The sequence below is a fragment of the Streptomyces sp. NPDC015220 genome (assembly GCF_043079345.1).
Classification (GTDB): domain Bacteria; phylum Actinomycetota; class Actinomycetes; order Streptomycetales; family Streptomycetaceae; genus Streptomyces.
Map to the genome: position 1 here is coordinate 1 of NZ_JBIBUK010000039.1, position 47,999 is coordinate 47,999.

The following is a 47,999-nucleotide window of genomic DNA, read 5'->3' on the forward strand; positions in this document are numbered from 1 at the left end:
AGCTCGTCGACCGTCCGGGAACCGGCGAACCGGCCGCTCAGACCGACGATCGCGATGGGCTCCAGGGCGTCGCCGCCGGTCTCTGCCGCGACCTCGGCCGGGGTGACGGTGGCCGTGGCCACCGGTGCCGGCACCGGCTCCGGCACCGGCACCGGAGCGACGGGCTCGGCGAGCGCGGTGATGCCCAACGAGTCGACGAACGCCGCGAGCTGGTCGAGCGTGCCGTGCTCGAACAGCACTGTGGTCGCCAGTTCGGTGCCCAGCACCTCGTTCACCCGCTGCACGAACTGGATCCCCAGGATCGAGTCCAGCCCGTAGTCGCGGAACGCCCGGTCGCCGACGATGGACGTCTCCGGCGTCTGGAGCGTCGCGGCCAGCTCCGCCAGCAGCGCGGCACGGTGGCCCGCGGCGGGCCCGGCCGCCCGGGCCGGGGCGGACGGCTCGGCGGCGGGGGCGGGGGCGGGAGCGGTCGCGGCCGGGCGGGGGGCGGTGGCGTCGGGCAGGATCCCGTCGCTCTCCGCGATCACGATCTGGCCCTCCACCCCGGGGACCTCGGCCGCCGGGAAGAACACCGACCGGAAACCGGCCTCGGACAGCACTTTCTCCCAGGAGGTTGAGGGCAGCGCCGGGCCGGCGGGCATGCGCAGCTCCGGGTCCTCGTGCAGCCACCAGCCCTCCAGCAGGCCGAAGGCGACGTGCGAGAGCATCGAGCTGTCGTTCATCTCGTTGAGGACGAGCAAGCCGCCGGGCCGCAGCAGCGCCTTGGCGTGCGCCACGGCGTCGCGCACCCTTCGGGTGGCGTGCAGCACGTTGGTCGCGAGCACCACGTCGTACGAGGCGGTCTCGACGCCCTGGTCGGCCGGGGGACGCTCGATGTCGAGGATGCCGGTCCGCAGGTACGGCGCGTCGGCGCGGAAGGCCGTCTCGGCCTGCTGCAGGAACGCCCGGGAGAGGTCGGTGAAGCGGTACTCCTCCACCGCGTCCCGGACGTCCGTGAGGGCCCGGAAGACGTCCTCGCTGGTGGAGCCGGTGCCCGCGCCGATCTCCAGCAGCCGGACCCGGGCGGACGGATCCTCGGCGCGGCGGTGCCGGACATAGCTGACGACGGCCTCGGCGACGATCTCGTTGAGGAAGTCGGCCATCGGGTTGCCCCGGTAGACAGGGCGCACCAGCTCGGCGGAGCCGCCGGGGAAGAGCACGTCGGTGGTCAGCTTCTCACCGGCCAGCAGCTGCGGCAGGGCCCGCAGCATCGCCTCGGCGATGACCAGCCGCGGCCGGGTGCTCGCGTCGGCGAGCAGCTCGTCCTTGCGGTGCTCCCACGCGGCCCACGCCTCGGCCGGGGGCTCGGCGTCCAGGGCGAGGCACAGGTCTCTCGAGCGGCGCACCAGGCCCTGCTCCTGCAAGCGGTCGAGGCTCGCCGCGAACCACCGCTCCACGTGCTGGGGCGCGCGGTGACGGGCCGTCACCTCGGATACGACGGTCACCTCGTCGTCGCACCAGCCTGCGGCGCGCAACTGTGCCCAGAGCAGCCTGCCGAGAAGCTCGTCCATCGTGCTCAACGCTCCGTTTCGTTCGTTCCGGCGAGCGGTGCGAAGGACCGCTGCCGCACCACTCCCAGCAGATGCCGCTGCACGGCGGCCAGGGCCGACCTCCCGGCCGGGTCCGCCGCCTCGACGCGCTTCCGTGTTGCCTGTTCGGGCCGTGCCGGGGTCAGGTCCCGCGATGCCGGTGCCGGTGCCGGCGCCGGCGCCGGTGTCCGGTCCGGTCCGGGCAGGGAGGCGCCGGGCCGCCAGTGGCGTTCCTGGGCGAAGGGGTAGGTCGGCAGGCTGAGCCGCCGCGGGGTGCCCTGCGGGTGGAGCAGCCGCCAGTCGACGTCCAGTCCCTTGGCCCACCACTGGAGCAGCGTCGCGAACCGGCCGCGCTCCACCCAGCTCCGGGCGGTGTCCCGCAGGTCGTCGTCCTCGGCGAAGAGCGCCACCACGTCCCGGTGCTCGGCGGTGCGCGCCTGGTGCCAGTCGCCGGGCCGGCCGTCGAGGAACCGTTCGAGCCGGTCGGCGAGTTCGGCCACGGTTCGGACCGCCACGGCCAGCCGGCTCTCCATCGCGTCGCGCCCCTCCTGCAAGGTGTACGCCAGTGCGGCGAGGTCCTGCTCCGGGACGTGCCCGGCCCGGAGGAACTCGAGCAGGTTGCGGGCCTGTTCGTGCAGGCGCTCGTCGGTCCGGGCGGAGAGGACGACCAGGGCCGGCTGCCCGGCCGGCGGGGTGTCCGGGCGGACCGGCCGGTACTCCTCCAGGACCACGTGCGCGTTCGAGCCGCCGATGCTGAACGAGCTCACTCCGGCGCGCCGGGGCAGCGGCTCGCCCGCCGGGCCGGTGAGGACGGGCCAGGGTTCCGCCTTCTCGACCACGCGGAACGGGCCGTCGATCAGGTCGATGTACGGGTTGGCGGGGGTGGCGTGCAGGCTGGGGGCCAGGGTTCCGTGCCGCAACTGGAGCAGCACCTTGATGACGCCCGCGATCCCGGCGGCCAGTTCGAGGTGGCCGATGTTGGTCTTCACCGACCCCAGGGCGATGCTTCCGGTGGGCGCCTCGTGGCCGTCCGCGTCGGCGTACAGCTCCTCGAAGGCGGCTTTGAGCCCGTTGACCTCGATCGGGTCGCCCAGCCTGGTGCCGGTGCCGTGGGTCTCGATGTAGCCGACGGTCCGCGGGTCGAAGCCCGCCTGCCGGTAGACCTTCACCAGCAGGTCTGCCTGGGCGCGGGGGTTCGGGGCGGTGAGCGACTGGGCGCGGCCGCCGTGGTTCTCCCCGGTCGCGCGGATGAGTCCGTAGACGTGGTCGCCGTCCTGCTCGGCCCGGGAGAGCGGCTTGAGGAAGACCATGCCGGCGCCCTCGCCGCGGACGAAGCCGTCGGCGTCCGCGGAGAAGGCGCGGCAGCGCCCGCTGGGAGAGAGCGCGCCCGACTTGCCGAGGCTGGTGTGCAGGCTGGGTTCGATCAGCAGGTTGACGCCGCCGGCTACGGCCGCCGAGCACTCGCCGGAGCGGACCGCGGTGACCGCACGGTGCAGGGCGACCAAGGAACTGGAGCAGGCGGTCTCGATCGGCTGGCTCGGGCCGCGCAGGTCCAGCAGGTAGCTCAGCCGGTTCGGGCCGAGCGAGGGGATGCGTCCGACCGCGGTGTGCCCCTCGACGTCGGCGTCCGGGTCTCCGAGCAGGCCGTAGCCGCTGTCGAGGGTGCCGATGAACACGCCGGTGTCGCTGCCGGCCAGGGAGGACGGCGCGTGGCCGGAGTCCTCGATGGCCGCCCACACACTCTGCAGGAGCAGCCGCTGCTGCGGGTCCATCCGGACGGCCTCGTGCGGCGATATGCCGAAGAAGGCCGGGTCGAACTCGGCCACACCGTCGATCAGTCCCGCCCAGGGGAACGCGGCGTCGGCCCGCTCGCCCCAGCGGTCGGGCAGCCCGGCCTCGACGCAGTCCCGGCCGGCCAGCAGGTTGTCCCAGAGCGCGCGGACGTCGCGGGCCTTGGGGAAGACTCCGCTGATCCCGACGATCGCCACCGGGTCGTCCGCGGTGTCCGGCATCGGCGACGCGGCGATCCGGACGGGAGTCGGCGTGCCCGTCGGCGCGGCCGGCCGCACGGGAGTCGGCACGGCCGTCGGCCCGGCCGGCGCCTTGAGCCCGTTCGCGAGCTCGGGGTACGCCGTGCCGAGGTACTCCGCCAGCCGGCCGAGCGTGCTGTGCTCGAAGAGGACCGGTGGGGTGAGGTCGATGCCGTACCGGGCGTTGATCCGGTTGGTGAAGTCGGTCAGGGTGATCGAGTCGAACCCGTAGTCGTGCAGCTCCGTGTCGGCGTCGAGCTCCGCCGGCCGGACCCGGATCAGGGCGGCCGCGAGGTCCGTGAGCTCCGCCCGGACCTCCGGCCGGACGGCGCCCGCCCGGTGTCCTCGCGGGGGCTGCGGCGCGGACCCGGCGGGGGCCGTCAGCAGGGCGCGCAGCCGGCCGGGCTCGCCGGCGACCACGAGCACCTGGCTGTGGCCGGCGGCCAGCGCCCCGTGCAGGGCGCGCAGTCCGGCCCGGGTGGTCATCGGTTCGAGGCCGTGGGAGCGGTTCAGGGCGGCCAGGGTGGCCGCGTCGACGCCCATGCCGCCGTCGGCCCACAGCGGCCAGTCGATCGCCACGGTCCGTCCGCGCCGCTCGCCCCGGGCCACCTGCTCGGCCCGCCGGTCGGCGAACCGGGCCAGGAAGCCGTTCGCGGCGGCGTAGTCCGCCTGGCCGACGTTGCCGAGGGAGCCGGTGACCGAGGAGAACAGCACGAAGAAGTCGAGCGGAAGGTCCCGGGTGGCCTCGTCGAGATGGCGCGCCCCGGCGACCTTGGGCGCCAGGACCGCGGCCACGTCGGCTGCGGTCTTGGTGGCCAGGTAGCCATCCCGCAGCACACCCGCCGCGTGCACCACGCCGTCGATCCGCCCGTGCTCGGCGAGGACCTCGGCCACCAGCCGCGCCGTGGCGGCCCGGTCGGTGACGTCGGCCCGGCGGTACTCCACGCGCACGCCCTCGGCCGCCGGGACGGGCGCCGAGGGCGAGCGCCCGGTGAGCACGACCGCGGCCCCGTCCGTGTGCCGCGCGATGTCGGCGACGAGCAGGCGGCCGAGGCCGCCGGCCCCGCCGGTGATCAGGTACACCCCGTCGGTGCGCCACGGGGCGGCGGGCTCCGGCGCGGCGAGTTCGGCCCAGCGGGCGCCGCGCAGCCCGGCCCGGTCCGCCCGGACCCGGGTGGCGCCGCTCAACCGCCGTGCCTTATCGAGGAGTTCGCGGGTCTCCCGAGGGCCGGCGTCAGCCGGGAGCGCGACCTCCTGGCCGCGGATGCCCGGGTACTCCCGGCCCGCTGTGAGCAGCAGGCCGAGCAGCCCGGCGGTCAGGGCGCCGTCGGCGACGGCGAGTTGGACGAACAGCGGTCCGGGGGTGCGCGAGCGGAGCTCGTCGAGAAGCCGGACGGCGTCCTCCTCGTACGCGCCGGTCAGCCTCAGGCACGGGAGGCCCGGTACGGCCGGGACGCGCTCGTCCAGGATCACCAGCCGCTCCGTGTCGTCCGGCGCGGCGTCCTGCGGCCAGTCCTGCCATGCGTGGGCCAGCAGCAGGACGGAGTCCGAGCCGCCGGCGCCGGTGTGGCCGCGCTCCCCGGTCTCCTCGGCGCCGGTGTCCGCCACGGGGGTGAACCAGTAGCGCTCGCCGTGGAACGGGTAGGCGGGCAGCGGCACCGTGCGGTGCGGCTTGCCCTGCCACCAGGACGCCCAGTCGACGTCGTCACCGCGGCGGTAGGCGCGCGCGAGCGCGGCGGCGTCGCCCGCGGGCTCGGCTTCTGCCGGCTCGGCCCCGGCCTCCAACGCCCTCAGCGCTTGCACGAGTTCGTGCACACTGCGCGTCACCACGGCATGCCGGTGCGGCAGGTGGGCCCGGCCGAGGGCCAGCGTGGCGGCGACGTCCTGGAGCCGCAGCTCCCCGGCGTCGCGGCTCAGCCGGACGGCGAGCCGGCTCACCTGGCGGCGCAGCGCCTCGGGCGTCCTGGCCGACAGCGGCACCGGGTAGGCGGCTTCCGGCTCGCCGGTCGTCTGGGCCCGGGCGGGCGGTTCCTCCACCACGATGTGGCAGTTGGTGCCGCTGAAGCCGAAGGAGCTGACCCCGGCGCGGCGCGGATGGTCCGCGGGCGGCTCCCAGTCCCGCAGCTCGGTGTTGACGTAGAACGGGCTTCCGGCGAGGTCGAGGTGCCGGTTGAGTCGGCGCACGTGCAGCGTGGGCGGGATCTTCCGGTGCCGCAGAGCCAGCAGCACCTTGAGGAGTCCGGCCACGCCCGCGCTCATGATCGAGTGGCCGAGGTTGCCCTTGTGCGAGCCGAGCCCGCAGTAACCGCTCCGGTCGGTGTGCTCGCGGAACGCCTCGGTGAGCGCCCGGACCTCGATCGGATCGCCGAGCTTGGTCCCGGTGCCGTGCGCCTCGACGTAGCCGACAGTGTCCGGGGCGACGCCGGCCGCGGCGTACGCCTGGTGCAGCAGCGCCCGCTGCGAGCGGCTGCTCGGCGCGGTGATGCCCTTGGTGCGTCCGTCCTGGTTCATGGCCGAGCCCTTGATCACGCCGTGGATGTGGTCTCCGTCGGCCAGCGCGGCGGCGAGGCTCTTGAGTACGACGACGCCGACGCCCTCGCCGATCACGATGCCGTCGGCGTCGTCGTCGAAGGTCTTGCAGCGGCCGTCCGGCGACAGCATGTTCGTCTTCGAGGCCAGCACCTGGAACTCGGGCGAGCTGAGCACGAACACGCCGCCGGCCAGGGCGAGTTCACTCTCACCGCGGCGGATGCTCTCGCAGGCGAGGTGGATCGCGACCAGGGAGGCGGAGCAGGCGGTGTCGATGGTCAGGCTGGGGCCGGTCAGGTTGAGGGCGTACGAGATCCGGGCTGCCAGGATGGCCATGTCCGTGCCGAGGAAAACCTGCGCGCCCGCCCCGCCGGCCCGCACCGCCCGGTCCAGGTAGTCCGAGCCGCGGGCGCCCACGTACACCCCGACCCGCCGTCCGGCCAGCGTGTCGACGGCGATGCCGCCGTCCTCGAACGCGCGGTAGGACTCCTCCAGGAACAGCCGCTGCTGCGGGTCCATGTGCTCGGCCTCGGCAGGCGAGATGCCGAAGAACCGCGGGTCGAACCGGTCGTGGTCGTCGAGCAGTCCGGCCCACTTGCTGATCGACCGGTCCGGGCGCTGCGGGTCGGGGTCGTAGAAGGCCTCCAGCGGCCAGCCCGGCCGGTCGATCTCGCGGACCGCGGTGCGGCCTTCGCGCAGCAGCTCCCACAGCTCGTCGAGGTCGCGGGCGCCGGGGAAACGCCCGGACATCCCGATGACCGCGATGTCGCCGACGTCCCCGGCCACCGGGCCTGCGTCCTTCGCGTCGGCGTACGCCGGGTCGGCGTGCGAGAGGACGACGTCCCCGGCCTCCTCGGTGTCCCCGGCCTCCTCGGTGTCCCCGGCCTCCTCGGTGTCCCCGGCCTCCTCGGTGTCCTTGGCCTCCTCGGTGTCCCCGGCCTCCTCGGTGTCCTCGGCCTCCTCGGCGTCGGCGCCGTCCCGGCCGGACAGGTCGCCGAGCCGGTCACCGTGCTCCTCCAGGACGAACCGGGCCAGCTCTCGCACGTCCTGGTGGTCGAACACCACCTCGACGCCGAGGTCCAGGCCGAGGTCGGCGTTGGCCCGGTCCACGACCTCCACCGACATCAGTGAGTTGACGCCCAGGTCGACGAAGCTGCCGTCGAGGGCGTCGGCGGTCGCTTCAGTTCCCTCCTCGCGGAGTACGGCGGCGAGGACGGCCTTGAGTCGCCGCTCGATGGCGTCAAGGGCTCGGTTCATCCCTGTGGGTCCCTTTCGCACTTACTTCTCGCCGGCCGACAGATACATCTGGCGCAGGATCGCGTGCTTGTCGTCTCGCATCAGTTCCCGCCAGGATCGGGCGATCTCGCCCAGGGCCTTGCTGCTCAGGTAGCCGTCCCGGACCAGCTTGGTGGGGATGCCGACACCCTCGGACCCGAGGAAGCTCTTGCTGCCCACGATGTCGCTGTGCGCGCTGACCACCGTGAAGGTGACCGCCGACAGACCGCCGCTGCGCAGGATGCCCGGCAGCTCGCGGCCGATCGTCGGGTTGCCGCCTTGGTCGGCCCGAGAGCGGCAGTAGGCGCCGTACAGCTCCGACAGCGCCGGAATGTGCGGGGAGGTCATCAGGTGCATCTCGAAGTCGTTGTCGACGAACACCGCCCGGCCGCCCGGCTTGAGGATCCGGGCGACCTCGCGGACCGCCGCCACCGGGTCGGGCAGGTGCTCCAGAACCAGCCGGGTGAGGGCGAAGTCATAGGTGTCCGAAGGCAGTCCGGTGTCCGTGATCGATCCCTCGACGATGTCGAGGCGGTCGCCGAAGGGGGGCGACAGCCGGTCGTCGGCCACCTTGACCAGCAGCGGGTCGATCTCGACGGCGGTGATCCGGATCTCGGGCAGCAGGTTGAGGATCCTCTCGGTGGTGAAGCCCGGGCCGCTGCCCAGCTCGACCATCGAGATGCCGTCGCGCAGCCCGTTCGCGAGGTAGTGCCGGGACTCGTCCGGCCAGAACAGGTCCACCTGGGCGCTCAGCCGCTCGATCTCGCGCTCGGCGCTGCCGGCGATGGTGGTCACCTGATAGGAGCCGCGGGGCTTCGTCACATCGGTCATTTCCGGGCCTCCTCCGCGTCGCCCAGGGTCTTGAGGAAGTCGAGGGTGCGGTCCGCGACGCGGCGCCACCGCGGGTCGAGCATCGAGACGTGGCCGACGCCGTCCAGCAGCACCGGCTGGGTGCCGTACGTCTTGGCGGTGGCCTGCACCGACCTGGCCGAGACCACCCGGTCGGCGGTGGAGCCCAGCACCAGCAGCGGCACCCGCACGGCCGGGGCGCCGCTCAGCACGCGTTTGTTCACCGCGTAGTTGACCTTGTCCGACTCGGGCTGCAGCCGGGCGGCGACGGCGGTCCGCTCCGCCTCGGGGAGCGCGTCGGAGTAGAACAGCCGGGTCGGGAACTCGCCGGTGCCGCGGTTGAACGCCCGCAGCCCGCGCAGCTCGCGGAAATGACGGAACATCAGGCGCAGCGACTCGGGGCCGAGCCCGGCCGGTGGGACGGAGTTCAGCAGCACCAGGCCGGCGAGCAGCTCCGGGTGCTCGCGGGCCACCAGCTGCGCCACGGCGCCGCCCATGGAGTGCCCGACCAGCACCGGGGTGCCCTTGATCTGTCCGGCTGCCTCGACCACGTCGGCCACGTAGTCGGCCAGGGTCAGTTCGTGCAGCCGCTCACGGCCGGGGCTGTTGCCGTGACCGCGCAGGCTCACCGCGTGGCAGTCGTGGCCGCGCTCGGCGAAGTACGGCATGAAGTGCTCGTCCCAGCACCACGCCCCGTGGTAGGAGCCGTGCACGAAGAGCAGCGGCACCTCGGTGGCGTCGGTGGTGGACGGACGGTGGATGACTTCCAGCGACACGGATCTCGCTCACAATCTCTTCGGCGGGCGGGGAGGTCCCGGGTGGCTCGGCGTCCGGGGTGCTCAGCGGACGGCGGGCTCCCGGTCCTGCGGGGCGAGGCGATCGGAGCCGGATTCGTCGCGGCGGCCGAACAGGTCGGCGAAGCGGCCGTTGACGAGCTCGGCCGTGGCGGCCATCAGCCGCAGGCCGATCTCGTCCGCGTGCCGGTTGCGCCAGCTCTCCAGGTCGGTGCCCTTGACCCACTGGTTGAAGGTGCCGAGGGCGGGCCCGCAGTGGATCTGGTAGTCGACCCGGTGCTCGGGGTCGCCCTCCAGCGCGGCACGGGTCGAGTGCGCGAAGTACCACTTGAACACCAGCGCCATCCGGTACTTGGGGTTGCGTTCGGCCTTCTGGATCTCCGTGGCCGGCTGGTGGGCGCGGACCTCCTTCCAGACCTGGTCGAAGTCACGGTGGAAGTACTTGTCCTGGATCATGCGCAGTGTCTTGTCGTCGATGGCGTCGAGCGACTCGAAGTGCTTGTAGAGCTGGTACAGACGGTTGGACCGGCCGGGGAAGAACGTGCCCCGCTGGAGCACCTGGACCTGCGCCCCGATCTCGAACATGTCGCCCGCCGGGGCGTAGGCGGTGTCCTGCACACCGGCGTTCTGGAGCATGTCCTTGACCGCGTCGCTGGTCCCGGCCTCCACCGTGCACTGGTTGACGGAGCCGGTGAGCACGAAGGCCGCGCCGAGGACGAAGGCGGCGGCCGCGGCGGCCGGGTTGCCGATGCCGCCCGCGGCACCGACCCGGATCCGCTGCGAGTAGCCGTACGTTCCGGCCAGCTCGTCGCGCAGGGCGATGATGGCCGGGAGCAGCGCGACGAGGACGCCTCGGTCGGTGTGGCCGCCCGAGTCGGCCTCGACGCAGAGGTCGTCGGCCATCGGCACCTCGCGCAGCAGCTCCGCCTCCTGGCGGGTGAGGACGCCGGCGGCGACCATCCGGGCGACCAGGTCCTCGGGCGCCGGGGCGAGGAACACCCGCGCCACCTCGGGCCGGGACAGCTTGGCGATGATCCGGTTGGCGCCCGTCACCCGGCCGTCCGGGCCGCGGCGCAGCCCCTTGGCGCGGTAGCGGACGAGGGCCGGGGTGATGCCCATGTAGGCCGACGCCTCGACGACGCGCACGCCGTACCGCAGATAGAGGTCGACGGCGGCCTCCTCCGCCTCCGGGTGGGCGGGGCTGTGGATGAGGTTCATCCCGTACGGCTCGCCGCCCGGGAGCTCGCGCTGGATCCGGCGTATCGCGTCCTCGATGCCCTCCGGGCGGACCATGGCGGTGCCGAAGAAGCCCAGCATGCCCGCCCGGCCCATGCGGACGACGAGGTCCACCGAGGCGATGCCGCGGTACATGGCGCCGGCGAGGTAGGCGTGGGTGAGGCCGTAGTCGCGGCGGAAGTCCGGGTCGCCGAGCGAGCGGGCGGTGACGGCCATCGGCCACAGCGGCAGCTCGGGCTCGGCCTGCCCCGACGGCTTTGCCGACCGGACCGCCTCGGGCGCCGGGGCGGCGGTCACAGCGGCGGCCGGGGCGGTCACGGCGGACGCGGCAGCACCCGGGGCAACCACAGCGGGCACAGCGGTAGCCGGGGCAGACGCAGCGGGCGCAGCGGCCGCAGCCACGGCAGGAGCCGGGGCGACCGGCTCCGCTGTCGCCTGCGGGCCCGCCTCGTCGCGGATCTTGCGGACCAGCTTGGTGAGCACCGTGCCGGGCCCGACCTCGACGAAGTCGACCTCGCCCCGGCCCAGCAGGTAGCGGATCGTGTCGTTCCACTCGACCACGTGGGTGATCTGCTCGGCGAGGCCGTCGGCGATCCCGCCCTCGCGATGCGGGCGGCCCGACACGTTCGACAGCACCGGAATCTCCGGCGTGCGGAAGACGGCCTCGCGCAGCAGTGGCGCGAACCGCTCCCGGGTGCCGGCCATCAGCCGGGAGTGGAAGGCGCCGCTCACGCTGAGCGGGACGTAGTGCTGGGCGCCGCCCTTGACGAAGGCCTCGCGGGCCGCCGGGATGTCGGCCTTGGGCCCGGCGACCACGACCTGGTGGGGCGAGTTGTGGTTGGCGACGTCGATGGCCGTCAGCCCCTCACGGCGCAGCAGGTCGCGCACCTCCTCGACGGTCAGGCCGATCACCGCGGCCATTCCGCCGTCCTCGGCCTCGCTCATCAGTTCGCCGCGCCGTTTGACCAGGCGCAGGCCCGTCTCGAAGTCGACCGCGCCGGCGGCGAACAGCGCGCTGTACTCACCGAGGCTGTGGCCGGCGACGAAGTCGGGGCGCACCCCGGTGTCGGCGACCCGCTTGAGGTGGCTGAGGGCGTTCACCACGTACAGCGCGGGCTGGGTGAAGCGGGTGTCGCCCAGCTCCCGGCGCGGGTCCTCGACGCAGAGCTCCCGGATCGAGTAGCCGAGGACCCGGTCGGCCGTGGCCGTGAGGTCGGGGAACTCCTCGAAGAGCCCGGCACCCATGCCCTTGAACTGGGAGCCCTGTCCTGGGAACAGAAAAACGGTCATGGTGCCTTCTCCGTGGGTGGTCGGGCGGGCCCGGCGGCGCTGCGCCACGGCGGCGGCGGTCGCGTCGGCGAGCCGCTCCCGGTCCTGCATGAAGGGCGTCAGGAGCGGGTGGCACTCCGCGTCGGCGCGGTTGCGGCGCAGGAAGGTGGCGAGTGTGCCGCCGGGGCTCAGGTCGAGGTGGACCGGGTCGCCCGCGGCCGCGAGGGTGCGGACCGCGGCGGGGAAGTCGATCGGCCGACGGACGACGTTCCAGAAGTAGTCCGCGTCGAGCCGCTCCGGCCTGCTGCCGTCGACGCCGGAGACCAGCGGGATCCGGGGCGCGGCGGGCCGAAGGCCGCGGAAGAGGTCGCGGTGGCCTTCGGCGAGCAGGTCGATGTGGGAGGAGTGGAAGGCGTGCGGCACCGGAAGGACCTCGGTGGGGGTGCCCCGTCCGGTGAGCTCGGCCCTGAGTTCGGTGATCCGGGCCACGGTGCCGGACACCACGAAGTGTTCCGGGTAGTTGACCGAGGCGAGTTCGGTGCCGGCGAAGACCGGGTCGTGCTCGAACGAGGCGACGTCGCTCAGGACGGCGAGCATCCGGCCGGGCGGCCCCGACCGCTCGCAGAGCTGCGCCTGCCGGACGACGGTGCTCAGCACGTCCTCGATCGGCAGCACTCCCGCCACGGCCGCCGCCGCGAACTCGCCGAGGCTGCTTCCCCCCACGTAGTCCGGCTCGACGCCGCGCGAGCGCAGTAGCCGGGCCAGCGAGTACTCGACCATGACGATCGCCGGGTGGGTGAACAGCAGCCGGTCGAACGGGTCCCCGACGCCCCGGTCGGCGCCGTAGACCTGCCCGACGACCGTGACGCCGGCCAGTTTCTGCACCACCTCGTCCAGTTCGCGCATGGAGTCGCGGAACACCGGCTCGTGGTCGAACAGCGGGCGCCCCATGCCGTGGTACTGGGAGCCCTGGCCGCCGAACAGGAAGGCGATGGGGCGTGTCATATCGCCCCTTCGATGTAGTCGGCCAGCTGCGCCACGGTGGGCATGCCGTACAGGTAGTAGAGGTCCAGCTCGACCCCGTGCGCCTTGCGCACCTCGGCGGCCAGCTCGACGCCGAGCAGCGAGTGGCCGCCCAGCTCGAAGAAGCTGTCCTCGGCACCGACCTTCTCGACCCCGAGGACGCGTGCGAACAGCTCGGCCAGGGCCTGCTGGGTCGGGCCGCTGGGGGCCACGTAGGCGGTCTCCAGCTCCGGGCGCGGGTGCGCGCCGGAGAGCTGGTCGGCGCCCTGGTCGGTGCGGCCGGTCGATCCGATCCACTTGCGGTAGCGAGCGGCGAAGTCGGTCGCGGAGATGTCGACCTCGACGGCGCCGGTCACCGCGAAGGCCAGCTCGAAGCAGCGCAGGCCCTCCTCCGTGGTGAGCACGGAGGGTTTGACCCGGTCGAACAGGGCGACCGGCAGGTACTGGCTGATGCCGACCCACTCGATGGTCCAGGAGTCCCAGGCCTGCACCGTCCACGCCTGTTCGGTCTCCCGGGCGCGCATGGTGGCGTACGCCTTGGCGTAGTTGCCGACGGTCGCGATGTGGAAGAAGCCGTCTCCGCCGAGGACCGATCCGAGCGAGTTGGTCATGATCCGGAAGTCCAGCTCGCGGTCGGCGAACATCCGGTCGAGCAGGACGAGGCTCGCGCCGACCGAGGAGAAGTGCCGGCGCCAGTCCTCGACCGTGGCCGCGCGGATGGTGTTGACCCGCTTGGCGTTGGACGCGCCCGGGGCGTGGACCAGGCCGTGCACCCGGCCGTGGCGCTTCTCGACGTCGGCGCGCAGCGCGTCGTTCCGCGCCGCGTCCCTGGCCAGGTTGCCGAGCCAGTGCCCACCGAGCCCGATCAGCTCGCGGGCCTTGCGCACCCGGGCGGCGATCGGGTCGTCCTCGGGGTGCTCGGCCAGCCAGGAGTCCCACTGGTCCTCGGCGGGGAAGTCCGACTCCTCCAGGAGCAGCAGGCGGCCGCCCCGGTCTCGCACGATGTGTTCGGCGATCAGCGAGCCGATGCCCTCCAGTCCGCCGAAGACCAGGTAGGTGCGGCCCTCGCGCAGCCCGGTCGGCCGGGGTGCGTCCGCCTCCACCCTGACCGGCTCGTAGCCGCGCACGTACCGCTTGCCCGACCGGTAGGCGCTGAACAGATCGCCGGTGTCGTGGCGGACCTCGGCGAGCAGCTGGGCGACCCGGCGGTCGGTGTCGGCGTCGCCTGACAGGTCGACCACCCGGGAGACGATGTGACCGTACGTCTGCTGGAGCACCAGACAGGCGCCGCCGACGGTGGCGGCGTGCACGTCGAGGTCCTCGGCGCCGGTGACGTCGAAGACGTCCTCGGTCACCGCGGTGAAGGTGAGCGGCCGCTCGACGGACAGCGCGTCGAGGGCCTGGGCGAACCGCAGGATCGGGAAGAGGACGGACTCCTGCTCGGCGAGCAGCGCGTCCCGGTCGAGCCGGTGCGGCTGCTCGGCGCGGCGGCGCAGCGGCCAGCAGTACAGGACGCCGTCGGGCAGTCGGTCCCGGCTGCGCAGCTCGGTCAGCAGGGCGGTGTAGCCCTCCTCGTCGGCGGGGTCCAGCAGGAACGAGCCGTCCTCGCGCCGCTCGTAGCGGCTGCCGGCCGTCACCGTCACGACCTCGTCGTCCGCCGCCAGGGCCGCGGCCGCGCCTGCCCCGACGCCCCGCTCGTCAGCGAACACCAGCCAGGTGCGGCCCCCGGTCGCGGGGACGGTGAAGGGCAGCGGACGCTGTTTGAACACCGGGAGAGAGAACCAGTCGCCCATGTCCGGCAGCTTGGTGAAGTAGGCCGCGTCGTCGAGCCCGGAGGCCTCGGGCACGATCTCCGGTTCGTACCAGTGGCGACGGTGCTCGAAGGGGTAGGTGGGCAGCGGCACGCGGTGTGCGGAGCCGGTGGGCCACCGCGACTGCCAGTCGACGTCCTCGCCGGCCAGCCATGCGGCCAGTCCGTCCGGCCCGGCGGTGTCGCCGGGGCCGAGCAGGGCCTCCGGATCGGCCTCGGCGAGGGCGCGCGCGGCGCTGCCGACGGATCTGGCGAGCAGCGCCCGCCGGACCCGGAAGTGCCGGCGCCCGCACTGCAGGGTGTGGGCCACGTCGGCCAGGGACAGTTCCGGGTGGGCGGCCAGGTGGCGGGCCAGCGCGCCGGTGGCCTGCTCCAGGGCGGATTCCGAGCGCGCCGACAGCAGCAGGACCTGCTCGCCGTCAGGGACGGCGGCGACCGGGGCGGCGGCCGGCGCCTCCTCCAGCACGATGTGGCAGTTGGTGCCGCCGATGCCCATCGAGCTGACCCCGGCGCGGCGCGGCGTCGGCCCCTCGGGCCAGGGGGTGAGCCCGGTCTGCACGTAGAACGGGCTGGTGGCGAAGTCGATCTCCGGGTTGGGCTCGGTGAAGTTCAGGCTCGGCGGCACCTCCTGGTGGTGCAGGGCCAGCACGGACTTGATGAACCCGGCGATGCCCGCCGCGGCGTTGAGGTGGCCGATGTTGGTCTTCACCGAGCCGATCGGGCAGTAGCCGACCCGGTCGGTCCCGGTACGGAAGGCGTTGGTGAGGGCGGCGATCTCGATCGGGTCGCCGAGCGCGGTGCCGGTGCCGTGCGCCTCGACGTAGCCGATCTCGTCCGGGGAGACGCCGGCCTCGGCCAGCGCCTCCACGATGACCCGGCTCTGCCCCTCGACGCTCGGCGCGGTGTAACCGACCTTCGACGAGCCGTCGTTGTTGACGGCCGTGCCCTTGACGACGGCGTACACGTGGTCGCCCTCGGCGATGGCGGCCGACAGCCGCTTGAGTACGACGACGCCGCAGCCGTCGCCCCACACCGTGCCCCGGGCCTGGGCGTCGAAGGCCCGGCAGTGGCCGTCCGGCGACTGGATGCCGTCCTTGACGTACCGGTAGCCGTGGTCGTTGGGCACCACGATCGACACGCCGCCGACCAGGGCCATGTCGCTCTCCCCGAGCAGCAGGCTCTGTCTGGCCAGGTGGATGGCGACCAGCGAGGTGGAGCAGGCGGTGTTGACGTTGATGCTCGGCCCGGTCAGGTTCAGCTTGTAGGAGACCCGCGAGGGCAGGAAGTCCTTGTCGTTGCCGATCAGCATCTGCTCGACGCTGGTGGACCGCCAGAACGAGGCGTTGCGGCCCAGCACCTCCAGCACGTAGGAGTTCATGCCGAGCCCGGCGAAGACCCCGATGTCGCCGTCGTAGCGGCCGGGGTCGTACCCCGCGTCCTCCAGCGCCGCCCAGGCGCACTCCAGGAACAGGCGGTGCTGCGGGTCGGTGGCCCGGGCCTCCTTGGGGTTGATGCCGAAGAAGTCGGCGTCGAAGCCCGTGATGTCGTCCAGGGTGGACGCCGCCTTGACGTAGTCCGGGTCCCGCAGGTCGGCCGCGGGCACGCCGCGGGCGAGCAGCTCCGCGTCGGTGAAGAACCGCACCGAGGAGACGCCGTCGCGCAGGTTGCGCCAGAACTCGGCGACGTTCGCGGCGCCCGGGAAGGCGCCGGACATCCCGATGACGGCGATGTCCAGGTCGATCGGGGCGTGCTCGGACGCCGTCGGCTGCACGGTCACGGATGGAGCTCCTGTCGGTCCAGGCGGTCTTGACGGGTCTGGGCGGGACAGCTCACGCCGGTGCCGCCAGCCGGGCGACGGCCGCTCGCCGTGCCCGGCCCTTGCGCCGGCTGCGCTCGTACGACGGGCCGGTGGCGGCCGCGGCGAGATGCCGGGTCAGGGAGTCCACGGTCGGGTGCTGGAACAGTGCGACGCTCGGTACCTCGCGGCCCAGGGCCTCACGCAGGCGCAGCGAGACCTGCACCAGCAGCACGGAGTGACCCCCGAGGTCGAAGAAGTTGTCGTGCGGGTCGAGGTCGTCGACGCCGAGCAGCTCCCGGTAGGCGGTCTCGACCGCGGCCCGGACCGCGGCCTCGGCGAGCGGAGCCCCGCCCGGGGCGGGGACCGGCTCCGCGGATCCGGGCTCCGCGGTGACCGGCTCGACGACCGGCGGCTCGGCGACCGCGCCGGCCCGGCCCACCGGCAGGCCGGGGTCCTCGCAGACCGCGGTGAGCAGGGCCTCGTAGCGGTCCGCGACGGACGCCATCGTCTCCCGATCGAACAGCGCCGGGTTGTGGAGCAGCAGCAGCGTGTAGACGCCGTCCGTCCGGACGACCTCCAGCGTCAGGTCGAACATGCCGGCCTGGTGCACGCCGAGCATCGGCTCCAGCGGGAGGGCGGGCGCGTCCCGCGGCGCGGTGGCGGGGAGCTTGAGCCAGTTCTGGAACACGAAGGAGGACTGCACCGTGCCGCCCTCGCGGCCGAGTTCGGAGACCGGGTAGTCGCCGTGCTCGAAGGCCCCGTACACCTCGGTCCGGACCTGGGCCGCCAGTTCCGAGAAGGACTCCGTCCCCGCGACCCGGGTGCGGATCGGCACCTGGTTCACGAAGTACCCGATGGTGTCCTGGAACCGGGGCTCGGGCCGGCCGTGCAACGGGGTGCCGACCATCAGGTCGGAGCGGCCGGTCCACTGGTGCAGCAGCGCGGTGTAGGCGCTGAACATCACCACGAACGGGGAGGCGCCCAGGTCGGCGCCGAGGTCGCGGACCCGGTCGGTGAGCTCGGCTGGAAGCCGTCGCTCGAAGACCGCACCCCGGAAGCGGGCCGCCTCGGTGCGCGGCCGGTCGAGCGGCAGCCCGAGCTCGGCGGGTGCGCCGGCCAGTCGGTCGCGCCAGTAGGCACGGGCGGCGGCGCCCCGGTCATCCTCCAGGAAGCGACGCTGCCAGTCGACGAACTGCGCGTAGGAACCGGCGGGTTGCGGCAGCGGCACCGGCTCGCCGCGGACCTCGCCGGTGTACAGCGCGGCGAGTTCGCGCAGCAGGACCAGCAGCGACGTGCCGTCGAAGACGATGTGGTGCAGGGTGACCACGAGGACGTGCTCGTCCGGCGCGAGCGAGAGCAGGTGGCACCGGAGCAGCGGTCCCTCGGTGAGGTCGAAGGGCGCGCGACCCCGTTCGGCCACCAGGCTCAGCAGCTCGTCGTCGGTGCGCGGACCGGTCTGTTCGACGGTGCATGACACCGCGGCGGTGGGACGGACCGTCTGGACCGGCTCGTGGCCCGCCACGTCGATCGTGGTGCGCAGCGCGGGATGCCGCTCGACGAGTCGGCGCAGCGCCGCCTCCAGGGCGTCCGGCCGGACCTCGCCGCTGACCCGGAAGGCGTGCGGCAGGTGGTAGGCGGAGTTCCCGGGCGCCAGCCGCTCCAGGGACCAGAGCACCTTCTGCGCCGCGGACAGCGGGAACGGTGCCTGATCGCCGGGCGCTTCCGACGGCTCGGGCCGCGCGTCGGGCCGCTCGGCGGCCGCTCGGTGTTCAGCGACGACGAGGGCGGCCAGGTCCTCGACCGTGCCGCTCTCGAAGACGGCCCGGGGCGCGAGGTCCACGCCGTAGCTCTGCAGGATGGCCGTACGCAGGGCGACGGCGTTGATCGAGTCGAAGCCGTACCGGATCAGCGACTCGCCGGTCTCGATCCGCTCGGCGGGCACCGCGAGGATGCCGGAGAGCCAGGCCACGACCGATTCGACGACTCCGGCCTCGGTCACCTCCGCCTGCGCCGGGGCCGAAGGCTCCGCCACCGGCTCCGGGCGGACGGGTGACGCCGGTCCGGCCGCCGGGCCCGGCTGGGCGGTCTCGGGGACCCAGTAGCGCTCGCGCGCGAACGGGTAGGCGGGCAGCGGCACCCGGCGGTGGCCGCCGCCGCGGAACAGCTCCTCGTAGTCGAGGTCGTAGCCCTGCGCGTACAGGTCGGCGACCACCTGAAGGTGCTCGACGACCTCGGCCTCCTCGGTGCCCGCCGCCGCCTCGCGCAGGCTCTGCTCGCCGACCCGGCGCAGCGCGGGCCGCTGTTCGCGGCGGTCGCGCGGGGTGGCGTCGGAGACGTGGGCGGCCGGGTGCCGGCCGTGGTCGAGCCATTCACGCAGCACCTGGGCGAGCTCGGTCACGTCCCGGACGACGCAGGCGAGCCGGTGCCGGTGGTGGCGCCGGCCGGTCAGCAGGGTGAAGCCGACGTCGGCGAGGTCGAGGTCCGGGCGGGCCTCGCACGCGGCGAGCAGCCGATCCGCCTGTCGGCGTACCTGCTCGGCGCTCTGGGCGGAGAGCACCACCAGCTGGGCCGGGCGGACCGGCCGCACCCGGGTGGTGGCGGGCGCCTCCTCGATGACCAGGTGCGCGTTGGTGCCGCTCAGTCCGAAGGAGCTGACCGCGGCGGTGCGCGGGCCGTTGTCCGGCGCCGTCCACGGCACGGGCCGGGTGTTGAGGTAGAAGGGGCCCTTGTCGAGGTCGATCGCCGGGTTGGCGCGCTCGAAGTTCACCGACGGCGGGATCGTCCTGTGCCTCAGGGCCAGTAGCACCCGCAGGACGCCGGCCACGCCGGCGGCGGAGGTGGTGTGCCCGATGTTGCTCTTGACCGAGCCGATCGCGCAGTACGAGGTGCGGTCGGTGTAGGCGGCGAACGCCTTGGTGAGCGCCTGGAACTCGATCGGGTCGCCGAGCGGCGTGGCGCTGCCGTGCGCCTCCACCATGCCGATCCGGGCCGGGTCGATGCCGAAGCGGTCGTAGACCTGGCGTTCCAGCCGTTCCTGCGAGCGGGCGCTCGGGGCGGTGATGCCGTTGGTGGCGCCGTCCTGGTTGGTGCCCCAGCCGCGGATCACGCCGTGGACGTGGTCGCCGTCGGCGACGGCGTCCTCGTACCGCTTGAGCACCACGACGCCGACGCCCTCGCCCGGGGCGAAGCCGTTGGCGCGGTGGTCGAAGGAGTAGCAGCGCCCGTCCGGGGAGAGCATGCCCGCCTGGCCGGCGCCGAGCAGGAAACCGGGTGTGGAGGTGACGTACACGCCGCCGGCGAGGGCCATGTCGGTCTCGCCGGTGCTGAGGCTCTGGCAGGCCAGCTGGATGGCGACCAGCGAACTGGAGCAGGCGGTGTCGACGGTCAGCGCCGGTCCCTGCAGGTCGAGCAGGTACGAGATGCGGGCGGAGAGCGCGGACGGCGCGTTGCCCCACATGGCCTGGGCGGGCGGGTTGACGCCGCACAGCATCTGGTAGTCGCCGCCGTTGAAGCCCGCGTACACGCCGCAGGCCCGGCCCTCGACGCTCCGGCCGGCGTGGCCGGCGTCCTCCAGGGCGGTCCAGCACTCCTCCAGGAACAGCCGCTGCTGCGGGTCCATGTAGGTGGCCTCGAGGCCGGAGATGCCGAAGAACTGGGGGTCGAAGAGGTCGATGTCGTCGAGCAGGCCGGCGCGGGTGGTGTAGCCGTGCGGGGATTCGGGGAAGCGGGAGTAGAAGTCGGTGAGGTCCCAGCGGGTCACCTCGTCGACGAGGCACTCGCCCGCGACGAGGTGCTCCCACAGTTGGTCCACGTCGGCGGAGCGGGGGAAGCGCCCGCTGACGCCGATCACGGCGATCCCGCCGGTCGGGGCGGCCGAGGACGAGCCGGCACGTGGCCTCACGTCGGAAACGGCTGCCACGGCGTCGGTCGGCCGGGCCTCGGGCCGTTCGGGCTCGCGTGGGGCGAACGTCGCGGTGACCGTCTCGGCGGCGCTCGCGAGGATGTGTGTCGTCAGTTTCTCGACGGAGCTGTGGTCGAAGAGCACCGTCGAGTCGAGCGCCGTGCCCAGTTCCTGGTTGATCCGGTGCAGAAGCTCGACCCCGGTCAGCGAGTTGATGCCGAAGTCGGCGAACGGCGCGTCCAGCTCGACCTGTTCGGGCCGCAGGCCGAGCGCGCTGCCGAGGGCGTCGATGACGGTGTCCCGCACGTGCGGTGCGAGCGCCGCCTCGGAGGTCGCGCGGGGTGCGGCCCGTGTCGGGGCCGGGGCGGCCTCGACCCGGCGGCGTTCCGGCTGGGTGGTCCGGCGGACCAAGCCGTCGCTCTCGGCGACGATGACGTGCCGGTCGGCGTCCGTCACCGGGCCGGTGGGTATGTAGACGCCCGGGAAGCCCTCGGTGTCCAGCAGGGCGCGCCACCGGGCGAGGTCCGGGCGCGGCCGGCCGGGCGGCAGCCCGTGGACCAGGTGCTCGAACACGGCCGGGCGGGCCGGTTCGTCGAGCACCAGCAGGCCGTGGCGCTTGAGCGCGCCCTTGGCCGCGCGCAGGGCTTCCCGTACGTCGGGCGCGGCGCCGAGCACCCCACGCGCCACGACGACGTCGTAGCCGCCGGGTTGCTCTGTGGCGAGGTGGTGCGGCTCCTCGAGCACGTACTCGGCCGCTTGCCGGTGCTTCGCCAGCCGGTCCCGCAGTTCCGGGGTGCCGGGCGCCGGCGCGAGTTCCAGGACGCGGATGGGCAGCGGCCCGGGCAGGTCGGTCCGCGCGTCGACGTAGGCCTCGACCAGGTCGGCCACCACGGCGGCCGTGTGCGGGGGCGCCGGTGCGACGAGCGGGCGGACGGCGTGCTCGGGCAGGACGTCGGCGACGGCGAGCCGGCCTGCCAGGATGTCCGGCAGGGCGCGGAGCACGGTGGCGGCCGTGGACAGCCGGGGCAGGTCACCGGCGTGGCGTTCGTCGGCCGCGATCCGTGTCCAGGTCTGCTCGAAGTCCTCCTCCTGACCGGCCGTCAGGCCGGAGTCGGCGACCAACTGCCTGCTCCGGGCCAGCCAGTCGCGGACGGCCGTCGGATCGGCCGCACCGGTCTCGCTCTCGGGAAGTGGCAATGCGGACAGGCGCGCGGCCAGCAGCCGCAGCAGCGGCCGGTCGGCCTCGCCCGAAAGCGATATCGGAATAACAGACATCCTGCCAACACCCCACAAGTCGGCCAATGACGCCCCGCCGTCCATGCCCCGTCCAGGACGGAACAACTCTGAGAATTCGGCGACGCTAAAGGAAGGGCGTGACGAAAGTCCGTCGTCCCCCGTGATGTTGTACGCGCACGACGTCACTCAAGGACATCGCCGGTCTGAACCCCCGTCTTAAGATCCCCCGTTGACCGGTCGTTGAACGACCCGTGTGCCAGCATATACAAATTGCAGCGGGGGATCCATGCCCAATTCGAACGTGTCGCGACGGTCGCCGACCGCGCGTGAATACAGGCGGAAGGCAGGGCCGGCCGGGCCACCGGGGGCCACAGGCCTCCCGGGAGCCACAGCCGTCAAGGACCGGTTCAGACGGCCTCGGGGTCCATCTGCCGCAGCTCGATGAAGTTGTCCTCGGTGTCGCGGCAGTAGGCCACCCAACCCACGCCGGGGATGGTGACCTTGGGCGACACCAACGAGCCGCCGTTGGCGACCACCGCGGCCATGTCGTCGTCGATGGCGCTGGACTCGATGCCGCACATGAAGCCGTTGAGCAGCTGGCTGTCGACCTTCGCGTGCCGCTTCATCAGCGTGCCGGGCAGGCCCGGCTCGTCCTCGGTGCCGGTCTCGATGAGGTAGAACTCTTCGCTGCCGCCCCACTCACCGCCCCACTTCTCGATGTGCCAGCCGAACACCTTCTGGTAGAAGTCGACGGCCCGCAGGACGTCGTCCGCCTGGATGGTGAAATACACGATCCGTGCCATTGCTCTGACTCCCTGAATATCTGCCAGTTGTCGAGAGGTATCTGTTCGCGTCAGTGGATCGCGCGGCTCTTGAAGCTGCGCAGGCCGAGCGTGAAAAAGAGCCCGGCAAAGCCGATCAGGCCGACCAGCACCCACCCAATGGCGAGTGAAGGCGTGTGGGCGCCGCTGCCGCTGAGCGGCACCATCGCGTAGCGCAGTCCCTCCGCCGAGTACGTCAGCGGGTTGAACAGCGTGACGACCCGGAAGACCGGGAGCGAATGCAGCGAGGCCCAGGGGTACTGGAGGCACCCGGTGAAGAGCATCGGCGTGAACACCGCGGCGAAGGCCAGGGCGATGTGTTCCGACGGCACGACGGTGCCGATGACCAGACCCACCGCGGCACCGAGGACGGCGGTGAGCACAATGATGCCGATCATCAGCGGGATCGATCCGGACTGCACCAGGTACTCGTCGCCGAGGATCCAGTAGGCGAGCGGGAAGAGGATCGCCGCACTGATCAGCCCGCGCAGCGTAGCGAAGATGACCTTCTCCAGCACGATCGCGCCGACCGAGGTCGGGGCGAGCAGCCGGTCGTCGATCTCCCGGGTGAAGCCGAGGTCGAGCGAGAGCGGGAGCATGATGCCCTGCACCGCGGCGAGGAACACCGTCAGCGTGACGATGCCCGGCAGCAGCAGGCCGCCGTAACCCGGGACCGCGATACCGATCTTGGGCAGCACCACGCCGAAGACGTAGAGGTACAGCAATGGCTGCATGAACGCCTGGATGAGGAACCCGACGAAGCCGCGCGCCGTGACCAGGATGTCCCGGCGCAGGATGGCCCAGAACGCGGTCATCGCGAGCTTCGTGGTGCCCCCCTGGGGCGGGCGGTTCGTCGTGGTGACGGCGGCGGTCACGGGCGGAGGTTCCTTCCGGTCAGGTGGATGAAGACGTCTTCGAGGCTCGGGGACGACAGCCGCAGGTCGCGGACCTGGGCGTTCTCCTCGCCGACCGCCTGGATGACGGCGGGGAGGAGCGCGGCGGCGTCGTCGGAGAACAGCCGGAACCGGGCGACGCCTGACTCGCCGTCACCGTCCGCCGCGAGCGGCTCGACCTGCTTGGCGCCGAGCGTCCGGAGCCTGCGCAGCAGGTCGGCGGCCGGCCCCTCGGCCGGGGCGGTGCCGTCGGCGCCTTCCGCCGCGTCGGTGGCGACCGGGGCGGCGCCGCCGGGCAGGGCCGCGTGCAGCTCCAGCAGGCCGCCACCAGGGATGATCTTCTTCAGCTCGTCCGGGGTGTCCAGCACCAGGACCTTGCCGTGGTCGACCACCGCCACGCGGTCGCAGAGTTGCTCCGCCTCGTGCATGTCGTGGGTGGTGAGGACGATCGTCACGCCACGGGCGTTGAGCTCGCGGATGCGGTCCCACAGGAAGTGCCGCGACTGCGGGTCGAGGTTGTTGGTGGGCTCGTCGAGGAAGAGCACCTCCGGGTCGTGCATGAGGGCCCGGGCCAGCATCAGGCGCTGGGCCATGCCGCCGGAGTAGCGCGGCACCTTCTCGTTCGCCCGCTCGGCCAGCCCCAGCTCGGTGAGCAGCCGGTCGGCACGCGCCTCGCGCTCGGTCTTCGGCACCCCGTGGTAGGCCGCGTGGTAGGTCAGCACCTCACGGGCTCTCAGGCTGCGGTCCAGGTTGTTGATCTGCGGCATCACCGCGATCCGAGGCTTGACCCGCAGCGAGTCGGCGATGTCGACGCCGGCGATGCGGATCGTCCCCGAGGAGGGCCGCACGGCGGTGGTGAGGACGCCGACGATAGTCGTCTTGCCGGCGCCGTTGGGCCCGAGCAGGCCGAATATCTCGCCCCGCCGGATGGTGAGGGAGACCCCGTCGACAGCGTTCCCCTCCGCCTTGGGATAGGTCTTGACCAGGTCTTCCACTTCCACCGCGAAATCGCCTTGCACTACTGCCTCCACATGCTCTCCTTGAGCCGACGGCGCCGTGAGCGGCGGCTGGGCACGCTGACGTGCCCGGCCCTCGCACCGGATCGGTTGGTCACTTGACGACGGTGAACACGGCCTCGGCGTGCTCACGGATGTAGCCCGAGATTCGGTCGAGCGAGTCGGGCCGGCCCGCGCGGTACCGCGCGTCCAGCGCGCTCATGGTCTCCTTGTCGAGGAGCGCCAGCAGACGGCTCGCCCGCTCCCAGTCCCAGCCCTCCACCGCCTTCCCCTGCTCGCGCTCCTCCTGCTCCAGCAGGGCGCCGGCGCGCGCGAGTTCGGCCTGCCAGTCGCGGACCAGCGCGAGCAGGTCGTCGTCGCCGAGCCGTTCCAGGCTCTGGTTCAGCAGCGTGAAGAAGTCCGCGTCCACCACGCGGTGCGGCATCTCCTCGCAGAAGCCGGTGATCGCGTTGGAGCCGTGGTAGTGGAGCACCCAGTAACCGAACAGGGCCGCCCGGACGTCGTCGAGGCCGCGTACGACCTCCTGACTGCCGCTCACCGGGGCCATCGCGATCTGGCGGATGATCAGTGTCATCGAATGGGCGAGCAGCGCTCCGGTGGGCAGGGTGGCCAGGTCGGACTCGGTGATCGCGGGCAACGGTACGTTACCGACGTCGTGGGGGCCGTTGGGCGTCATGTGATCCTTCAACTCGGGTTTCCGCAGGGATGGATGAGGACGCCGTCGGCCGGCGTCCGCGCCTGGGGCGCTGTCGGGGTCGGTCAGGGCCGGGGCACCGCCTCCGTCAGGCGGTCCGCGATCTGACCGAGCGTGGTGGCTTCGTCGAAGAGGGCCGGGGCCACGGTGATCCCGTGGTCCTGCCCGAGTCGGTCCGCGAGCTGTGTGAACGCGACCCGGTCGAATCCCCACTCACCGAGGTCGGTGTCGCCGTCTATGGCCCCCTGTTCGACGTCGAGTATGGCCGAGACCAGATCACGAAGGACCTGGTTCAGGTGTTCCGGCCTCGGGGCCGCAGTACGGGGCGCGGGTCGGACGGAGGCGGCCAGCCGTCCGAGCAACGGGACGTCTCCGGCGGCCGGTTGGACGGCGACGGTGTCGCCCATCGGCCAGTCGAAGGTGGTCTTCAGCAGCGTCACCTGGTCCAACGGTCCGGCGAGCAGGCGCTCCAGGGCGTCCATCGCCTCCGGTGCGCCGATCGGGCTCTGCCCCATCCTCGCCATGACCGCGCGGGTGCTCTCGTTGTCGCCCAGGCCGACGGCTCCCCAGTAGCCCCAGTCGACCACCTTCACGGGGGCCTTGGCGCGTGCAGCGAGCCACTGCGCGGAGGCGTCCTCGAAGACGCTGCCCGCACTGTACCCGCCGTCCCCGGCCAGCCGTGCGCTGGTGGCGAAGGACGAGAAGTACAGCAGGAAGTCCAGGTCGTCCTCGCCGAAGACCTGCGCGATCCGCACGCTCACCGCGACCTTGGCGGCCAGCGCGGCACGCAGCCGCTCCTCCGTCATCCGCGCCAGGGTCAGGTCCCGGCTCACCCCGGCGGCGTGCACCACACCGTCCAACCGGCCGTGACTGCGCAGGACTTGGGCCCGCACCTCGCGCAGGTCGGCCAGCTCGGAGGCATCGGCCCGCAGGTACTCCGGCCGGTGCCCGAGGCCGCCGAGCCGGTCCAGCTTGGCCTCGATGGCGGCGTCCGGCTCACGCCTGCCCACCCACACCACCTTGGCGCCGTAGGTGCGAAGCAGGTACTCGGTCCACACCTCGCCGATGCCGCCGGCCCCGCCGACGACGAGGTAGACCCCGCCGTCGCGGTACGCCCGCGGGCTCTGGGGCAGCCCGGTGACCGGCAGCAGCACCGGCCGGAACCAGCCGTCGCCGCGGTGGGCGACGCTGCCGCCGTTCGGATCGGCGGGCAGCGCGAGCAGTTGCCGGGCCGGCGGCCGGGAGTCCGCCGCGACGTCCACCAGCTTCACGCACCAGGCGGATTGCTCCTTCGCCAGCACACCGAGGAGACCGTGGATGCCCGCGTGCGCGGGGCTCACCGGATCGCCTGCACCCACCTTGAGGGCGCCCGTCGTGACCGCCGTCCAGGTCAGCGCCCGGCCGCCGTGGCCGGTGGCGAGCAGCGCCTGGACGAGGCGCAGCCCGGTCAGGACGCCGGCCTCCTGGGCGGCGATGACGCCGTCGTCGAGCGGCGTTTCGGCGGGCACCTCGGGCAGGTACCAGTACAGGTGGTCGACGGGACCGTGGGGGCGCAGCAGTGCCGCCAGGTCGTCGACGGTGTCGGCCGACCCGGCCACGAGGGCGGTCAGGTCGCCGTGCAGCGCGCGCAACTCCTCGCGCAGGCGCGGTGATCCGCCGATCACGACGGCCCGGCCGTCGGTCTGCGGCCGGCCATCGGGCGCCGGAATCGGCTCCCAGACGGTCCGCAGCAGGACGGGCCGTCCCTGGTCGGCGGCCGGCGTCCCCTGGCCCTGCGGCGCGGGCGCGGGCGCGGGCGGCGCCTGCGGCGCGGGCGCGGTCAGCGGCTGTGCCTCGGCGACCGGTTCGGCCGGGGTGACCCAGTAGCGGTCCTGGGCGAACGGGTAGGTCGGCAGGCTCAGCCGACGGCGCACACCCTCGTGCGCGGACGCCCAGTCCACCGGGAGGCCCTTGGTCCACAGGTCCAGTAGGAGGTCGTAACGCCGCTGCCGGAGCCACTCGGCGACGCGCTCGCGGTGCCCCTCCTCGGCGGTGAACCGGGCGATCTCCGCTCGGTGCGGCCGGGTCCGGGCGCTGTGGACGCGGGTACCGTCCGCGGTGCCGTCGAGCCGGCCGCGCAGCAGGCCGGTCAGCTCGGCGAGGTCGCGGACCTCGAACGCGAGCCGGTACTCCATCTCGTCGCGGCCGGTCTGCAGGGTGTGGGCGAGGTCGGCCAGGTCCACGCCGGCGGTGTGGTCGAGGTACGCCAGCAGGTCGCGGGCCCGGGCGGTGAGCTGCTCCGCGGTCTTCGCCGACAGGACGACCGCCTGCGGCGCCCCGGCCGGGGCGGCGGCACCGGCGTCCGGTCCGCTCGGGACGTACTCCTCGATCACCACGTGGGCGTTGACGCCGCCGATGCCGAACGAGCTGACCCCGGCCAGGCGCGGCAGCGGGCGGCCCCGCTCGTCCCGCGGCGCCGGCCACTCCTCGTTCTCGCGGATCAGGCGGAACGGGCTGCCGTCGAGCCGGACGTACGGGTTGACCTCCTCGGCGTGCAGGCCGCGGACGAGCGTGCGGTGCCGCAGCTGCAGCAGGACCTTGATGACCCCGGCGACGCCGGCCGCGAACTCCAGGTGGCCGATGTTGCTCTTCACCGAGGCCAGCCCGATGTGCGGCCGCTCGGCGGGCGGCGCGCCGACCCCCTCGTAGAGCCTGCCGAAGGCCGTCTTGAGCGCGTTGGTCTCGATCGGGTCGCCGAGCGCGGTGCCGGTGCCGTGCGCCTCGATGTACCCGACCGACCGGGGGTCGACCCCGGCCCGGCGGTAGGCGGTGACCAGCAGCTCGGTCTGGGCGTTGGGGTTGGGCGCGGTGAGTGCCTGGGCGCGGCCGCCGTGGTTCTCGGCGGTGGCCCGGACCACTCCGTGGATGTGGTCGCCGTCCCGCTCGGCGTCGCGCAGCCGCTTGAGCAGCAGCATGCCGACGCCCTCGCCGCGCACGTACCCGTTGGCGGAGGCGGCGAAGGTCTTGCAGCGGCCGTCCGGGCTGAGCATGCCCTCCTTGGCGAAGCCGACGTGCATGCCGGGATCGGTGAGGGTGTTGATGCCGCCGGCGACCGCCATCGAGCAGTGGCCGAGGGAGAGCGCGGTGACGGCGCGGTGCAGCGCGACCAGCGCGCTGGAGCAGGTGGTCTCCACCGGTTCGCTCGGCCCGTGGACGTCCAGGAAGTAGCTCATCCGGTTGGGCCCCATCGAGGCGGCGAGGCCCGCCGAGGAGTAGCCCTCGGACGCCCGGCCGGCCTGCGCGATCAGCTGCCCGTAGGTGCTGACCGTGCCGACGAAGAGGCCGAGGTCCGAGCCGGCCAGCGCGCGGGCCGAGTAGCCGGCCTCCTCCAGCACCTGCCAGACGTGCGTCATCAGCAGGCGCTGCTGCGGGTCCATCAGCTCCGCCTCGCGCGGGGAGATGCCGAAGAACAGCGGGTCGAAGGCCGCGATGCCGTCGATGGTGCCCGCCCAGCGCGCCCCGGCGGCGGTCGGGTCGGCGTCGAGCTGCGCCCGCCAGTCCCAGCGCTCCAGCGGGATCTCCGTGATGCAGTCACGGCCGTTGACCAGGTTGTCCCAGAACTCGTCGGTGTCGCGGGCCATCGGGAACTCGCAGCTCATCCCGATGATCGCCACCGGCTCCGACCCGCCCGGCGCGGCGGTGCCGTGGGCCGGGGCCGGCTCGGGGCGGTGGACCCGCTGCTTCGGGAGCACGGCGGCCGGCCGGGCCGAAGCCGGCTCAGCAGCCGGAAGCGGAGCCGGAGCCGCCGGAGCGGCGTCGGCCGGGGCCGGGTAGGCGGCCGCCAGGGCCGGGACGTGGTTCTCGACCAGATGGTCCGTCAGCCGGTCGAGGGTCGGGTACTCGAAGAAGACCGGCGGGGTCAGGTCGAGCCCGAGCGTCGCGTTCACGCGGGCGGCGAAGGTGGTGAAGATGATCGAGTCGAAGCCGTAGTCGTTGAGCGGGACGTCGCTCTCGATCTCCTCCAGGTCGACCTTGAGCAGCTCGGACACCATGCGGGCGAGGTCGGCGAGCGTACGCGCCCGCAGGTCGGCCGCGCTCCGGTCGGGGGCCGCGGGGGTGGCGGCCGCATCGGTCGCTTCGGCCGCCGCCGTCGGGGCCGAGGTCCGCGCCGGCTCCGTGACCCGCACCGCGTCCTTGGCCACCACCAGCACCTGCGGCTCACCCGAGGCCAGGGCCCGGTAGAGCGCGGTCATGCCGTCCTCGGTGGGCAGCGGCCGCAGCCCCATCCGCCGGTTGAGCGCCTCCAGCGTCTGGTCATCGAGCCGCATGCCGCCGTCGGCCCACAGCGGCCAGTCCACGGACACCGTGCGGCCCTGCCGCAGCCCCTCGGCGGCCAGCCGCGCCCGGTGGGCGGCGAACCGGTCGAGGAACCCGTTGGCCGCCGCGTAGTCCGCCTGGCCGATGTTGCCGGCGACGGCGGCGAGCGAGGAGAACAGCACGAAGTGGTCGAGCGGCAGGCCGCTCGTCGCCTCGTCCAGATTGACCGCGCCGGACACCTTGGCGCCGAACACCTCGGCGAGTTGCTCGGCGGTCTTGGCCCGGACCAGGGCGTCCCGGTGGACGCCGGCGGCGTGGATCACCCCGTCGAGCCGGCCGTGCGCGGCGAGCACCTCGTCCACCAGACGGTGTACGGCCGCCGCGTCGCCGACGTCGGCGGAGCGGTACTCCACGGTCACGCCGGCCTCGCCCAGCGAGCGCAGGACGTCGTCAGCCGTCGCGGGGGCGGACCGTCCGACCAGGACGATCCGGGCGCCCGGCGCCCGGGCGCCGATCTCCGCGGCGAGCAGCGCGCCGAGCCCGCCCGCTCCCCCGGTGATCAGGTAAACGCCGTCCGTCCACGGGGCGGGGGCCGGGCCCTCGGCGGGCACCGGCCGCCAGTCCATGGCCTCCCGGCGGCCGGCCCGGTAGCGCAGCTCCTCGTCGCAGGTGCGGGCGTCCGCGGCGAGCCGGCCCGTCAGGTCGTCGGTGTCCGGGTCGGCCTCGATCACCTGGACACGGATGGCGGGGTGCTCAAGCCGGACCGTGCGCAGCAGTCCGCCGAGCCCGCCGAGCAGGCCCGGCTCTCCGCTCGGCACCACCAACTGGAGCAGGCTCCGCCCCGAGGGCCGCTCGTCGAGCAGCTGCCGCACGTGCTTCAGCATCCGCTCACCGGCGGCGCGGAACCGCTCGTCCAGCGTCCCCTCGTCGCCGGCGAGGGCCACCACCCGGCCGCCGAGCCCGGCGGTGGCCGGGTGGTCCAGAGCGCTGAACACCAGCGTGGTCTCCGGCTCGGCCGCGCCCGGCGCGGCCGCCGCGGCCGTCCAGGCCGGGGCGAGCACCCGCACGTCCACCGCGGCCGCGGCCGCGGGCTGCGCGGCGGCGCGCAGGCTCAGCCCGCGCAGCCGGACCCGGAGCGTGCCCTCGGGGTCGCACACGTCGATGTCGAAGGTGCGGAACCGGGTCCCGCCGTCGCGGCGGCGCACGGCCGCCCAGGCCTGCTCGGCCAGCGGGCCGAGGATCTCGACCTCCTCCACGGAGAACGGCAGGGCGGCGCCGCCCCGGCCGCCGTCGTCGGCGATGCCGATGCAGGCCTGCAGGGCGGCATCGAGCAGGCCGGGGTGGGCCGTGTACGGCGCGGCGGTGCCGCCCGCGGGCAAGTCGAGCCGGGCGAGTGCGACGCCGTCGCCGACCCACAGGGTGGACAGGCCGCGCATGGCCGGGCCGTAGACGATGCCGAGCGCGTCGTACGCCGCGTAGCACTCCCCACCGGGCAGGCCGGCCGGGTCGCAGGCGGCGCGCAGGGCGTCGAGGTCGAGCCGGGGGGCGCCCTCGCCGCCGTGCTCGCGCACCCGGGCGACGCCCTGGCCGTAGACGATGTCCGGATCGGCGGGGTCGCACAGGGTGACGTCGAGACGCTGGTCCTCACGGGGGGTCAGCCCGATCCGCACCCGGACCGGTCCGGCGCCCGCCCGTACCGGCCTCAGCCACACCAACTGGCTCAGGTGGACGGCGTGTTCGTCGTAGGAGACCCGGCCCACGACCGACTCCAGCACGGCGGCCTGGGCCAGCTCCACGGTGGCCACCGCCGGCAGGGTCGGCTCGCTCTGGACCCGATGGCCGGCGAGGAAGAACTCGTCGCCGGTGAACTCCGCCTCGAACCGCTGCGCCCAGAGCGTGGACGCGTTGCGCCCGCGCAGCAGGAGGCCGTCGGCGCGGGTGGCGTCCGGCTCCGGGGCGGACGGCGTGAACCAGCAGCGCACCCGGTCGAAGGGGTAGGTCGGGGCATCGGTCCGGCGCGCCGGTGTCGCGCGGTGCAGCAGCCGCCAGTCGACGCCCGCGCCCGCGACCCAGACCTGCGCCAGCCGGTCGAGCTTGCCCTTGCGGCCCCAGGTCGCGATCAGCTCGCGGGCGTCCTCGTCCGCGTTCAGGATGCCGAGCTCGCCCGCCCCGGCCTTGATGTCGGCGGTGTGGACGCCGGAGGCGGCCGTCCCCGCCAGGAAGTCCTCCAGCCGCTCGGCCAGCCGCTCCGTCGAGTCGGCGACGACCGCGAGCCTGCTGGCCATCGCGCCGCGGCCGACCTGCAGCGTGTACGCCAGGTCGCCGAGGTCGGTCTCCGGCCGTTCCCGTACCCAGGTGAGCAGTTCGCGCGCGTAGGCGGTCAGCCGCTCGCGGTTGCGCGCCGACAGCACGACCAGCGCGGGCTGCCCGGTGGCCGGCCGCTCACCGGCGGGCCGTCCGGAGCGGGGCAGGTACTCCTCGATGACCAGGTGTGCGTTGGTGCCGCTGATGCCGAAGGAGCTGACGGCCGCCCGGCGCGGCCGCCCCTCGGCGGCCCGCCACGGCTCGTTGCCGGTCACGACGCGGAACGGCGAGCGCGCGAGGTCGAAGTGTTCGTTGGGCCGTTCGAAGTGCAGGGACGGTACCAGCTCGCCGTGCCGCATCCCCAGCAGGACTTTGGTCAGGCTCGCCACGCCGGCCGCGGCCGAGGTGTGTCCGATGTTGGTCTTGACCGAGCCGATCGCGCAGAACCCGCGGTCGTCGGTCCACTCGCGGAAGGCGGTGGTCAGCGCCTCCAGTTCGATGGGGTCGCCGAGCTTGGTGCCGGTGCCGTGCGCCTCCACGTAGTCGATCGTGCGGGGGTCGATGCCGGCCCGGCGGTAGACCGCGCGCTCCAGATCGATCTGGCTGCGCACGCTGGGCGCGGTGATGCCGTTGGTCGTGCCGTCCTGGTTGACGCCGGAGGCGACGATCAGCCCGTGGACGCGGTCGCCGTCCCGCTCGGCGTCGGAGAGCCGCTTGAGCACCAACGCGCCGACGCCCTCGCCGGGCACGAAGCCGTCGGCGCCGTCGTCGAACGCCCGGCTGCGACCGGACCGGGAGAGCATCCCGGCCGAGCACATCCCGGCGTAGGTCTCCTCGACGAGGTACAGGCTGGCCCCGCCGACCAGTGCCATGTCGATCTCGCCGGCGGCCAGCGCCTGGCCGGCCAGATGGGCGGCGACCAAGGACGAGGAGCACGCGGTGTCGACCGGGACGGCCGGCCCCTTCAGGTTCAGCAGATAGGCCAGCCGGGCCGCCGCGACAGCCGCGCTGTTGCCCAGGATGCCCACGGTCGGCACCCGGTGACGCTGCAGCAGCAGGCTGTACTCGTTGCCCATGAGGCCGAGGTAGACGCCGCACCGGGTGCCGCTGAGCGCTTCGGGGCTGTAGCCGGCGTCCTCGAAGGCCCGGTAGCCCTCCTGGAGGAAGAGGCGCTGCTGCGGGTCCATGCCCTCGGCCTCGGCCGGGGAGACACCGAAGAAGAGCGGGTCGAAGGACTCGATGTCGTCGAGCGCGCCGAGCGCCTTGGTGTAGGTGCCGCCGGAGCCGGCAGCCGGGTCGTAGTTCCGGTCGGCGTCCCAGCGCGAGGCCGGTATGTCGCGGACGCTGTCCCGGCCCTCGCGCAGGTTGGCCCAGTACGCGTCCAGGTTCGCCGCGCCCGGGTAGCGCCCGGCCATGCCGACGACGGCGATCGGCTCCGGACGGCCGCCGCGCTGGGCCGGCCGGTCCACGGCGCCGTCCGCCGGGGCGGTGGGCTCGCTCACCGGGGCGACGGCTCGAGCGGCGCCGGCAACGGCACTGTCTGGCGAGGACAGCGCGCTGCGCGCCGCCTCGACGCTCAGCTCGCCCGAGCGCAGGGCGGCCAGGATGTCCCGATTGGTCGTCATATGCTGTCCCGCCGTTCCGGCATGGTCGTCTCCTCGTCGGCTCGGCCCGGTCCGGTCAGCCGGCTCAGCAACCGTTCAGCGGTGTCGATGTCCAAGGTTCCTTCCTCGACCCGCCGCAGGACCTCGTCCAGGGACCGGCACTCCTCCGCCGCCGGGGGCGCGGGCGGCACCAGTTCCTCTTCGAGGTAGTCGGCCAGCAGGCGGACGGTCGGGTAGTCGTACACGCGGGCGGCGGTGAACTCCACGCCGAGGCGCTCCTCGATGAGCTTGGCCCACTGCACCGCGAAGATCGAGTCCAGGCCCAGCTCGGCGAACGGCCGATCCGGGTCGATGGAGCCCGAGGGCATCTCCAGCACCTCCGCCAGGCTCCCCGCCAGTTCCTCGACCAGCGCGCCCGCCGCGCGCCCGGGCGCCGGCGCGGGAGGGACGGCCGCGGCGGCGGGCACTGCCACGAGGGCCGGGTCCGGCCGGGCCGGGGCGGCGGTCGCGCCGTCGGCCGTGGCCACCACGGTGTGCTGGTCCACGTCGGCCGTCACGCCGAACGGGAAGTGGACGGTGGCGAAGCCGGTGGCGGTCAGCGCGTCGCGCCAGCCCTCCGGGGTGAGGACCGGGCTGCCCTGCACCCGCAGCTCCGGGTCCTCGGTCACCCACCAGCCCTGAAGGAGCCCGAAGGTGAGGTGGAGCCACAGGCGGTTGCGGGTCAGCTCGTTGAGCAGCAGCACGCCGCCCGGCCGCAGCAGTTGGCGGACGTGCCCGAGCGTGCCGGCGATCCGCCGGGTGGCGTGCAGCACGTTGGTGGCCACCACCACGTCGTACGTCCCGGTCTCGACGCCCTGCTCGCCCGGCGCCCGCTCGATATCGAGCACCTGGCACTCCAGGGACGGCGCCACCGGGCCGAACTTCTGCCGGGCGTGCCGCAGGAAGCCGGCCGAGATGTCCGTGTAGCGGTACTCGGCCACGGCGTTCCGGTACGGGCGCAGCCGGTCGAACAGCACCGCGCTGGTGCCGCCGGTCCCCGCGCCGACCTCCAGGACGCGCAGCCGCGCCCCCGCGTCGGCCGCGAGCCGCTGCTCGACGTGGCCGGTCAGGGCGTCGGCGAGTGCGCTGTTGGCCTCCTCGTTGCCCTGGTAGAGGGCCTGCAGCAGGTCCATCGAGGAGTCCGGGAAGAGGATCTCGTGGGCCAGGCGCCGGCCGGCGAGCAGGTCCGGCAGCCCACGCAGGGCGGCCTCGACCAGCTCGACCTGCGCGGCGACCGCGGGCCGGTCGCCCCAGACGTCCTTCGCCGCGTTCCACGCGGACCAGCCGGACGGTCGGCCGTCCTGCCCGGCGGGGACGGCGTACCGGCCGTCGTCGCGGGTCAGCCGGCCCCGCTCGGCGAGGATCCGCAGGCTCTCCGCGAGCCAGAGGCGCAGGTGTCGCGGCAGGCGCGCGGCCTGGTCCGGCCCCTCCAGGCCGACGTGCGGTCCGGCGAACCAGCCCGTGGCGCGCAGCTGTTCCCACAGCAGGTCCGCGGCCAGCGCGTCCAGGTCCGGCGTGGCCTGCTCCGCCGGAACCGGAGCGGGTAGTTGACGTACCGTCAGGCGTTGCAGCCGGACACAGATCCGGCCCTGCTCGTCGCAGACGTCGACGTCGACCGAGGCGGCCGTACCCGGGTGGGGCCGGACGTGCGCCCAGGCGTCGGCCGGAACCGGCCGCAGCAGCTCGGCCCGGTCGACGGCGAACGGCAGCCCGGCGCCGCCCGGTTCGCCACCTGGCGCGCCGAGAGAGGCGATCGCCTGGAGCGCCGCGTCGACCATGGCCGGGTGGGCGAAGAACTCCCCCCGGCCTGCCCGCAGACGCGCGGGCAGCCGCAGCCGCGCCAGCACCTCGCCCACCCCGGTCCACACCTGGTCCAAGGCCTGCATGCCGGGGCCGTACACGATGTCCGCGGCGGCGAAGGCCTCCCGGCAGACCGCACCGGCGACCGGCCCTCGCGCGCACCGCGCGCGGACCGCCACCAGGTCGAGCACCGGCTCGGGCCCGGTGTCCAGCCGTGCCCGGCCGGTGCAGTAGACGACCCGGGTGGCATCGGCGGAGCGCACCTCGAAGGAGACGGTGTCCCGGTCCGCGCCCGGGGTGAGGGCCACCCGTACCGGCTCCGGGCGCTCGGCCGCGACGAGCGGCCGGACCCAGACCACGTCGAGCAGGCCGACCCCGGCCCCGGGCGTTCCGGCGGCGTGCGCGACGGCGGCGCGGACCAGTTCGAGGTGAGCGGCGGCGGGGAGCACCCGCACCCCGCGCACCTGGTGGTCGGCGAGGAAGAACTCCGCGCCGGTCCACGCCGACTCGTAGAGCGGCCCCCACAACGTCGAGACACTGCGGCCGAGCAACGGGTGCGGGCGGCTGTCCGCGTCGGCGGCGATCCAGTACCGGTCGCGGGCGAACGGGTACGTCGGCAGGCTCATCCGGCGGGGCGCCGGACCGTCCCGGAGCGAGGTCCAGTCGATCCGCACGCCCCGCACCCATGCCTCCAGGACGCGTTCCGGGGACCAGCCCCGCTGTTCGGCGGCCGGGACGTCGTCCGGCCGCTCGCGGTAGGGGTCGATACGTCCGCGCAGCCATCCGCCGGTCCGGCCGTCCACGAAGGAGGCCAGCTGCTCGCGCAGCTCGTCGACCCCGGTCGCGCGAAACGCGAGGCGCTCCGCCATCGCCTCCCGCCCGGTCTGCAGGGTGTGGGCGAGGTCCCAGAACCGGTCCGGCGGGCAGTGGCCCGCGGTGACGAAGGCGAGCAGCCGCCGGGCGCGTTCGCGCAGCCCTGCCTCGTCCCGCGCGGACAGCACGATGAACTGGGGGCCGGACGGGCCGGCGGCCTGGGCCGGCTCGGGCGCCTCCTCGACGACCAGATGCGCGTTCGCCCCGCCCGCGCCGAAGGAGGAGACGCCGGCGCGCAGCGGATGGCCGACCGGCCTGCCGTCGACTTCGACCACCGGCCGCTCCCAGGGAGCCGCCGTCCGCTGCACCGTGAACGGCGTCGCGGAGAAGTCGATGTGCGGGTTCGCGGGCTCGGCGTTGAGGGACGGCACGAGCGTGCGGTGCCGCAGCTGCAGCAGCACCTTGGTCAGCCCGGCGATCCCGGACGCGCTCTCGGTGTGGCCGATGTTCGACTTCACCGAGCCGATCGCGCAGAAGCCGGTGTCCGCGGTGTCCTGCCGAAATGCCCGGGCGAGCCCGGTGATCTCGATCGGGTCGCCGAGCGCGGTGCCCGTCCCGTGCGCCTCGACGTATGAGACCGAGCGCGCCGGCACACCGGCCCGGCGCAGCGCGTCGGCGACGGCCGCGCCCTGGCCGACCGGGCCGGGCACGGTGTAACCGCCGGTGCGGCCGTTGGCGTTGACGGAGGTTCCCTTGATCACGCCGTGGATGTGGTCGCCGTCGGCGAGGGCGGCGGCCAGCGGCTTGAGCACGACGACGCCCACGCCCTCGCCGTCGACGAAGCCGTCCGCGCCCGCCCCGAACGGACCGCTGCGCTCGCCCGGGGAGAGCATGGTCATCTCGCTGAGGCGGACATAGTGGTCGGGGTGGACGATCAGGTTGACGCCGCCGGCGACGGCGCAGTCGCTGGTGCCGGAGCGCAGGCTCTCCACCGCGAGGTGGATCGCGGTCAACGAGGAGGAGCAGGCGCTGTCCACGGCCAGGCTGGGACCGCGCAGGTCGAACAGGAACGAGACCCGGTTGGCGATCGACCAGAACCGCACGCCGCTCGGGTAGTTTCCGTTCATCGCACCCACGAACACGCCTACCCGGCGGTCCGGGCTCAGGGTGGCCGTGGTGTGGCCCGCGTCCTCGATCGCGGCGTGCACCGCCTCCAGGAACACGCGCTCCTGCGGGTCGATGTGCCGGGCCTCGGCCGGCGAGATGCCGAAGAAGCCCGCGTCGAAGGCGTCCGCGTCGGCGAGGAAGCCGCCCCAGCGGCTGTACATCCGCCCACGCGTGCCCCGGGCCGGGTCGTAGTACTTACGCCAGTCCCAGCGCTCGGCCGGTATCTCCTCGATGTGGGCGCGGCCGGCCAGCAGGTTGTCCCAGAACGCGTCGACGTCGGCGGCGCCGGGGTAGCGGCCGGAGAGGCCGATCACCGCGATGTCCGTGATGTCTGCGGTGTCTGCGTTGTCGACGGTGCCGCCACCGGGGCTCGGCGCGGACCGCTGCGCCAACGCCGGGGACGGGGACGGGGTCGGAGCCGGGGCCGGCGGTTGGGCCGCCGCGGGGGCCGGCGCGGCCGCGTCCGGCGCGACCTCGGGAGCCGGAGCGGGCTCGCCCGGCACGCGCTCGCCCACCAGCCGGGCCAGCCCCTCCGGGCGGGTCCGCAGCAGGTGGTCGACGACCTCGTCGACGCTGGTGTGCTCGAAGAAGAAGGTGCTGCCGATGTCCTCGACGACGGTGCGCAGTCGCTCGGCGAGTTCCACGGACATCACGGAGTCCAGGCCGTAGTCGCGCAGCGATCGGGCGGGGTCGATCCGTTCCGGCGCGAGCTTGACCGTGGCGCCGGCCAGCCGCTTGAGGTGGGCGACGGCGGCGGACCGCAGCGTGCTCCCGGATCCGGCGGCCGGGGCCTGGGCCGTCGGGTCCGGTGCGGCGGCCGGGGCGGTGGCGGTCTTCATGAACCCGATGTGGTCCTCCGGCCCTGCCAGTAGGCGCTCCACCACGTCCATCGCCTCCGGCGGCTCGATCGAGCCCTGCCCGAGGCTCGCCATGCGCGCGCGGTGGGCGTCGTCGGCGACCACGCCCACGCTGCCCCAGTAGCCCCACTCGACGACCTTGACCGGCCAGTCGTGCTGCTGGCGGAGCCGGGCGGCGTAGGCGTCCTCGAAGGTGCTGCCGGCGGCGTAGTTGCCCTGGCCCGGCGGGCGGGCGTGGGCGACCAGCGAGGAGAAGAACAGCAGGAAGTCGAGGTGCTCGGCGGCGAACGCGGTCGACACGGCCTCGGTGACCGCGATCTTGGCGAGCAGCACGGCCCGCAGGTCGCCCTCGGTCATCGAGAACAGCAGCCGGTCGCGCAGCACGATGGCCGACACCACGACGCCGTCCACCCGGCCGAACCGGGCGACGACGTCGCGGCGGACCCGGTCCATCGCGGCGGCGTCGGCGCCGTCCGCGGAGATGTACAGGGGCCGGGGGCCGAGACCGCCGAGCCTGTCCAGGCGCTCCTCGATGGCCGCGTCCAGCGGCCGTCGGCCGATCCACACGATCTGCGCGGCGTACCGGCTCACCAGGTGCTCGGTCCAGGCCTCGCCGATGCCGCCGGCGCCGCCGACGACCACGTAGACGCCGCCGCGCCGGTAGGGCGGCCGGGCCGGCGCGGGCAGCGTGAGCGGGCGGAGCTCCTGCCGGTACCAGCGGCCGCCACGGAACGCCAGGGTGGCGCCGTGCGGGTCCGCGGGCAGGGTCCGCAGCGCGTCCACCGGCCACGGCTCCTCCAGAGCGAGGTCGACCAGCCGCACCCGCCACCTCGGGTGCTCCTTGGCGAGCGAGCCGGTCAGTCCGTGCACGCCCGCCGCGGCGGGGTGCACGGTGTCGGACGGGGCGGCCTTCTGGGTCTGCCGGGTGATCACGGTCCAGCCGAGCGGGGTGTCCCCGTAGCCCTCCCGCAGGAACGCCTTCACCAGCCGGAAGCAGTGCACGACGGTCTCGGTGCCGTCGGCGGCGTCCACGGGGGCGATCCAGTAGACGTGGTCGACGCCCGGCTCGGCCCGTACGTCGGCCAGGTCCTGGACACGCACGTCGGCCCGCGGGTGCGCGGCGCGCAGCAGCCGCCGCTGCTCCTCCGTCCCACCGACGATCAGTACGGTCGCGGGCTCCGGCCCTTCGGCCGCGGCGGGGGTGTGTTCCGCCCAGACGGGGCGCAGCAGGCGCTGGTCGGCCGGGGCCGTCCGGGCGGGTTCCGGAACACCCACCGCGAGGCCGCGCAGCCGGACGCAGACCCGGCCGTCGTCGTCGCAGACGTCGATGTCCAGGGTGCCGGGGCGGGCGACGCCGGTACGGATGTGGGCGTGGGCCGAGGCCGGCGTCGGGGCGAGGATCTCCACCTCGGCGACCGCGAAGGGCACGGTTGCGCGGTCGGCGCCGCCGTCGGCGAGACCGATGGCGGCGTGCAGGGCGCCGTCCAGGATCGCCGGGTGCAGACCGCCGGACGCCCGGGTGGAGGCGGGGGCCCGCAGGCGGGCGAGCACCTGCCCGTCACCGACGGCCAGCTCCTCGACCGCGCGCATCGACGGGCCGTACACGATGCCGGCCGCGGCATGGAGCGCGTAGCAGCGGTCGGCCGGGATGCGGCGGTCGCAGGCGGCGCGCAGGGCGGCGAGGTCGAGGACCGGGCGGTCGGCGGGCGCGGTGGTGACGTGGGCGGTGCCCAGCGAGACCAGCGATCCGCCGACGGTGACCCGCAGGCCGATCGCCTCGCCGGTGCGCGGGGTGAGCGCGACGGCGAGCTCCACGGGCGCGGGGCCGGCTGTGACCGGTCGCGGCCAGGCCACGTCGGTCAGCCGGAGCGCCCGCTCCCCCGGGCCCGCGGCCTGCTCCACCGCGGCGCGAACGAGTTCGAGCTGGACGGCGGCGGGCAGCACACGGTCGCCGCCGACCAGGTGGTCGGCGAGGAAGTACTCCGCACCGGTGAACGTGGTGACGAACCGCAGACCTTGCACCCCAGACTCGTTCCGCAGCCTGAGCGGGCCGTCCGGGGTCCTGGCCGGTGCCGAGGCCGGTGCCGAGGCCGGTGCCGGCCCCGGGACCGCGCCCACCGCCGAAGCCGTACCCGGTCCCGAGACCGTGGTCTGCGCCGAGACCGCACCCGGTACCGAAGCCGCGGCCAGTGCCGGGACCACGCCCGCCACCGAAGCCGCGGCCGGTACCGAAGCCGTGCCCGACGCCACGGGCTTGCCCGGCGCCGTGGCCACGCCCGCTCCCCCGGCCGTGCCCGCCGTCACAGGCGGGCCCGGTGCGTCCACCGGGCCGGGCGCCCAGTGGCGCTCCCGGGCGAAGGGGTAGGTCGGCAGGGCCACCCGCCGCCGCGGCGTCCCGGTGTACAGGGCGGCCCAGTCGACGGGCTCCCCGGCGAGCCAGCGGTCGAGCGGCCCGGCGCCGGTGCCGGCGGCGGGGCTCTCCTCGCCGCTGAGATGTCCGGTCAACCGTTCGCGCACCTCGTCCAGGGTGTGCGCGACGAAGCCGAGCCGCTCCTCCAAGGCCTCCCGGCCGGTCTGCAGGGTGTACGCGATGTCGGCGAGGTCGGCGTCGGTGTATCCGTTGAGCGCGGTGAGCAGTCGCCGGGCCTGGTCGGCGAGACGGTCGCGGTCCCGGGCGGAGAGCACGACCAGGGCGGGCTCCGGGCCCGGCGGAGCGCCGCGCGGCGGAGCCGGGTGGTCCTCGACGATCACGTGCGCGTTGGCCCCGCCCGCACCGAAGGAGGAGATCCCGGCCCGGCGCGGCCGCTCGCCGGCCGGCCACGGGGCGAGTTCGCGCTGCACCTGGAACGGGGTGGCGTCGAAGTCGATGTGCGGGTTCAGCTCGGCCGAGTGGAGCGACGGCACCAGTTCGCCGTGCCGGAACTGCAGCAGGACCTTGGTGAGCGCGGCGATGCCCGAGGCGCTCTCGGCGTGCCCGATGCTGGACTTCACCGAGCCGAGCGCAACCCGGCCCGCACCGGCCGCCCGGTCGCCGAACGCCCGGGTGAGGCCCGCCAGTTCGATCGGGTCGCCGAGTTCCGTACCGGTGCCGTGGGCCTCGACGTAGCCGATGCTCGAAGGGTCGGCGCCGGCCTGGCGCAGCGCGCGAGTGATGACGTCGGCCTGCGCCTGCGGGTTGGGCACGGTGTAGCCCGTGGCCCGGCCGCCGTGGTTGACGGCGGTGCCCTTGATGACGCCGAGGATCCGGTCGCCGGCGGCCAGGGCCTGCTCCAGCGGCCTGATCAGGACGGCTCCCACGCCCTCGGCGGGCACGTAGCCGTCGCCGCCCGCGCCGAAGCTGGCACAGCGTCCGGTGCTGGACGCGAACCGGCCCTGGGCCAGCATCAGGTACTTGTTCGGGTGGATCGTCACGTTGACGCCACCGACCAGCGCGGCGTCGCACTCGCCGGAGCGGATCGCGCGGCAGGCCAGGTGGAGCGCGGTCAGCGAGGACGAGCACATGGTGTCCAGCGCGACGCTGGGCCCGCGCAGGTCGAGCGTGTACGAGACCCGGTTGGCGACCGACGAGGCGTTGCCGCCCACCGCGTGGCGCCCGCCGCGCAGCTGGTCCTGTGCGGCGTGCAGCTGGTACTCCTCGTACATCACCCCGACGAACACGCCCACCGTGCGCGGCAGGGTGGCCCGGGTGTAGCCGGCGTCCTCGACGGTCTCGTAGGCGCACTGCAGGAAGAGCCGTTCCTGCGGGTCGAGCAGTTCGGCCTCGCGGGGCGAGATGGCGAAGAACAGCGGGTCGAACTCGTCGACCCCATCGATGAATCCGCCCCACTTGCTGTAGGTGCGGCCCGGTTCGCCTTTGCGCGGGTCGTAGTAGGCGCCGTGGTCCCAGCGGTCCGCGGGGACCTCGGTGACGCAGTCCCGGCCGGCGCGCAGGTTCTGCCAGAACTCCTCGGGATCGCGCGCACCGGGGTAGCGGCCGGCCACGCCGATGATCGCGATGTCTAGCGGGCCGTCGCCCGGGGCGTCCGGGGCCGCCGCCGAAGCCGCGGGCGCCGGCTCGGGCGCGGGCGCGAGGCGGTGTCCGGTCAGGCTGATGCGGCCGTCGGCCGACACCCGCCGGGCCGGTGCCGACGGCCGGGGCGGGGTGTCCGCCACCGGTCGGGGGGCGTCCGCGGACACCCCGTCGATCACGGCGGTGAGCCGGTCGCGGGCGGTGCCGAGCAGTCGCTCGGCCAGCTCGCCGACCGTCGGGTACTCGAACAGCAGGGTCCGCGGCAGCGGTCCGAAGTCCCGCTCCAGCAGCAGCGTCACCTCGACGGCCTTGACGGAGTCGGTGCCGTACTCGCTGAGCGGTACGGCGGCGTCGATGCGTTCCGGAGCCAGTTTGAGCACGGTGGCGAGCCGGCCCGCGACATACTGCCGGACCTTCTCCCTCAGGTCGTCGTCAGGCGCTGCCATCGTTCATCTCCTTGGCTCCGCCGGCCTGGCCGACGAGGTGGGGATACGTGTCGCAGAGGTGGTGGGCGAGGCGCCCGAGCGTGGTGTGCTCCAGCAGCTCGGCGGTGCCGACGTCCAGCCCGAAGGCCAGGTTGATCCGCCGGGCCAGCTCGGCGAGGGTGACCGGCTCGAAGCCGTAGTCGTTCAGCTCCGTCTCGGGATCGAGGTCCGCCGCGTCGACGAGCAGGATGCGCGACACCAGGGCGCCGAGTTCGGCCTGGATCCGGGCGACCTCCGCCGGGTCGACCGGAGCGGTGACGAACTGGTCGCGCAGTCGGGCGAGTTGGCCGGTGAGAGCCACCAGGTGGCTGCGGCCCGAGGCCAGCGCGCGGTAGAGGGCGCGCATGCCGTCGGCGGTGGTCAGCGGGGTCAGGCCGATGTCACGCAGGGCCGCCACGGTCGCGTCGTCGACGGTCATGCCGCCCTCGGCCCACAGCGGCCAGCCGACCGAGACGGTGGTGCCGTGCCGCTCACCGCGGGCGACCAGTGCGGCCCGGTGCTCCGCGAACCGGTCGAGGAAGCCGTTGGCGGCGGCGTAGTCGGCCTGGCCCACGTTGCCGAAGGAGCCGGTGGCCGAGGAGAACAGCGCGAAGAGGTCCAGCGGGAGGTCCCGGGTCGCCTCGTCGAGGTTGCGGGCCCCGGCGCTCTTCGGCGCCAGGACGGCGGCCAGGTCCTCCGGCGTCTTGTGCGCCAGCAGGCCGTCCCGGAGCACCCCGGCGGCGTGCAGGACGCCGTCCAGCCGGCCGTGCTCGGCGAGCACGTCGGCGACCAGCCGGCGTACGGCCGCGGAGTCGGCGACGTCGGCCTGCCGGTACCTCACCCGTGGGTCGCCGGCTTCGCCGGGCAGGTCGTACGCGGGTGAGCGACCGACCAGGACGACGGTCGCGCCGGGCGCCTGCCGGACGATCTCGGCGGCCAGCAGCCGCCCGATGCCGCCACGGCCCCCGGTGACCAGATAGACGCCGCCGTCGCGCCACGGCGCCGCCGCGTCCCGATCGGGCAGCTCCGCCCAGCCGGCCACCCGGCCGTCGCGTATCCGGGCCGCCGACGGCAGCCGCAGCGACCGGTCCAGGCGCGCGGTCACCGTCGCGGCGTCGGCGTCGGCGGGCACCTCCACCGTCTGGACCTCCAGCCCCGGGTACTCCTGGGCGGCGGACAGCAGCAGGCCGGCCAGCCCGGCGACCGGAAGCTCGTCCTCGGGCACGACGAGCTGGCACCGGGTCGGCTTCGGGGCGCCGTCCGCGGTCAGGCGCTTCAGTTCCCGCAGCACCAGGGCCGCGTCGTCCTCGTACGCCTCGACGCGGCCGTCCAGCAGGACGAGACCAGCGCCGGGCACCGGGACCGCCGCGTGTCGCCGGGTCAGGAACACCAGGCGCTCGCCCTGTTCGCGCTCGCGCACGGGCGCCTCCTGCCACACCGGGGCCAGCAGCAGCGTGCCCTCGCCGGGTCCGGCCGGGGCGGCGGGCAGGGCGGGTCCGGCGGGGGCCCGCAGGCTCAGCCCCCGCAGGGCCACCCGGACCCGGCCGTCGTCGTCGCAGAGGTCGAGGTCGAGGACCTGCCCGTCGGCGCCGGTCCGCTCCTCGCTTCCGCGCACCCACACCCACGCCGCGCCGTCCAGCGGCGCGTGCACGGCGAGTTCGTCGAGTGCGAACGGCAGTGCGGCACCCCCCGTCCCGGCCGCGCCGGGCAGCGGGGGCAGACCGGCGGCCGCCTGGAGTGCCGCATCGAGCAGGGCCGGGTGCAGGGTGTACGGGGTGCGGGCCGACGGGCCGGTCGGCGCCACCCTGGCCAGGACCTGCCCGGTGCCGACCCGCAGCTCCCGCAGCGCGCGCATCCCCGGGCCATAGGCGATGCCGAGGCGGGCGAACCGGTCGTACACCTCGCCGGCGGGCACGGTCCGGGTGCAGTCGGCGAGCAGCGCCGGGAGGTCGAGCACCGGGGCGGGCTCGGGTGTGCGCAGGTACGCCCCGCCCTGGACGAAGCGCCGCTCCTCGTCGCCGGCCTCGACGACGGTGAAGCCGAGCGTGTCCTCGGTGTCGGCTGCCAGGGCGATCGCCACGGTGACGGTGCCGCCGGCCTCCGCCGGGTCCACCGGGCGCTGCCACACCACGCCGGTGAGGCGCAGCTGGGCGTCGGACGGCGAACCGAGCGTCAGGTGTGCGGCGGTGTACGCCATCTCCAGCGCGGCGGCCGCGGGCAAGATGCGCCGACCGCCCACCTGGTGACCGGCGAGGAAGAACTCGGCGCCGGTCAGCGTGGTCTCGAAGCGCTGCTGCCACAGGGTGGAGACGTTGCGCTGGACCAGGGGATGGACGCCCGCCGCCGGCGCGGCGGGCTGGTCGCCGGGCTCGATCCAGTGGCGCTCGCGGGCGAACGGGTACCCGGGAAGCCCGATCCGGCGCGGGGAGCGCCCGACGTGCAGCAGTTCCCAGTCGACGGTCAGCCCGTTCACCCAGGCCGCCAGCACGCGGTCGTGCTTGCCCTTGGCGATCCACGCGGCCACGGCCTCGCGGGCGTCGTCGTCGCCGGCGAACAGCGCGGCGAGCTCCCCGTCCCGCCCGGCGCGGCCGCGGTGCCGGTCGCCCGGCCGTCCCTCGACGAAGTCCGCCAGCCGGTCGCGCAGTTCGCCGATGTTCCGGACGTGAAGGGCCAGGCGTTCGGTCATCTCCTCCCGGCCGACCTGGAGGGTGTACGCCAGGTCGGCCAGGCGGGGCGAGCGGGTCCGCAGGTGGTCCAGCAGCCCGCGCGCGACCTCGGTGAGGCGCTCCGCGTCCGCCGCGGAGAGCACGATCAGGCCCGGCGCGTCCTCCTCAGGCCGCCGCGACGGCTCCGGGTACTCCTCGATCACCAGGTGGGCATTGGTCCCGCCGGCGCCGAACGAGGACAGTCCGGCCCGGCGCGGCACACCCGCCGTCGACGGCCAGGGCGCGAGCTCCTGCTGCACCCGGAACGGCGTGGAGGTGAAGTCGATGTGCGGGTTCAGCTCCTCGGCGTGGAGCGAGGGCACCAACTCGCCGTGCCGCAGCTGCAGCAGGATCTTGGTGAGTCCGGCGATGCCGGAGGCGCTTTCGGCGTGGCCGATGTTCGACTTCACCGAACCGATCGCGACCGGGTTCTCGGGGCCGGTCCCGAACGCACCGGCCAGCCCGGCGATCTCGATCGGGTCGCCCAGGGAGGTGCCCGTCCCGTGCGCCTCGACGTAGCTCACCGTCCTCGCGTCGACGTCCGCGACGTCGAGGGCCCGGCGGATCACCTCCGCCTGGGCGGCGGGGTCGGGCACGGTGTACCCGTTGGTGCGGCCACCGTGGTTGACCGCGCTGCCCTTGACCACGCCGAGGATCCGGTCACCGTCGGCGACCGCCCGGGACAACGGCTTCAGCAGCACCGCGCCGACACCCTCACCCGGCACATAGCCGTCCCCGCCGGCACCGAACGCGGCGCACCGGCCGCTCTCGCCCAGGAACCCGCCCTGCTCAAGGATCAGGAACTTGTTCGGGTGCACCGACACGTTCACCCCACCCGCCAGCGCGAGATCCGACTCCCCGCGCAGCAGGCTCTGGCACGCCAGGTGGATCGCCGTCAACGACGACGAGCACATCGTGTCCACCGCCACGCTCGGGCCGTGGAAGTCGCAGACGTAGGACACCCGGTTGGCGATCGAGGCCGGTACCCCGCCGGCGGCCAGTGCCCGGCCGTGGGCCTGCGCCTGGGCGCCGAAGAGCTGGTACTCCTCGTACATCACACCGACGAACACGCCGACCCGGCCGTGGGCCGCGGCGCGCGCCCGGGTGTAACCGGCGTCCTGGAGCGTCGCGTAGGCGCACTCCAGGAACAACCGCTCCTGCGGATCGGTCAGTTCGGCGTCGGCGGGCGACATGTGGAAGAACAGCGCGTCGAACTTGTCGACGTCCGTGAGGAATCCGCCCCGTCGGCCACCGCCGGTGGCCCGCGGATCCCACCGCTCGGCCGGGACCTCCGTGACGCTGTCCACACCCGCCCGCAGGTTCCCCCAGAACTGGTCCAGGGTCGCCGCCCCCGGGTAGCGCCCGGCGACACCGATGATCGCGACGTCGTCCGGGCGCATCCCGTCCTGGCGGTGCTCCGCCGGGCGCGCCGCGGCCGCCAGGGAGCGTCCGCGCTGGTGCCCCGCGACGACGCCGCCGGTCATGCCCGCCGACGGCCGCGGGGCGGCGGGCCGGACGGCCGGGCTGTCCTCGCCCAGGAGGGCGGCGAGCCGCTCCGCGTGTTCGGTACGGAAGTACTCGGCGAGCGCGTCGACGGTGCGCCGCTCGAAGAGCAGGGTCTTGTCCAGCGGCCCGAAGGCCCCCTCCAGTCCACGGATGATCTGGAGTGCCATCACGGACTCGATCCCGTGCTCGGAGAGCGGCACGTCGGCCGCCAGCTCGTGCGCCGGGAGCTTCACCTCGCCGGCCACGACGGAGGTCAGGTAGCGGACCACCCGGGCGTGTCCGGGTGCCCGCGGGGTGGCTCCGGCGGTCTGCACGTCCCGTGCGCCGGCGTCGCCGGTCGCGGTGCCGGGCGCTTTGGCGGGGGCCGGCCGCGTCCGGTCCGGCTCGTCCCCCAGCGGCCGGACGGACACCCCGACCAGCCGGACGCAGACCCGTCCCTCGTCGTCGAAGAGGTCGACGTCGAACACGGGGGCGCCGGGGCGGCGGCGCAGCCAGGCCCAGGGCTCGGCCGGGCAGGCGCCCAGCAGCTCGACCCGGTCCACGGCGAACGGCACGGCCGTCCGGCCCTCGGTGAGGTCGAGCGCGATGCCGGCGTGCAGCGCGGCGTCGAGCACCGCCGGGTGGAGGACGAACCCGTCCGCGTCCCCGGGGGTGCGGAGCCGGGCGAGCACCTCGCCGTCGCCGACGTGGACCTCGGCCAGGGCGCGCATCGCGGGCCCGTAGGCGATGCCGCTCTCGGCCAGCGCCCCGTAGCAGCGTGCCACGGGTACGGCGGCGAGCCGGGCGAGCAGAGCGTGCCGGTCGTGGACGGGCACCGGTGCCACGGCCTCGCCGGTGACGACCTCGCCGGTCGCGTGCACCCCGTCGCCCCGGACCTCGAAGGCGATCCGCTCCTCCCCCGGGACGAGCACGACGCTCAGGTCGAGCCCGGGCGCGGGCACGAAGGGCCGCAGCCATACGACGTCGTTCAGCGCGGTCACCCGGTCGGGCACGGTCAGCTCGACCGCGGCGCGGGCCAGCTCGAGGACGGCGACGCCGGGCAGCATCGGCCGTCCCTGGACGACGTGGTCGGCCAGGAAGAACTCGCCCCCGGTGAGACGGGCGCTGTAGCGCTGCGCGCTGAAGTCCGAGGTGTTGCGCTGGGCCAGCGGATGCAGCCAAGCGGCGTTCGGGCCGGCCACAGCCGCCGGGGCCTGGTCGATCCAGTGGCGCTCGCGCGCGAACGGGTACGCCGGCAGGGCCGCCCGGCGTGGTGTGCCGGCCTCGTAGAGCGCGGCCCAGTCGAAGTCCAGGCCCTGCGTCCACAGTTCCAGGACGAGGTCGTACTTGGCGCGCCGCACCCAGCGGCGCAGGGTCTCGGCATCCTCCTCGTCCGCGAGCGCGGCCGCGACGGGGCGCTCGCGGTCGGCCTGGCCCTGGTGCAGCCCCTCGGCGCGGCCGGCGAGGAAGGCCTCGAGCCGGGCACGCACCTCGTCGACGTCGGTCGCGTGGAAAGCCAGCCGGTAGCGCATGGCCTCCCGGCCGACCTGTAGGGTGTACGCCAACTCGGGCAGCGTGACCGGGTGTTCGCGCAGGTGGGCGAGGAGGTTCGCGGCCGACTCGCGCAGCCGGGTCTCGTCCCGGGCGGACAGCACGATCAGCCCCGGCGCGTGTGCCTCGGGCCGCTGCGGCGCGACGTACTCCTCGATCACCA

General features: G+C 74.1%; 14 protein-coding genes. All 14 read right to left on the reverse strand.

What is annotated here, in order from left to right; translation table 11 throughout:
* On the reverse strand, positions 1 to 1,550 hold a 1,550-nt coding region (locus ACF061_RS37925; RefSeq protein ID WP_392271574.1), incomplete at its 3' end, for a methyltransferase.
* A gap of 5 nt (positions 1,551 to 1,555) precedes the next feature.
* Positions 1,556 to 7,384, reverse strand: coding sequence for an SDR family NAD(P)-dependent oxidoreductase (locus ACF061_RS37930; RefSeq protein WP_392271575.1), 5,829 nt, complete (start codon positions 7,382 to 7,384; stop codon positions 1,556 to 1,558).
* A 21-nt stretch (positions 7,385 to 7,405) separates the two neighbouring features.
* Complete coding sequence (locus tag ACF061_RS37935; RefSeq protein WP_392271576.1) at positions 7,406 to 8,233, reverse strand: class I SAM-dependent methyltransferase; 828 nt, start codon at positions 8,231 to 8,233, stop codon at positions 7,406 to 7,408.
* Complete coding sequence (locus ACF061_RS37940; protein WP_392271577.1) at positions 8,230 to 9,027, reverse strand: alpha/beta hydrolase; 798 nt, start codon at positions 9,025 to 9,027, stop codon at positions 8,230 to 8,232. Before ACF061_RS37940 ends, ACF061_RS37935 begins: the two co-directional genes overlap by 4 nt.
* A gap of 63 nt (positions 9,028 to 9,090) precedes the next feature.
* On the reverse strand, positions 9,091 to 12,555 hold the full coding sequence (gene fabD, locus ACF061_RS37945) for an ACP S-malonyltransferase (RefSeq protein ID WP_392271578.1): 3,465 nt from the start codon (positions 12,553 to 12,555) through the stop codon (positions 9,091 to 9,093).
* Positions 12,552 to 16,160, reverse strand: coding sequence for a beta-ketoacyl synthase N-terminal-like domain-containing protein (locus ACF061_RS37950; RefSeq protein WP_392271579.1), 3,609 nt, complete (start codon positions 16,158 to 16,160; stop codon positions 12,552 to 12,554). The genes fabD and ACF061_RS37950 overlap by 4 nt, the downstream gene beginning before the upstream one ends.
* A 52-nt stretch (positions 16,161 to 16,212) precedes the next feature.
* Entirely contained in the window at positions 16,213 to 21,357 is a 5,145-nt protein-coding gene (locus tag ACF061_RS37955) for a condensation domain-containing protein (protein WP_392271580.1), read from the reverse strand.
* Between the two features lie 368 nt (positions 21,358 to 21,725).
* A complete protein-coding gene (locus ACF061_RS37960) occupies positions 21,726 to 22,121 on the reverse strand; it encodes a VOC family protein (protein ID WP_392271581.1) in 396 nt (131 codons plus the stop codon).
* 50 nt (positions 22,122 to 22,171) lie between these two features.
* A complete protein-coding gene (locus ACF061_RS37965; RefSeq protein WP_392271582.1) occupies positions 22,172 to 23,014 on the reverse strand; it encodes an ABC transporter permease in 843 nt (280 codons plus the stop codon).
* Positions 23,011 to 24,063 (reverse strand): ABC transporter ATP-binding protein, encoded by a 1,053-nt coding sequence (locus ACF061_RS37970; RefSeq protein WP_392271583.1) that lies wholly within the window; start codon positions 24,061 to 24,063, stop codon positions 23,011 to 23,013. Before ACF061_RS37970 ends, ACF061_RS37965 begins: the two co-directional genes overlap by 4 nt.
* Before the next feature lie 79 nt (positions 24,064 to 24,142).
* Positions 24,143 to 24,724 (reverse strand): hypothetical protein, encoded by a 582-nt coding sequence (locus ACF061_RS37975; protein ID WP_392271584.1) that lies wholly within the window; start codon positions 24,722 to 24,724, stop codon positions 24,143 to 24,145.
* Positions 24,725 to 24,807: 83 nt separating this feature from the next.
* Positions 24,808 to 32,967, reverse strand: a complete 8,160-nt coding sequence (locus tag ACF061_RS37980) for an SDR family NAD(P)-dependent oxidoreductase (protein WP_392271585.1) — start codon at positions 32,965 to 32,967, stop codon at positions 24,808 to 24,810.
* Positions 32,964 to 42,077, reverse strand: a complete 9,114-nt coding sequence (locus tag ACF061_RS37985; RefSeq protein ID WP_392271586.1) for an SDR family NAD(P)-dependent oxidoreductase — start codon at positions 42,075 to 42,077, stop codon at positions 32,964 to 32,966. The genes ACF061_RS37980 and ACF061_RS37985 overlap by 4 nt, the downstream gene beginning before the upstream one ends.
* Positions 42,064 to 47,940 (reverse strand): SDR family NAD(P)-dependent oxidoreductase, encoded by a 5,877-nt coding sequence (locus tag ACF061_RS37990; RefSeq protein ID WP_392271587.1) that lies wholly within the window; start codon positions 47,938 to 47,940, stop codon positions 42,064 to 42,066. The genes ACF061_RS37985 and ACF061_RS37990 overlap by 14 nt, the downstream gene beginning before the upstream one ends.
* Positions 47,941 to 47,999 lie beyond the last annotated feature (59 nt).

Coding starts and splice junctions, on each gene's coding strand:
- fabD (WP_392271578.1), bottom strand. CDS start 12,555: ATGACACGCCCCATCGCCTTCCTGTTCGGCGGCCAGGGCTCCCAGTAC.
- ACF061_RS37985 (WP_392271586.1), bottom strand. CDS start 42,077: ATGGCAGCGCCTGACGACGACCTGAGGGAGAAGGTCCGGCAGTATGTC.
- ACF061_RS37960 (WP_392271581.1), bottom strand. CDS start 22,121: ATGGCACGGATCGTGTATTTCACCATCCAGGCGGACGACGTCCTGCGG.
- ACF061_RS37975 (WP_392271584.1), bottom strand. CDS start 24,724: ATGACGCCCAACGGCCCCCACGACGTCGGTAACGTACCGTTGCCCGCG.
- ACF061_RS37955 (WP_392271580.1), bottom strand. CDS start 21,357: ATGTCTGTTATTCCGATATCGCTTTCGGGCGAGGCCGACCGGCCGCTG.
- ACF061_RS37980 (WP_392271585.1), bottom strand. CDS start 32,967: ATGACGACCAATCGGGACATCCTGGCCGCCCTGCGCTCGGGCGAGCTG.
- ACF061_RS37930 (WP_392271575.1), bottom strand. CDS start 7,384: ATGAACCGAGCCCTTGACGCCATCGAGCGGCGACTCAAGGCCGTCCTC.
- ACF061_RS37935 (WP_392271576.1), bottom strand. CDS start 8,233: ATGACCGATGTGACGAAGCCCCGCGGCTCCTATCAGGTGACCACCATC.